This is a genomic window from Allobosea sp. WAO, from assembly GCF_001509835.1.
Taxonomy (GTDB): domain Bacteria; phylum Pseudomonadota; class Alphaproteobacteria; order Rhizobiales; family Beijerinckiaceae; genus Allobosea.
This window is the reverse complement of sequence record NZ_JXTJ01000009.1, coordinates 113,520-166,626: the sequence shown is the minus strand read 5'-3', so window position 1 is coordinate 166,626 and position 53,107 is coordinate 113,520. Positions and strand designations below refer to the sequence as shown.

Below are 53,107 nucleotides of genomic sequence, written 5' to 3'. Positions count from 1 at the left end.
GGTCGCGCTGAACAGCGCCGAGGCCTGCGTCGTCACGGCGCTGTGCCCCGGCGAATAGTTTGAGGCCGCAACCACCGGAGCCACATTCGGCGGCGGCGCGATCGTGAAGCTCTTCCAGGCACTCCACGCCACGCCGTCGAAGGCCTGGACCGACACGGCGTCGCTTACCGCTCCCGCCGTCCAGACCGTGTTCGCCAGATCAGCCGCCGTGATCTCGAAGGTCTCGCCCGCCGCCTTCTCGACGCCGTTCACCTTCCAGCGACCGCTCGAAGCGTCCGACGTGCCGTCCCACAGACGGTATTTCGTGATCGTGTCGCCATCCGCATCGGTCGCGCTGAACAGCGTCGAGGCCAGCACCGTCACGGCGCCGTGCGACGGCGTGTAATTCGAGGCTGCAACCACCGGCGCGCTCTCCGGTGCCGGGTTGATGACAAAGCTCTTCCACGCTCCCCATTCGAAACCATCGAACGCCCGAATGGAAACCGCGTCAGCCGTCGAACCAACCGTCCATCGCAGGTTGGCGAGATTGGCAGCAGTCACCTCGATGCTCTGCAGGGCTGGCTGAGCCGTGCCGGACAAGGTCCAGTACCCGCTCGTCGACGCCGTCGTGTCGTCCCACAACTGATACTTCGTGATGGTATCGCCATCGGCGTCGACTGCGCTGAAGAGCGCGCTCGACACCACCGACACGCTGCGATGTGTCGGGGTAAACGACGAGGCGTTCACCACCGCCGCCCGATTCAAGGTGATATCCAGCGTCGCCGTAGAGGAAGCAGCGGTCGCTCCGAAAACGGCTGCAACCGTGGAATCGGTCACAACATAGGTGAATACGTCGTGGAGATGCGACCCGGTTGCCCCTGCCGCGCCGGATGCCGTGTAGCTGTAGCTGCCATTCGCATTCAGGGTCAGCGTTCCGTATGTGCCGACGACCGCGGCCCCGACACCTGCGGTTGCTCCGTTGACGGAGCGAACGACCAACACGTCACCCACGGGGCGCGCATCATTCGTCAAGACGTTCCCCGACGCGATACCCGCGATCGTAGCGCCGGTGTCGGCGTTGGCGGCCAACCCGAGCGTGACCGCGCGATCCGCGAAGTCGAGCACCTGGATGTTCCGCAAGGTGTCGACGCCGTCAGGGGATCCACCACGCGTATCGGTGACGGTCCAGGAGCCGTCGATGTTCTGAACGATGGTGTAGTCGGAGACGTTGCCGGTGTACTTGGACTGGTTGACGCCACCTCCACCGTCGATGCTGTCGTTGCCGGCGTAGCCCTTGAAGATGTCGTTGGCCGTACCAGCCGTCAGCGTGTCGGCGAAGTGGCTGCCGAGCAGCCATTGCGCACTGGTCGAGCCGGCTGCATTGACGAAGCGCCCGCCATCGTTGCCGTCGAAGATCGCGGCTTTGACGACGTTCTCGACACCCGAAACGGTCTCCCGCCAGATCAGCTCGACCTGGTTCTGGCCGAGGCTGCGAAGACGGTCGAAGTTCGTGATCCCCGGCACGATCGTGTCGCTGATCAGGTTTCCAAACTGATCGAACAGCGAGAGATGGACCTGATTGTTGTCGGTGTACCCGACCACATTCAGCCCGTTCCCGAGCAGCTGATGCTGCAAGCGGCCGAGCGTCTGGCCCGCCGTCAGCATCGTCGTCACCGGCGTCCCGGTGGGAATGTTCAGCGAGTTGACGGTGAAGGTCTGGAGGACGTGGTTCCCGGTGCCGAGCTGTATCCCCTCGACGACGAACAGCCGTGAACCGTCGGACTGAACGAAGTCCGAGGAATTATAGATATCCGCGAGATTGCCAGGGTTGACCAAACCGACGACGGATCCGAGCGTGCCCGTCGTCGCATCAAAATTCTGGAACTTCAGCAGCGCCGCCGCGCCGCTGTTATCCTCGCTGATGAAGGTGAACAGGTTCCCGGATGCCGACATGGCGGCATAGCTGGAAGCCGACACCGTCGCGACCTTCTTCGGCGTGAAGGCGGCCGTCCCTGTCGCCGTATTGACGGTGGTATACCAGAAATCCTGGGTCGACGCCCCGGCAGCGCGCGTCGAATAGCCGATCACGACCGTTCCGTCGGCGGCCGAATTCCAGTCGGTGAACTGATAGTTGGCAATGCCGGAGACCAGCGTGGTCGGGCTTCCCACCAGCGTGACGCTGGGGCTGCCGGTGTCATAGGCGAGCTTGCCGGCCGTGAAACTCAGGGCCTGCAACTTGATGTCGAAGGTTCCGGCCGGGGCGCCGGCCGTCGGCGTCACCCAGAACGCCGTGCCCTCGGCAGGCGCACTCGACGAGGCCTGCCTGTAGAAAATGACGCCCTTGTCCAGCACTTCAGCGTTGTTGACCGTCTTGCCACTGGTGAAGTTCGCAATGACGACAGTCTTGTCGAGATCGCCGAATTTGTCCTGCCCGGCCACGACCAGCGTCTGGGGGTTCGGACCGCCTGACACATAGCCGGCGCTGGAGGCGTAGCTGTCGATGAGGACGACGTCGCCGTTCCAGCTCCCACGATGCGCACGCCCCCAAACCACGCCCGTGATGGGCGCGCCCGCGCCATCTAGGAAAACGGCGCCCAGCTTGGTCAACTCCGTCGCCTGCGCCGAGATCAGCTGCTTCTGGCCATCGGCGAAATCGACGAGCTCGATGCTCTGGAGCGTATCGACACCATCGGGAGACCCGCCCCGCGTATCGGTCACCGTCCACGAACCGTTCAGATTACGTGCGAGCGTATAATCCGCCTTGTTGCCGGTATACTTGGCCATGTCCTGGCCAAGCCCACCGTTGATCGTGTCGTTCCCGCCGTAGCCCTTGAAGATGTCGTTGGCCGTGCCGCCAGTCAGAGCATCGTCGAAATGGCTGCCGAGCTGCCAGACGGGCGTCATCGAACTCGACTGATCGACGACTCGGCCGCTCGTATTGACGTCATAGATGGCGCCCTTCACCGTATTCTCGTTGCCGGCGACGGTCTCCCGCCAGACCAGCTCGAACTGGTTCTGGCCGAGACCGCGAATCCGATCGAAATTGGTGATGCCGGGCACGACCGTATTATCGATCAGCGCCCCTGCCGCGTCGAAAACAGCCAAATGCACCTGGCCCGCATCGGTGTAGGCCACCACCAGCGAATCATTGGCCATCCGCTGGACGTTCTGGCGAACGCCGTTCGGCGATGCCAGCGCGATCGTCACCGGAGCAGCGGAGACATTGAAGGATGCATCGGCTTGATAGACGCCGAGAACATGCTGATTGCCGGCAATCAGGCCATCCAGGAGGATGTCGAAACTTCCGTCGGCCTGAGGTTGAAACGCCATACTGAACAGGCTGGTGAAGCTCGTCGCGATCATCGTCGCCGCCCCCAGCGCGCCTGTCGCGGGCGTGAAACTGCGCACCTCGATCGAAACGACGCCGCCGTTGATCACCTCTTTCGCGACGAAGAAACTCGTTCCGTTATCCGTCATCGCGATGGCGCCGCCAGCGCGCATGCCGGAAGCGACGAGCGCGCTGGGCCCAAGCGCCTGCCCCTGGCCATTGAACGCCTGGTAGTAGACGTCCTGCGTCGTCGCGCCGGCCGCACGTGTCGTATATCCGAGGACCAGAACCGGCCCGCTGGCGGGCGTGATCCAGTCATAGTCGAGGCTGCTGTAGTTCGCGATGCCCGACTTAAGCGTCACCTCGTTGCCGAGATTGTAGGTATCAGGGAACCCGGTATCGCGCGCAATCGCGCTGGGCTGGAACGAGAATGTCCTGAACTTGATGTCGAACGCCCCGGGGGACCCGGCAGTCGGCGTCACCCAGATCGCCCCACCATTGGCGAGCCCCTGAATCGGCGACGACAACAGCGCAACGGCCTTGTCGCTGATCTCTACGTTGTTGACACTCAGGCCTGTCGTATACGACGCGATCGGGACTTGATACTTTGAAACATCGCCAAACCTGTCCTCACCCTGAAGCACAAGATTAACGGCATTAGGGCCAGATGGATTATAGCCTCCCGACGCGCTATATTGATCAATATAAACTGGATCCCCATTCCAAACTGATCGCTGAGGACGAAACCACGTCAACCCAGATCCGGTGAAAACTTCACCAATGTCAACCAGCTTGGTTATAATGGACATGACCGGCCCCTTTTATATTATATACCTTAAACGCGCATCGCATAATCCGGCGCTCGCGTAAGCGTCAAGCACCACTCAACCTGCAGCAAACTGAGAAAATTCTCTCACCTCAAGCACAGATTCGGCATTCGGCAAGAGGCAAATTCATAAGCTTGAGCAGCCCCCGAGGCAGAATCTATATCAACAATAATCGCAATATCAATACTAAAAATAACGCTTAATTTACGTCAGTTTACGAACCCGAAGACATCTTTTAAATTGTTTATCCGGCTGATCTGAATCGTTGCGATCCCGCAAGGGCAGGCCTTCCGTTTCAAGCCACCTGCCGGTTTTGTGGCCGACAGCCTGCCTCTCAATCTTCGCAAACGCGTCATCACGGCCGCTTCGGGCAGAACATCCCGGCGCGGGACAACGGAACGGTTTGGCGCAAGCGTGTCGAGCGCGATCCTCTGGTGCGCTCGCAGCACATGGCAGGTAGCCCGGCAACTGCGCCGCGCAGATGGGAACACCCCTCGCCCCCGATCGAGGCGCAAAGCGAGCTGACCTTCGTGCTTGCGGATGCAAGGCTTCGCCGCCACAGCCCGCATGACCATCCTGCTCCCGACCTGATCGGCATGGGAGCGACTGCGAACGCTGCCGATGCCCAGCATGGCGGGCCCGGACACTGACTGGCCACGCCAGTCAGGCCAAAGGCGCTTAGGATAGCCAGAGCGCGAACCCTCCGGGTGCGGACGCGGCGCCGGCCGCCGCGCAATGCCTCTCGGCTGCCGCCGGACTCAGTACAGCCCTCCTGAGCCGGTGGTCAGCGCCGCGCGATCCTGCTGCTCCGCTGGCAGATCCTCGGAGAAGCGCGGAACGGCCGGATCGGCCGGTGCGGTGCCCGGCTTGAAGGCCTCGAGGATGCCGCCCTCGCTCGTGCGCAGACCGGAGAGGGGATCGACGCGGATCAGCTTGGTCCCGGGTGGTATCCGAAACGGGACGGCAGGCTTGTCGCGCAGGGCCGCGCTCATGAAATCGCGGAAGATCGGCGCTGCATAACGGCTACCCCAGGCCGACGCGCCGAGAGGGGCCGGATGATCATGACCGATATAGACCCCAACCGCGAGGTCCGGCGAGAAGCCTATGAACCAGAGGTCCTTCGCACCGTTTGTCGTGCCGGTCTTCCCGCCCAGGGGCTTGCCGACCGAGTGCACGACACGCGCCGTGCCGGCCCGCACCGTACCTTCGAGGATGGAGACCATCTGATAGGCCGTCAGCGGATCGATGACCTGCTCGCTGTGGTCCGTCAGCCGCGGCTCCGCCTGCTCCTGCCAACGCGCAGCCTCGCAGGCCGGACATGTGCGGCGATCATGCCGGAAGATGGTCTTCCCGTATCTGTCCTGAATCCGATCGATCAGCGTCGGGCGGATGCGCTTGCCACCGTTCACCAGCATGGCGTAGGCGGCCGTCATGCGCATCACGGTCGTCTCCACCGCCCCCAAAGCGCCGGAGAGCACGAAGGGCATGTCGTCGTAGACGCCGAAGCGCCGCGCATACTGGCCGACCAGGGGCATGCCGATGTCCTTCGCGAGGCGCACCGTCATGAAGTTCTTCGAGCGCTGGATGCCGTTGCGCAGCGTCTGCGGCCCGGAGCCGCCGGCTCGTCCGGCATTTTTTGGCCGCCAGACGCCGAGACCGCCCCCCTGATCGATCGAGACCGGCTCATCCAGGATGAGGCTCGTCGGCGTATAGCCATTGTCGAGCGCCGCCGCGTAGACGAAGGGCTTGAAAACCGATCCCGGCTGGCGAAGCGCCTGGGTGGCGCGATTGAACTCGGACTGATCGTGAGAGAATCCACCGACCATTGCGAGAACGCGGCCAGAAAAGGGCTCCATCGCCACGATCGCGCCGTTGATCTCGGGGATTTGCCGCAGGCGGACCCGGGCAGGGTCACTGGCGAGAGGCTCGACATAGACGACATCGCCGACCGAAAGCAGCTGCGAGACGCGCGCGCGCCGGGTCCAGCGGATGCCATCCCGGGCCAGGGTGACGATACGGCGCTCGGCGCGCAGGTTCCCGGCGGCATCGAGCAGAGGATGTAGCCCGATGCGGGCTGAATCGCCGGCAATTTTCAGTACGACGCCCAGTCGCCATGGCGCAACGTCACCGAGGACCTTGAGTGCGCCCAAGACCTCTCCCCAATCGCCTTCGCCCAGATCCAGCTTCCGCACCGGCCCGCGCCAGCCGCGCGGCTCGTCATAACGCACCAGCCCGTCCACGAGGGCTTTGCGCGCCATGAGCTGAAGCTCGGGGTCGACGGTGGCGCGGATCGAGAGCCCGCCTTCGACGACCTTCTTCTCGCCATAGCGATCCTGGACTTCGCGCCGGATCTCCTCGACGAAATAGCCGGCCGCGATATTGTTCGGCGAAACCGCGTAAGGGGTCACGCCGAGAGATTGTCGCTTGGCCTCCTCGCCAACCTCGCGCTCGACATACCCATTCTCCACCATGCGATCGATGACATAGTTGCGTCGCTCGATCGCGCGTTCGCGATTGCGGAAGGGGTGCAGGTCCGTCGGCGCCTTCGGCAGGGCTGCGAGATAGGCCGCCTCCCGCAATTCAAGTTCGTTCACGGACTTGTTGAAATAGTTCAGCGCCGCCGCCGCGATACCATAGCTTCCGCGCCCCGGCGTCGGCGCGCCCAGGTAGATCGAATTCAGGTAGAGCTCCAGGATCTTGTCCTTGGAATATGCCCCCTCGATCCGCAGGGCGACGAGCGTCTCGCGGATCTTGCGCTCGAGGCTGGCCTCCGTTCCGACCAGGAAGTTTTTGGCGACCTGCTGCGTGATCGTCGAGGCCCCCTGCGGCCTTCGCCCGGAGCCGGCATTACGCAGGTTCGAGAGCGCGGCCCGGGCCAGGCCTGCGAGGTCGACCCCGCCATGCCGGTAGAAATTCTTGTCCTCGGCCGAGATATAGGCCTCGATCACATTCTGGGGCACTGCGGAGATCGGCAGATAGAGCCGCCACTCGCGGGCGAACTCGCCGATGAGGCGGCCATCTCCGGCGTGGACACGCGAAGTCACCGGAGGCTCATAATCCTGCAATTTCCCGAAACCCGGCAGATCACTCGAATAACTCCAGACTACAATTCCAGCGGCCGCAGCTCCAGACAGCATAAAAACAGACAAGGCCGAGACAATCTCAGCCATCGAACGAAGAATAAAGCGCATGATGCGACTTTGATGACCATACAATATGGCATAAATTTAAGTATATTATATTTACTAAGTTTTATATTACGGCTTTTCGAATGCCTTCTCTCGAAATCGAAGCCAACAGCTACCCGAACATCAAACTCGCGGCCGGAGCGCGCTCACAGCCGCCTTTTACGGCCGGCCTGTTTTCACTGCGCCCGCAGTGCGGAGGGACGCGGTGCCGGACTGGGCGAGGACGAGGACGTCACCACCGACGCGCTGCGCGTGCGAATCTTCCAAGTCTTGGGAGCAGTGAGCGCACCCAGGAAACTCGCCTGCCCGGCATGCCCCATCGGGTAGAGTTTTCGCTGCCGCCGCTCATAGGCTGCCGCCTGCGGACCGCAGAGCCTGGTGCGCAGGTCCTCGGGCTTGGAGGCCTTCTGGTTCTGCAACGTGCGCAGGGCCGGGCGATTGCCTGCGTCCGGCTTTTCAAATCCGAACTGCAAGAGCTGGGCGATGCGCTCGCTGCGCTCCTTCTCCGTCGTCGCGCCCAGCACGACCGCGACCAGCCGTCGTTCGCCGCGGACCGCAAGGGAGACGAGATTTCGCCCTGATGCGCAGACGAAGCCAGTCTTCAGCCCGATCGCACCAGGAAAGCGCCTGATGACCTCATCGCTCGACTTCAGCAAGCGCCCATCGATGCTGACTTCGGAGCGGTCGAAGAAGCGCAGATATTCCGGGAAGCTCCGGTCGATCGCGACCCCGAGAAGAGCCAGGTCCCTCGCCGTGGTGACCTGCCTGCGGTCGAAGAGACCGTCCGGATTGACGAAATGCGTGCCGGTCATGCCCAGCCGCCGGGCGGCATCGTTCATCATCGCGACGAAATCGGCCTCGTTGCCGGCGAGCGTCTCGGCGATCGCAGCCGCTGCCTCGTTGGCCGACACCGCCAGCATCGCATAAAGCGCATCCTCGAGCGACATCACGCTGCCGGGCGCCAACCCCGACTGCACCGACTCTCGGGCGAGAGCCTGCCGGGAAAAGGCAATGTCGTGCTGGAGCGCGATGCGCCCGGCTCGCAACTGCTCGAAGGCGACGAAGGCCGTCATCAGCTTGGTGGTCGAGGCCGGATACCAAGCGCGCCCGGCATCCTTCGACCGAAGAACCTGGAGACTGCCGGCATCGACGAGGAGGGATGGCGTCGCTTGCGCGGAAGAGGCGGTCGCAATCAGAAGGCCGGCAACAGCATTGCGAACAGAAATTAGACGACGAAACAATTCAGTACCGAAATTCTCGATAGACGCCGCCTCCCGCAAGCGGAAAAGCAGCATATGGCGAAGATCAAGCTCGCGCGGCGCACCAGAAATCCGATTACTATCCCTGCGGCAGGGCCGTAACCTTCAAACTGCTTGATCGATTGTGACACTGAACGCCGAATTGCGGCCGCTTGATGAAGCAGCTCTCGCCACACAGAGACCCCGCCACATCTGTTGCTTTCGCGCAACAGCACGCCTTGCCGAAGCGAGCGGATTCGCGACGCCCTGTCGTCAGACGTCAGCCTTGATGCCGGCGGGCCTTGTACAACTCACCACCGCCCGACCATGCCGGGCGCGCGGACGAAACGGGCAGCGGGACCTGGTGGGCATCCCCCGCATAACGGGGGATGCCGTTCGATCAGCAGACCTTCTAGCCCTGCGGTGCCCAGCCGGAGATCGCCTTGGGCTCAAGGAACTCCTCGATACCCCAGACGCCGCCCTCGCGGGCGCGGCCCGACGCCTTGACGCCGCCGAAAGGCGCGCCCGGCCCGCGCGAATTGCCGTTCATCTCGACCATGCCTGACTTCAGGCGCGAGGCGACGCGGTTGCGCTTCTCGCCATCCGCCGACTGGACATAATTCGTCAGGCCGTAGGGCGTGTCGTTCGCGATCGCGATCGCTTGCTCCTCGCTGTCGAAGGGAATGATCGACAGCACTGGGCCGAAGATTTCTTCGCGCGCGATGGTCATCTGGTTGTTCACGTCGGCGAAGACCGTCGGGCGAACGAAATAGCCCTGGTTCTGCCCGTTGGGCCGTCCGACGCCGCCGGTAACCAGCCGCGCCCCCTCGTCGATGCCCTTCTGGATCAGGTCCTGGACCTTGCGGAACTGCGCTTCCGAAGCGAGCGGGCCGATATGCTTGCCGGGCTTGTGCGCGGTGTCGACCACGACCTGCTCGGCGACCGCCTTGGCCTCCTCGACGGCGCGGTCATAAATCGAGCGCTCGACCAGCATGCGGGTCGGGGCATTGCAGCTCTGCCCGGTGTTGTTGAAGCAGTGCAGCACGCCACGCTTCACAGTGCCCGGCTCGGCATCGGCGAAGACGATGTTGGCGCCCTTGCCGCCGAGTTCGAGCACGACGCGTTTGAGGCTTTCGGCCGCGACCTTGGAGATCGCGACGCCGGCCCTGGTCGAGCCGGTGAAGCTGATCATCTCGATGTCCGGATGCGACGACAGATGCGTGCCGACGCCGGCGCCGTCGCCATTGACGAGATTGAACACGCCCTTCGGGAAGCCGGCCTCGTCGATGTATTCGGCGAACAGCATCGAGGAGAGCGGCGCGATCTCGGACGGCTTGAGGACCATGGTGCAGCCGGCGAGCAGGGCCGGAACCACCTTGAGCGTCACCTGGTTCATCGGCCAGTTCCACGGCGTAATCAGGCCGACGACGCCGATCGCATCCATCTGGATGCGGTCATTGGGGGCGTGCGGACCGAGCGGGCGCAGGAACTGGAAATCTTTGAAAGCGTTGATGAAGTTGGTGATGTGATAGGCGCCGGCGCCGACCTGGCTTGCGAGAGCCATGTCGATGGGCGCGCCCATCTCCTGGCTGATCGTCTGCGCCATCTCCGGCGCACGGCGCTTGTAGATCTCGAGCAGGCGCTCGACCAGCTTCAGGCGCTCGGACGGCTCGGTCCGCGACCAGCTCTCGAAGGCGCGCTTGGCGGCCGCGACCGCCCGGTCGGCGTCGCTCGCATCGCCGATCGCGATGGCGGCATAGGCCTGGCCGGTCGAGGGGTCGACCACCTCCAGCTCGCGCTGCGCCGCAGGCGCCACCCAGGCGCCGTCAATGTAGAACTGCTTCTTCTCGAGCATGCGTATCCTCCGGGATTTCGACCGTTCTCGAACCCCAGACTAGCAGCTCGATCAGGAAATGGGCTTGCAGCGTGCGGCCCTGCTGCATGAGCCCGGCGCATTGCCGGAGCCCGCTGCACCCCTCGAGAGCCCGCTCCGATCAGCTTGCTCTGCAAGCCGATCGGCAAAACGGTCCCTATCTCTCTCTCATGTCTGGAGCCGGACCTAGGCGGAGCGCTGAACCGGCTCGGCCGGATCGAACTGGCTGGGCACCGGGTCGAGGCCGAGACGGTCGCGCAAGGTGCCGTCGCGATACTCGCTGCGGAACAGCCCGCGCTTGCGCAGCAAGGGCACGACCTCACCGGCGAAGATATCGAACTGCTGCGGCAGGATCGGCGGCATCACGTTGAAGCCGTCGGACGCGCCCGAGGTGAACCAGTCGGCGATGATGTCGGCGATCTGCTCCGGCGTCCCGGTCGCGGTGAAGTGCCCGCGCGCGCCGGCGAGGCTATGCAGCAGGCCGCGCAGGGTCGGCCGGTCGCGCGCGACCAGCGCAGTGATCGACTGCGCCCGGCTGCGCGAGGCCTGGACCTGAGACGGGTCCGGAAAATCCTCGACCGAGAGCACCTGATCGAGCTTCAGATGCGAGAAATCGTGCCCGCCGAAGCGGTTGGACAGGCGCGCCAGTCCGACGCTGGGATGCGAGAGCTCGTTCAGCTCTTCCCAGACGCGCTTCGCCTCGGCTTCGGTCGAGCCAATCGCGGCGCTGATGCCGGGCAGGATGACGATCTGATCAGCGCGGCGCCCGAGCGCGCGCCCTTGCGTCTTGATGTCGTTGTAGAAGGTGGTCGCGCTCTCCTTGCTGAGATGGGCGGTGAAGATCGCCTCCGCATAGCGGGCGGCGAAGGCGCGCCCATCGGTGGAGGAGCCGGCCTGGACGAAGACCGGCCGACCCTGCGGCGAGCGCGGAATGTTGAGCGCACCGGCCACCTTGAAGAATGCGCCGCTGTGCGCTGCCGGCCTGATGCCCTGTGAGCGCGCATAGGAGCCGCTCGCCCGATCGTCGAGGATAGCGTCGCGGGCCCAGCTGTCCCAAAGCTTCGAGACGACCTCGACGAACTCGTTGGCGCGGGCATAGCGCTGGTCGATGCCGGCCTGCTGCTCAAGGCCGAAATTGGCGGCGGCGGATGGCGCCCAGGAGGTCACGATGTTCCAGCCGATCCGCCCGCCGCTGAGATGGTCGAGCGAAGCGAACTGCCGGGCGAGATTGTAGGGCTCGCTATAGGTTGTCGATGCCGTGGCGATCAGGCCGATGCGCTCGGTCAGCGCCGCGAGCGAACCGAGCAGCGTCAACGGCTCGAGCTCGCCGCGCGTCGCATGCTCGATATCCTCGCCGAGGGTCACATGGTCGGCGAAGAAGATCGAATCGAGCTTGGCCGCTTCGGCTGCGAGCGCAAGGTCGCGGTAATAGCTGACATCCGTCAGCGCCCGGTAGGTCGAGGCATCGTGCCGCCAGGCGGCTTCGTGATGGCCACGGCCGTTGATGAAGAGGTTCAGATGCAGTTCGCGCGTCATGGGCAAAATCTCCTGAGATGAGGATCAGACGGCGTCGACGACGCCGAGCGCGGCGAGAAGATCGGCACGCAACGCATCGACGCGGCCGTCCCTGGGGCGCGGATGCGGCAGTCCGACCTGCCGGTCGAGGACGATGCGGCCGTCCTCCATCACGAGCACCCGGTCGGCCAGCTTGATCGCCTCGTCGACGTCATGGGTGACGAGCAGGACCATGGGTCCGTGCTGGCCGATCAGCCGGAAGACCAGCTCGTGCATGCGGATGCGGGTCAGTGCATCGAGCGCGCCGAAGGGTTCGTCGGCGAGCAGCAGCCGGGGCTGCCTGACCAGCGAGCGCGCCAGGGCGACGCGCTGCTGCTCGCCGCCGGACAGCGCGTTCGGCCAGGCATCCTCGCGCCCCGAGAGGCCGACATCGGCGAGCGCGGCGCGCCCGCGCCGATCCGCATCCGGCAGCCGCAGGCCGAAGACCGCATTCTGCAGTACGGTCTTCCAGGGCAGCAGGCGGGAGTCCTGGAAGAGCACCGAGCGATCGGCCGGCACCTCGATCGTGCCTTCGCCTTCGACGCCGTCATCGAGGCCGGCGAGCGCCCGCAGCAGCGTGCTCTTGCCCGAGCCGCTCTTGCCGATCAGCGCGACGAACTCGCCGGGCGCAAAATCGAGCGACACCTCGCCCAGCACGGTGCGGCCGGAGAAGCGCCGCGAGACGCCGCGTAGCCTAACCGCTGCATCCGCACCCGTGCTTTGCCGGAAGGGGTGGATCGCCGCGGTCATGACGCCAGCGCCTTGCGATAGGACAGGGTGCGCCGCTCCCAGGACCGGACCGCGAAGTCGGAGGCGAGGCCGAGGATCGCGTAGATCGCCAGCCCGACGACGATGATGTCGGTCTGGCCATAGTCGCGGGCGCGGTTCATCAGATAGCCGATGCCCTCGCTGGTGTTGATCTGCTCGAGCACGACGAGCGCGGTCCAGCAGGTCGTCACCGCGAGGCGCAAACCGGTAAAGAAGCCCGGCAGCGCGCCGGGCAGCGCCACCTCGCGCAAGAAGTCGGCGCGGCTCAGGCCGACGCTGCGGGCGAGCTCGACATGGCGGATGTCGATGCCGCGCAGCGCGGCATGGGTGTTGATGTAGACCGGCACCAGCACGCTGGTCGCGATCAGCGCGATCTTCATGGCTTCGCCGATGCCGAGCCAGAGAATGGCGAGCGGGATCAGCGCCAGGGTCGGGATGGCGCGCTTGATCTGCACGAGGCCGTCGATCGAGGCCTCGCCGATGCGGGAGAGCCCAGCGGCGAGCGCCAAGGCGAGACCGAGCGCAACCCCGATGCCGAGCCCGAGATAGGCGCGGAACGCCGAGGCAAGGAAGTGATCGGCGAGCGTGCCGCCCACCAGCAGCTCGTAACCGGTGACGATGGCGGTCGAAGGGGCCGCGAGAAATCTCGGCGAAAGCCAGCCGACAGCTGACGCCAGCTCCCATATCGCGACCAGCGCGAGCGGGCCGAAGAGGATGGCGCCCGGCGGCAGTTTTCCCGGAGCGAGGCGCGGCGGCCGAGCGGCAGCCCTGGCAGGGGCTTCCCTTGCCCGGCTGCCGATCAGGGCCTGAGCATCGAGTGCATGGTCGAAGAGCGTCATGCGAAATCTCCCGAGCGCGCTCAGTTGGTCTTGCTGGCGATGACGTCGTCGAAGCGCAGATCGAATTCCTGGCGGGCATCGAGGCGCTTCGGCAGGTCGCCGGCCTCGTGGATCACGTCGATCAGCGATTGCTGCTTGGCGATCAGGCTGGCGAGGAGAGGAAACTCGAAGGCGCCCTCGGACTCGACGATCTTGCGGCCGTCGGCATGCTTCAGGTTCTGGCGCTTGACGTAATAGGCATCGACCCAGGCATCGACATTGCGGTGCGACCAGCGGTTGGCGTCGATCCAGGCGGCGACGAATTCGCGGATCGCCCCGGCCTTCGCCGGGTCGTCCAACGCCTTCTTGCTGGCGTAGAGATAGGTCAGGCTCTTCGGCAGCCGGTCGTTCTGCTCCTTCGGGAGCGCGCTCGCGCCGCGATCGGCGAAGTCGGCGAGATAGCGGGAGAAATGCGGCTCGTTCAGCGCCGCGACGTCGACCTGGCCGGTCCGTACGGCGTCCGGAAAGTCGGCGGCCCTGAGCGGCACGAGCTTGACGTCCCTGCGGGTCAGCCCGGCGAGTTTCAGTGCGTTCAGCACGAAGGGCTGGCGCCCGGTGCCCTCGCCATAGGCGATGCTGCGGCCCTTCAGCTCCTCTAGGCTGCTCAGCTTGAGCCCCGGCCGCAAGGCGAGAAAGTAATCGGTCTCGGAAGAGACGCGCGCCGCGACGATCGGGATCTGCTCGCCAGCGGCATGCGCCTGGATCGGCGGCGTGTTGCCGACAGTGGCAAGATCGAGCGCGCCGGCGCGGAAGGCTTCCAGAATGGCCGGGCCGCCGAGGAAGTTGGCGTAGCTGACAGCGCTCGACAGTTTCGCCTGGGCACCGGATGCCTGCATCAGCGTCTGCAGCGCCTCGTTCTGGTCGGCGACGACGAGTTTCGTGCCCGTCGGCACCTGCGTCGGCAGAGTGCTTTGCGCGCGGACGAAACCGAAAGAAGAGACAAGCAGCGGCAGAACAAGAAGGACCTTCAACGATGCACGCCGGTCGGGTCTGAAGAAACTCGGGAAATCGCTCGTATGGGTCATCGCTCGCACCTTTCGCGAATTCTGGGCATTGGCCGTGGCAACGCGCCGATCTCGCTAAATTCTGGAAAAGGAACGTTCTTCAAGTCAAACGAATGTTCTTTTTAATTAACACAACAAGGCCGAAGAACGTTTTCGCCCACTCCGGGGAAGCGAGAAAAAAGGGCTCGTTTGCCGCATTCTGCCCAAAAAGCCGCTCGCCCGGTCGGCCTGGCGTCGCTCGCAGCAACCCATCCTGCGTGTTCGGCAGCGGCTCCCCGCCCATGCGAGCCGGCACCGCAAAGGCGCGACGGAATTCTGCCACCGGCACGGTGCTCAGGAGGCGTTTCTGCCTCCCAGGCGCCAAATCTTTGAAATCCTCTTTCATTGACCGGACGGCATTGGCCGGAAAGAATGACAGTATCGAGCGATAATCGTTTCGCTTGATCGCGGAATTTGCTGGAGCAGCTTGCACCGCGTCATCAACGCTAAAAGCACCACGAGAGAATCGTGGGCTCCGAATGACGGAGTCACGCTTATGATACGATCTCTTATTCTTATTGAAACGCCGCCAATCGGCGCAACCCGATGTCGCTGAGCACCGTCTCGCGCAACTGACGCATCGGATACTTCACGCCAATTTCAGAACTCTGCAACGCCGGCTTTCCGGCGAAGGAGGCAGCATGTCCCAGACTGTTCTCATCGAGGTTCGCGGTCGGGCCGCCGGACTCGTCGTCGGCTCCGGCTCCGATTTTCGCTTCTTCTCTTCGCGTCCGACTTTCGATGCCCTCGACGGGCGTCATTTCGGCTCGATCGCCGAGGCCTATCGCGCCGCCATCGGGCAGAGCGCCACGCGCCGCCGCCCCGCCGCCCGCCTTACCGCCTGATCCCACGAGGTTGTCGATGACGATCGTACCGCTTGTCACCAAGGCGTCCTCGGCCGAGCCGGCCCCGGCGCTGCGCAGCCGAGGCGGCGCCCGCGTCGCCAGGATCACGGCAGGACCGGCTGTGGCGCGCGAGGATATCGCGGCGTTTCGCGCGGCGCTGCGCCATCTCGCCGGGGGCGTCAGCGTCATCACCACGGGCCGCGGCGAGGACCGGACCGGCCTCACCGCGACCTCGGTATCCTCGCTCTCCGCCGAGCCGCCGACGCTGATGTTCGGCCTGAACCTGACCTCGTCGAGCTTCCCGGTGCTGGCGCGGCATCGCAGCTTCGCGGTCAACTTCCTCAACGCCGCGCAAAAGCAGATCGCCGACCGTTTCGCCGGTCGCGGCGGCGAGAAAGGCGCGGCGCGCTATGCCGGCGCGAGCTGGTCGACGGGACCAACCGGCGCTCCGCTGCTCGATGGCGCGCTCGCGGCGCTCGACTGCGAAGTCGAGGAGCTGATCGAGCGGCACTCACACGCCATCGTCATCGGCCGTGTCCGCGAGATCAGGCTCGGCGGCGAGGACGCCGCGCTCCTGTACTGGCGCGGCGACTATGAGCGCCTCGGCTGGATGGCCGAGGAGGCCAGCACGGCTCTCGGCCTGCGCAGCCTCTGAGGGGTTGGGACCATCATGAGCTATGCCCTCAGCCTGCTCGACAAGAGCCCGATCCTCGACGGCGAGACCGCCGGCGACGCCCTGCAGCGCACGATCGCGCTGGCGCAGGCCGCCGAACGCCTCGGCTATCGCCGCTTCTGGCTCGCCGAGCATCACGGCTTTCCCGGCCTCGCCAGTTCGGCGCCCGAAATCCTGGTCGCGCATCTGATCGCCCGCACCAGGCGCATCCGGGTCGGCTCCGGCGGCGTGCTGCTGCAGCATTACAGCCCCTACAAGGTCGCCGAGACCTTCAACCTGCTCGCCACGCTCGCACCGGGCCGCGTCGATCTCGGCATCGGCAAGGCTCCGGGCGGCCTGCCTCTCTCGACCAAGGCCTTGCGCGTCCAGCACGCCCCGGAGCACGCATACGCCTTCGAGGCGTTGCTGGCAGAGCTCGACAGCTTTCTCTCGGGCTCGCGTGACGCGGACGATCCGCTCGCCGGTGCGCAAGCGCTGCCGAAGCCGCCGGCGCCGGCCGAGCGCTTCCTGCTCGGCGCCAGCCCCGACAGTGCCAGGCTCGCCGTCGAGCGCGGCTGGAGCTTCGTCTTCGCCGGTCAGCTCAACGGCGATCCGAAGGCGATCGAGGCCAGCTTCGAGGCGCATGCGAAGGCCGGCGCCCAGGCGCCGCCGCTCCTGGCGCTCGCCGCGCTCGCCGCCGCCTCCGCCGAGGAGGCGCGGGCCCTGACCGAGCCGCTGCGCGTGATCAGGCTGACCTTGGACAATGGCCAGAGCGTCAACCTCGGCAGCGAGGAACAGGCCGTCGAATTCGCCCGGCAGGCGGGAGCGGCTTCCTACAGCACGGAAGTACGCCGCCCCAGCATCCTGGCGGGTAGCGCGGACGAGGTCCGCCGCGAGCTCGATGCGCTCTCCGCGCGCTTCGGCATCGCCGAATTCGTCATCGACACGCCCGCCGCCGCGACGGCCCAGCGCCTCGCCTCGATCACGCTGCTCGCAGGCGACGCGCCGGCGCTCGCCGCCTGAGCCGACAGGAGTTTCCCATGAGCAAGACCCGTCTCACCTTCGGCCTGATGCTGCAGGGCGCCGGCAGCCACATGAATGCCTGGCGCCATCCCAGCAACCCGGCCGATGCCAGCGTCAATCTCGACTTCTTCATCCGCAACGCGCGCAAGGCCGAGGAGAACGGAATCGCTTTCGCCTTCGTCGCCGACGGGCTCTACATCAACGAAAAGTCGATCCCGCATTTCCTCAACCGCTTCGAGCCGCTGACCATCCTCTCGGCACTGGCGACGGCGACCAGCAAGCTCGGCCTCGTCGGCACGGTCTCGACCTCCTATAGCGACCCGTTCACGATCGCCCGGCAATTCGCCTCGCTCGACCTGATCTCGGGCGGGCGTGCGGGCTGGAATGCCGTCACCTCGCCGCTGGAGGGCTCCGGACGCAATTACAGCCGCCCGCATCCCGAGCACTCGCTGCGCTACGAGATCGCACATGAGCATCTCGAAATCGCCAAGGGGCTCTGGGATTCCTGGGACGACGACGCCTTTCCGCGCGAGCGCGAGAGCGGCCGCTTCTTCGACCGGGAGAAGCTGCACACGCTCGGCCATAAGGGGCGTTTCTTCCAGGTCGAAGGCCCGCTCAACATCCAGCGCTCGCCGCAGGGCCAGCCGGTGATCTTCCAGGCGGGCGCCTCCGATGCCGGCATCGGCCTCGCCGGCCGCCACGCCGATGCGGTCTTCGCCAACCATGTCTCGCTGGAGGAAGGACAGGCCTTCTATCGCAGCATCAAGACCAGCGCGGTCGCACATGGCCGGCTGGCCGGCGATGTGAAGATCTTCCCGAGCGCCGGGCCGATCGTCGGCCGAACCCGGCAGGAAGCCGAGGACAAGTACCAGGCGATCCGCGACCTGATCTCGATCGAGGACGCCCTCGCCTATCTCGGGCGCTATTTCGACCATCATGATTTCAGCGCCTATCCGCTCGATGCGCCCTTCCCGGAGCTCGGCGAGATCGGCAAGAACAGCTTCCGCTCGACCACGGACCGGATCAAGCGCAATGCGGCGCTGAAGGGCCAGAGCCTGCGCGAGGCGGCCCTGGAAGCGGCGACGCCTCGTAGCGAGCTGATCGGCACGGCGCAAGAGGTCGCGGACACGCTGATCGAACGCGTCGAGAAGCAGGCGGCCGACGGTTTCATCCTCGGTTTCCCGGTACTCGGTCAGGGGCTCGACGACTTCGTCGATCTCGTCATCCCCGTGCTCGAAGCGCGCGGCGTCTACAGCCGCGACCTGTCGGGCCGGACGCTGCGCGACCATCTCGGCCTGCCGCGCCGGGAGAGCCGGCATGCCGCCCAGTCAGCGCTCCTGCCGCGCAAGGCCGGCTGAGCGCCGCCCGCAGATCGACCACAGATCCCCGATCCGAAAGGCCGTCCGATGGCAGACGCATTCTTCTACACCACCCCGCTGGATCCGCTCGCCCAGCCTCTGGTCGAGCAGCTGACCTGGGAGTACGCAACCCGCTACGGCAGCTATTTCGGCGAGCCGCCGGGCGCCGAGATGAGCCGTTATCCGGCCTCCCTGTTCGCGCCGCCGGAAGGTAATTTCGTCCTGGTGCTGCGCGAGGGCCGCGCCATCGCCGGCGGCGCCTTCAAGCGCTATGACGAGCAGACGGCCGAGCTGAAGCGGGTGTGGACCGACACCGCCTTCCGCCGCCAGGGGCTGGCCCGCCGCGTCGTCGAGGAATTGGAAGCGCAGGCCGTGCGGCAGGGCTATGGCAAGATCTTCCTGACCACCGGTTTCCGCCAGCCCGAGGCCAGGGACCTTTATCTCAACAGCGGTTACACGCCGCTCTTCGACCCCGCCGTCGATCCCGAGATCTACAAGAAGCTCGCCTTCGAGAAAGACCTCGCCGTCGCGAACCATCCGCCGCTGACACCAGCAGAGCAACTGCCGCTCAGCGCCGCCTGACCGCGCCGCGCCCCAAGCATTCAAGGAACGAGTTCCAGCCATGACTCTCGCCAGTGACCTGGCGGGCCTGCCGACGCACGCCCGCAGCACGCCGCCGACACGCGATTTCAGCCGCTTCCGGATCGTGCCGGCGCGCTATCCGGCGCGCACCATCGGCACCGCCTTCGCGGTCGTCGTGATCTTCGCGATCCTGAACTCGATCCTCTCCAATCCGCGCTGGGGCTGGGACGTCTTCGCCGAATGGTTCTTCTCCGAACCGGTGCTCGCGGGGTTGGGCCGGACCCTGCTGCTGACCCTGTTCGGCACGGTATTCGGCTTCCTGCTCGGCACCGGACTCGCCCTCGCCCGCGTCTCCGGCTCGCCGCTGCTGGCCTCGCTGTCCTGGGCCTATGTCTGGCTGTTCCGCTCGATCCCGCTGATCGTGCTGCTGCTGATCCTCAACAATCTCGGCTATCTCTATTCGACGATCTGGCTCGGCGTTCCCTTCACCGGGATCACCTTCGCCTCCTGGTCGACGACGCAGCTGATCACGCCCTTCTTCGCCGCGGTACTCGGCCTGACCTTGCATGCGGCGGCCTTCTCGTCGGAGATCGTTCGCGGCGGCATCCTCTCCGTCGACCAGGGCCAGCATGAAGCAGCCGCGGCGCTCGGCCTGCCGCGCAGCCGGCAGTTCACGCGGATCGTGCTGCCGCAGGCGATGCGGACGATCCTGCCCAACGGCTTCAACGAGATCATCCTGCTCGCGAAGGGCACCTCGCAGGTCTACATCCTCGCCCTGCCGGAGCTGTTCTATACGATCCAGATCATCTACCGGCGCAATCTCGAGGTGATCCCGCTGCTGATGGTGGCGACGGTCTGGTACCTCGTCATCCTCAGCGTGCTGTCCTTCGTCCAGCACCATATCGAGCGCTATTATGCGCGCGGCGCGCTGCGCAATGCGCCGCCCTCGCTGATCGCACAGGCGCTCGCCCGCCTCGGCCGCTCGCGCAATGCCGCCGCGATCCGCCACGCCGAGGCGCCGGCGCGGACGACTTCGGCCCCCGCTTCGCTGGCGAGCCTGTCGCCTCGTTCCGGCGGCGAGATCCGGATCAGCAACGTCTCGAAGAGCTTTGGCCCATTGAAAGTGCTCGACGATGTCAGCCTGGCGCTCCGCCCCGGCAGCGTCACCGCGATCATCGGCCAGTCCGGCTCCGGCAAGTCGACCCTGCTGCGCTCGATCAACCATCTCGAACGGGTCGATGCCGGCTTCATCGCCATCGACGGCGAGCTGATCGGCTACCGCCAGGACGGCGATACACTCTACGAGCTCAAGGAACGCGAGATCCTGAAGCGCCGCGTCGATGTCGGCATGGTGTTCCAGAGCTTCAACCTGTTCCCGCATCTGACCGCGATCGAGAACATCATCGAGGCGCCGCTTTCGGTGCGCGGTGTCAGCCGCGAGCAGGCCTTGGCCGAAGCCCGCGAACTGCTCGCCCGGGTCGGCCTCGCCGAAAAGGCCGACGCCTATCCGCGCCAGCTCTCCGGCGGCCAGCAGCAGCGCGTCGCCATAGCCCGAGCGCTCGCCCTTAAGCCCAAGGTCCTGCTCTTCGACGAGCCGACCTCGGCGCTCGATCCGGAGCTCGTCAACGAAGTGCTCGACGTCATCAAGGAGCTCGCCCGTTCCGGCACGACGCTGGTGATCGTCACCCACGAGATCGGCTTCGCCCGCGAGGTCGCCGACGAGGTGGTCTTCATGGAGGCCGGCCGCGTCCTCGAATTCGGTCCGCCCTCCCGCGTGCTCGGCGAGCCCGACCATCCCCGCACCCGCGAATTCCTCGCCAAAGTCCTCTGACCGACCATCCCAAAGGAGCCAGACCATGATCAACCGACGCAACACGCTAGCCCTGCTCGGCGCCGCCTCGGCGAGCGCGCTTCTCCCCTCGTTCGGCCTCGCCCAGCAGGCGATCGATCTTTCGCCCGAGCAGCCCGGCCGGCCGCGCGGAACGCGCGACGAGGAGGCGATCAAGCTGATCGACAAGAACGCCAAGTTCGTGAAGGACGGCGTGCTCACCGTCGCTAATGCCACCGGCCGCCTGCCTTTCGGCGGCTATGCCACCGACACCAGGACGGTGATCGGCTCCGAGCCCGACATCGCTCAGCTCGTCGCCGACGCGCTCGGCCGCAAGCTCGAGATCGTCTCGGTTTCCTGGGCCGACTGGCCGCTCGGCGTCGCCTCCGGCAAATACGATGCGGCGATCTCCAACATCACCGTCACCGAGCAGCGCAAGGAGAAGTTCGACTTCTCGACCTATCGCAAGGACCTGCTCGGCTTCTATGTGAAGAAGGACAACGAGATTCAGATCCGCGATCCCCGCGACATTGCGGGCCTCAAGGTGATCGTCGGTTCCGGCACCAATCAGGAGCAGATCCTGCTGCGCTGGAACGAGCAGAACGTGAAGGACGGGCTGAAGCCGGCCGAGATCCAGTATTATGACGACGATGTCGTGCTCTATCTCGCGCTGGAGACCGGGCGGGCCGACGCCTATCTCGGCCCGAACGCCCTTCTGAGCTTCAAGGCGGCTCAGGAAAACAAGACCCGCCTCGCCGGCAATTTCTCGGGCGGCTGGCCGGTGCTCGCCGAAATCGCGGTGACGACCAACAAGGGTGCAGGCCTCGCCGACGCGATCACCCACGCGCTCAACGGCCAGATCAGGAACGGCAACTACGCCAAGGCGCTGGCGCGCTGGAATCTCGCGGCCGAGGCGATCACGGAATCCCGCACCAACCCGCCCGGCCTGCCGAAGAAGTGATTGCAGACAGGGCGCCGCACCCGACGGGCTGCGCCCTGATCACCGACTTATGGAGATGAAGATGATCAGACGGTGCGACCTGCGGGCGCTCGCCTTTGGACTTGCAGCATTCGGCCTGCTCTCGGCCTCGGCGCTTGCCCAGGCACCTTTCGACCTCGGCCCGGAACAGCCCGGCCGCGTCCGGGCGGACAAGCAGCCGGACGCGATCGCCGCGATCCCGAAGGGCTTCAAGTTCGTCGAGCCAGGCGTGCTGACGGTCGCAGTCAGCCCGGGCGGGCCACCGCTCGCCACCTATGCTACGGACGCCAAGACCGTGGTCGGCGCCGATGCCGATTTCGCCCTGCTGATCGCCGACAGCCTTGGCCTCAAGCTCAACCTGCTGCCGATCGCCTGGGCCGACTGGCCGCTCGGCCTCGCCTCGGGAAAGTATGACGCGGTGATCTCCAATGTCGGCGTCACCGAGCAGCGCAAGGAGAAGTTCGACTTCTCGACCTATCGGCAGGGGCTGCACGGCTTCTTCGTCAGGGCGGACAGCAATGTCGCAGCCATCCGAGAACCGAAGGACGCGGCGGGCCTCAGCATCAGCGTCGGCGGCGGCACCAATCAGGAGCGCATCCTCGTCGAGTGGAGCAAGCAGAACGTCGCCGCGGGGCTGAAGCCGATCGAGTTGCAGCTCTTCGACGACGAGGCAGGGCGCCTCGTCGCCCTGCGCTCGGGGCGGGTCGACGCGATCGTCCAGCCGCATGCGCAACTCGTCTTCATCGCGGCGCGCGACAAGGATATCAAACGCATCGGCACGCTCAGCGCCGGCTGGCCGCTGAAGTCGGACGTCGCGATCACCACACGCAAGGGCAGCGGCCTCGTCGATGCGCTGACCATCGCGACCAACAACCTGATCGCCAACGGCAAGTTCCGCCAGTCGCTGGCGCGCTGGCAACTCGAGGAGGAGGCGCTCGACCGCTCCGAGACAAATCCGCCCGGCCTGCCGAAGTACTGAGCCATGACCAAACTAGCGATCCGCCGCCTCGCCTTTCTGACGCCGGGCAATTACGACGACGCCAATCCGCGCGCCGGCCTCGAACAGACGCTCGCCCTGTTCGAGCATGGCGAGGCACTCGGCTTCGACAGTGCCTGGGTGCGCCAGCGCCATCTCGAGCCCGGCGTCTCCTCCGCCGCGACCTTCCTTGCCGCCGCGACGCAGCGCACCAAAAGGATTGGGCTCGGCACCGCCGTGATCCAGATGGGCTACGAGAATCCGTTCCGACTGGCAGAAGACCTCTCGCTGGTCGACGTCCTCTCAGGTGGACGGCTCAATGTCGGGCTCAGCGCCGGCCCGCCGCCCTTCGGCAAGCTGCTCGGCGAACGCTTCTTCGACGGCGATTCCGCCGCTCTCGATTTCTCCCATGCGCGGGTCGCGCGGCTCGCCGCCAACATCGAAGGCGACTGGCTCGGCGAGCCCGAGACGCGGATCACTTCCGCCGCCGGCGAGCACCGGCCGCGGCTGAGGCCGCATGCACCGGGGCTGAGGCAGCGGCTCTGGTATGGCGCTGGTTCGCAGCGTTCGGTGCGCTGGGCCGCCGAGAACGGCTTCCACCTGCTCGTCGGCAATCTCAACACCGGCGAGGAGAGCGACGATTTCTTTGCCACGCAGAAGCGCCACATCGAGACATTCCGCACGAACTGGCGTGGCGAGAGCGAGCCGAACATCGCGGTCGGGCGGGTGATCGTACCGCTCGACGGGGCCGATCCCGTAATGCGCCGGCGCTATCGCGAATATGCTGCCGGCCGTCACCAGCGCACGCTGGCACCGCAGGGCGAGCGCCGTACGCTGTTCACGCCCGATCTCGTCGGTACGGCTGACGAGATCGCCGACCGCCTCGCTGCTGACCCGGTGCTGCCGCTGGTCGATACCTTGCGGCTCGAACTGCCCTACAACTTCGCGGCCGAGGACTATCGCCAGATTCTCGGCGACTTCGTCCGCCTGGTTGCACCCAGGCTCGGCTGGCAGCTCGGTGGAGATCCTGTACAACGCCCCGCTGTTGCCTGAAGGTTCCTCCGCCCTACTCGCACTCGCGATCGGCCTGTCCCGCGACCGCGGCAAGCGTGCGGCAGAGCCACGCGACCGAGGGGTGAGCTCCCATCCTCCGGTGCGAGAGCATCGCCATCCGCAACGGCGGGCTCTCATAGGGCAGCTCGCGGAAGACCAAGCCCTGATCGCGGAACTGCAAGACGAGCTGTCGCGGCACGAAGGCGATCAGGTCCGTGGTGGCGACGAGCAGCGGCACAGCCAGGATGTGCGAGACCGTGGCGCCAACCGTTCGCGTCAGCCCGCGCTCGCTCAGGCTGCAGCGACATTGAAGGCCTGAGGCCTGCGAGGCACTACCCACGCGCCGCGCTCAATCCGGCGCGCAGAAGGTCGTGGTGATCGGCAGGCTACGCTTCAGGGTCTTGGTCACCGGCGTCTTCTCCCAGACGGCCGCGAGCCGCTCCTGGGCGTCCGGGCCCTGCGGCAGACCGAAGAAGACCTCGCGCCGGATCTCCTCGTTGCCGTTGGCATCCCTAAGGAAGCGGGCCTCGACCTCGATCCGGCCGAGATCCCAGCCCTTGCGATCGGCATACATGCGCAATGTCAGCGAGGTGCAGGCCACCAGCGCCGAGAGCAGGATCTCGTAGGGCGCTGGCCCGGTATCGGTACCACCGGCACCGACCGGTTCGTCGGCTTTGAGGACGTGCCTGCGGGCACGGATCTCCTGGGCCAGGCCGCTTTGGCTAACGAGATGGACGGACGACATCTGAAGGCTCCTCGCGCCGGCGCGCCGGCTATTCCGGCAGGGGGATGAACTCGCTTTCGTCGGGCACCTGCCCGAAGCGGCCCTGCTTCCAGTCTTCCTTGGCCTGCTCGATCCGCTCCTTGCTGGAGGAGACGAAGTTCCACCAGATGTAGCGCGGACCCTCCAGCGCCGTACCGCCGAGGAACATCATCACGCTCGGCTGCGTCGCCCGCACGGTGATCCTGTCGCCCGGCTTGAAGATCAGCAGGCGTGGCCCCTCGAAGCGGTCGCCGGCGATCTCGACCTCGCCGCTCACCACATAGATAGCCCGCTCCTCATGGTCGGCATCGAGTGGCACGCTCATCCCGGTGCCGAGCACAACTTCGACATAGAACCAGTCGGAGACCATGGCGACGGGCGAGGCCCGGCCGAAGGCCGAGCCGGCGATCACCCGCGCCTTGACGCCATTGTCCTGGATGATCGGCATGTCCTCGGCGGCATAATGCTGGAAGGACGGCGCGATCTCCTCCTTGGCGGCCGGCAGCGCGATCCAGCTCTGCAAGCCGTACATCTGGTGCTTGCCGTCGCGGTCCGCCCCCGGCGTCCGCTCGGAATGCGAGATGCCCTTGCCCGCCGTCATCAGGTTCATGGCGCCCGGGCTGATCTCCTGGACATTGCCTTCGCTGTCGCGATGGGTGACGCGCCCGTCGAAGAGATAGGTCACGGTCGCCAGGCCGATATGCGGGTGCGGCCGGACATCCATGCCCTGCCCGGCGATGAACTGCACCGGCCCGAAATGGTCGAAAAAGATGAAGGGTCCGACCATCTGCCGCCGACCATGCGGCAGGGCCCGCCTGACATTGAAGCCGCCGAGATCGCGCACGCGCGGCACGATGACGAGCTCGAGCGCATCACAGGATTTCGGGTCACCGGTGATCGGATCGTCCGTCGGCATCCAGCCCATCGATCGTTCCTCGATTGCGCCCGCTACAGGAGGCATTTCGCGGCGATGCCGGTCCGCCTCCGCCCGAAACTATGCCCCGGAGAGGCCGGCAAGGCGAGCATTTGCGAGACGCCATTGTTCGCCTGGGCAGAACATCGCGTTCGTCAGCGCCCGGCTTTTGCGGCTTCGGGACGGTGCTAGGCTCCAGCAGCCTGATCGATGCGGAGCGCTCGATCGGTCTCTGGCGTAGTTGCCAGCGAGGCACCCGGTCAGCCTGCCGCCACAACCGCGAGGATGATGTCATGACCAGCGAAGCCATTCGCGATCCGCGCAAGGATCATCTTCTCACCCCGCAGAACTCGGCCTTCGTGATCATCGACTACCAGCCGGTCCAGGTGAACTCGATCGCCTCGATGGACCGCCAGCTGCTGATCAACAACATCGTCGGCTCGTCCAAGGCGGCTGTCGCCTACGGCCTGCCGATCATCCACTCGACGGTGAACGTGAAGACGGGGCTCAACAAGCCGCCGATCCCGCAAATCCAGAAGGCGCTGAAGGGCATTCCGACCATCGACCGCACGACGATCAACTCCTGGGAAGACGTCGAATTCCGCCAGGCCGTCGAGGCGGCCGGCCGCAAGAAGCTGATCATGACGGCGCTGTGGACCGAGGCCTGTCTGACCTTCCCGGCGCTCGATGCGCTCGCCGAAGGCTACGAAGTCTATGTCGTGGCCGACGCCGTCGGCGGCACCTCGGTCGCGGCGCATGAGGCCGGCCTGCGCCGCATCGAGCAGGCTGGCGGCAAGATGATCAGCGTGCCGCAGCTCTTCTGCGAATTGCAGCGCGACTGGGCGCGCAAGGAAACCGTCCCGGCCTTCATGAACCTGTTCATCGAGACCGGCGGCACGGCAGGCATCCAGTTCTCCTACGACCGCACCGAGTAGCCTGCCACGCCCCTGATCCCGGGATCGCCGCGACATCCGGATGGGCGCTTGCAGCCCATCCGGAACGCCGCCGCTCCCACCCACCGGGAGGAGCAGTCGAATGAGCGATATCCATGTCGTCGTCGCCCTCTATGCCAAGGCCGGCCGGGAAGACAGCCTGCGCCGGGACCTGATCCAGGTCGTCGAGCCATCCCGCCGCGAGGAAGGCAGTCTCAGCTACGATCTGTTCGTGGACATGAACGATCCGCGCCGCTTCGTCTTCGTCGAACGCTGGGCCAGCGCCGAAGCGCAGAACAAGCACCACAGCCAGAGCGAGCATATCCGCCACTTCCAGGAGAAAGGCGCCGCGAATGTCGAGAGCACCGAGATCGCCTGCTTCCTGACCCGTGTCATCTGACGCGTGTGCGCAGGGAAACCTCGCAGCCGGCGCCGCCGCGGCGCCGGCCCTCCCCTTTCTGAACCGGCTCTGCGACTGAAAGCGGTGCTCCGAAAGTCTCAGCCTGCTTCACCGCCAGCCAGCCCCCGCTCCCACGGCGCGCCGTTGGCGAGGCGCTGACCAAGATAGTCGACGAGCGCACGGACCCGCTGCGGCACATGTCGCGTCGGCGGGTAGACCGCATAGATCGTATCGGGCAGCGGACTTTCCTCCGGCAATACCTGGACGAGGCGCCCTGCCTTGATGGCATCCGCGGCGAGGAACAGCGGCAGAATCGCCAGCCCGAGCCCGGCGATCGCGAAATCCCGCATCACCTCGCCATTATTGGCGACGAGGCGGCTACGTGTCGCGACCGTCCGCGGCCGCATGTCGGGAGGGACCGGCAGGAACTGCCAGAGCTGGCTGGCATGTGCGTTCGCATAGTCGATGCAGTCATGCGCGGCGATCTCGGCGATCGACGCCGGCAAGGGTCTCCGGCGCGCATAGTCCGGGCTGCAGCAGACGACGCGGCGGCTCAGGCAGAGCTTGCGCGCGATCAGCGAGGAATCCGGCAGACGGCCGATCCGGATCGCGAGGTCGTGGCTGCCGCCGACCAGGTCGAGCATGCGATCATCGAGATCGACCGCGAACTGGAGGCCGGGATGCAGGGCAGCGAAATCGGCCAGCATCGGGCCAAGATGCAAGGTCGCGAAGCTCATTGGGGCGGTGATGTGCAGGCGTCCCTTCAAGCTGTCGGCGCGGTCCATCACGCCCTCGACGGCGCTCTCGATCGCCCGCAGCGCTTGCCGCATCTGCTCGTAGAACAGGAGCCCCTGCTCGGTCGGGCTGACGCTCCGTGTCGAGCGGCGCAGCAGGGCGACGCCGAGCGCGTCCTCGAGGTCGCTGACCCGCTTGCTCACCACCGATTTCGACAATTTGAGTTCGGCGGCGGCGGCTGTGACACCACCCGCCTCCACGACTTTCAGGAAGGTCTGCACATCGTCGAAGCGCCAGGTCATTGTTCGACCATAGCGAACGACCTCACCGCTGCGAAGGGGGCGGCGGCTCTCTCCTCACCCTCGCCCTTCCCGCGTTGCCCGCATCACCTCACCGGGCGGCGGTCGGTGTCCGGGGAGCCTGGCGCCGCCAGTTGCCAGCGCTCCCCTCGCGGATGCCGATCTGGAACAGCTCGCGCATATAGGGGCGGTCGAACTCGGATTTCGGCTTGCGCTCGAAACCGGCGGGGATGGCCGTGAACAGCACCTTGCCATTGGCGGCGCGCGCCTGCGTTTCCAGGCGAACGAGATCGGCCACGGCCTGATACTTCACCAGTGTTTCGATGGACCGGCGGGCGATGCCGATCGTCGTTTCCTGCGTAGCGGCGTATTCGGGATCGAGCCTGCCATTGCGGATGAGGTAGAGGGTGCGCTCACGGGGCAGGCCGAAGAAGCGCCGCTCATAGTCGACGAGCCGCAAGTTCGGCGGTGCGAAGAACACCTGCGAGACCGTAGCTCCGTCGACATGCAGCTCCTGATGCGGCTCCCCGGCCGCCAGCACATCGAGGCGGACGGGCGGAAAGATCGCCGGCAGCGCCGCCGAAGCGAGCAGGATATCGACCATGCGCTCGCGGCGATCCGGCCGGGCGCTCGCGGCGATCGCGGTCAGGTCCCAGATCACCGGGCGCTGGGCGTCGATATTGGTGGTCTGGATCAGAAGTCGGCGCCCCAGCCGATGTTCTGCTGCGATAGCCTCGACCATCGCGTCGGTCATATAACGCGCGATCAGGCTGCGCAGCGGCGCGTTGTCGTAAAGGCCGCTGCCGACCAGCCCGATCAGGCCCCGGTCGATATAGATGTCGCGGTCGCCATAGGCGGTGAAGACCTCCTCGAGTTGCCCGTCATAGGCCGAGCCCAGAAAGGCGAAGGGTGCCGCCAGCGCGCCGGTGCTGACGCCGGTGACCACTTCGAAAGCCGGCCGGTCTTCCCGGCTGCTCCAGCCTTTCAGAAAGCCCGCCGAAAACGCGCCATCGGCCCCGCCGCCGGAGATCGCCAGGAAATCGGCGCGGCGAAGCTCATCGGCCGCGCGCCTGCCGTCGCGCACGGCGCGGGCGGTCTGCTCATATTGCTGCGTGACGGCGGCGCGGATGTCCGGGCTGACCTCGTCGCCCCAGAAGCGCGCGAACGTCACGCCCTCGACAGCTGCAATTGGAGCAAGATTCACCGGAACGACGGAGCGCGGCGTGCCGCCGACGCATCCCGACGAGAGCGCCACGAGCATGATCATCAGGGGAGCAGCCGCACGCGACACGGTCGTCAAAGCCCACGCTGCCGGGAACCCGCAGACGGCTGAAACATAGGAGAAATCGACGTCCTTGCCACGCCCTCTTTTCAAGGCGCGTCGGCATCCAGATGGGCATGACCGCCCCATTCGGCCCATGTGGCAGCGCCCCCGTGATCACGCCCGCATCTTGCACAGCATCGCCATGGTCACGAGTGGGGCGGCACTACCGGTCCTTGCCGGGCGTTGCTCCATTTCAGAACAGCATGAGTAGCCGGCTAGATTTTCTACCGTCAGAAGGCCGCCATTGCCGATGTCCGGCCTCCTGCCGGTCGGAGTACCGCGTCAATATGGGGTTAATCCGTTTGCCAGAAGCGCCCTGCGAGGGCGGAACCGTATAATGGCTCCGACCCTCGGGGAGAGCGCTGGTGCAACAGGGCCCGGTCGATCTTGTGGACGAACCACGCCGCGACGCCACGCGCCTTGCGGTGGAAAGCCTCGGCGAGGCGGCCATGTCGGTCGAGGTCACGACGGCCGGTCGGCTCGCGACGCTCGAACGGGAATGGCGCGACCTCGCCGGCCGCGCCTTGGCCGACAACGCCTTTCTGGAGCCGGCGCTGATCGCCGCGGCCGCCGATGCCGGCGCCGCTGCGGTCGTGGTCCTGCTCGCATGGAGCGCTCCGCGCCCGGGCATGCCGAGTCGGCTCGTCGGCCTCTGGGCCCTGGCCCGCCAGCGTGCATTTCCCCTGTTGCCGATGCAGATGCTCAAGACGCCGGTCCTCGACCACGCCTTTCTCGGCACCCCAGTGCTCGATCGCGACGACGCGGCGGAGGCTCTTTCGGCCATGCTCGACGCGATCGCCGCGGAGCGTTCCCTGCCGAGCCTCCTGAGCATCGGAAGCCTCGATGCGAGCGGGCCCGTCGCTGCGGTCTTCGCGGAGGTCCTGGGGCGCCGCGGCTCGCCCTGCACACGGCTCGAAACCCGGCAGCGCCCGTCGCTGCTGAAATCGGTCGCAGGTAGCGGGGCCAGCCCGGTCGCGCCCAGCCGCGCCAAGGCGCTGCGGAAGAAACAGCAGCGGCTCGCACGACAAGGCACCGTCAGCTGCACGCGGCATGTCGGCGGCAGCGATGTCGGCCCCGCCATCGAGGAGTTCCTCACGCTCGAGGCTTCGGGCTGGAAGGGACGCAGGAGCAGCCGTGGCCGGGCGATACTGCGCACGCCGGTACTGACGAGCTTCTTCAGAAGGGCGATCGCCGCCTTGGCGAGCCGGCATCAGGCCCAGATCACCGCCTTGCGCCTCGACGGCCGGGCCATCGCCATGCAGGTCACCGTACAATCCGGCGAGACGGCCTTCACCTGGAAGTCGGCCTATGACGAGGCTCTTCGTGCCTGCGCGCCCGGCTTGTTGCTGCACCAGGAAGTGACCAGTCGCTTTCTCGCCGACCCCGCCCTGCGTGCGGTCGATTCCTGCAACCATCACGACACCGGCCATATGGCGGAGTTCTGGGCCGGCCGACGCGAGGTCTCGGATCTGATCGTCGACGCCCGGCCACGCCGGACGACGCTCTTCGGGCTGGTCAGCGCGGTCGAGCTCGGCCACCGACGCCTGCGCGAAGCGGCGCGCCGCGGACGCGCCCTGCTGCTGGCCGTGCAGCGCCGCGGCCCTCCTTCCGTCCCGGAAGCGGGCAAGCCCGGCGGAGGACAGCTGTGACCGACAGCGCAGCCCTGCCTCGGGTCAGCCTGCCCGACCCACCTGGACCGGCACGCGGATTTCTGGACAATCGGACCGCCAACCCACCGCTATTGGCGAGTTCCCTTCGCATCCAGCTGGCAAACGCGCGCGAGTTCGCAGCCCTGAGCAACGAATGGAGCGACCTCGCCGACAGGGCGGCGGTCCCGAACGTTTTCATGGCCCCCGCCGTGGCGCTGGCATACGAAGCCGCCTGGCCCGACAAGGTTCGCGTCCTGCTGGCCTGGGTCGACGATGTGGAGACGGACGCGCAATCGCGACTCGTCGGTGCTTGGCTCCTCATCGAGCGCAGGACCCGGCTCTGCTGGCCATGGAAGGCCCTGGTCAGCCCGCCGGGGCCGGTCTCCTATCTCGGCACGCCGGTGATCGACCGTACCCAGGTAGCACCGGTGCTGGCGGCGATGCTGGAAGCAATCCGAAAGACGCCGGAGCTGCCCAAGCTGATCCAGGCCGGCGACATGTCCAGCGGCTCGGCGTTCGCGGCGATGCTGGAGGCCGTGCTGGCCGGTGGCGGCGGGCGCTGGCGCCTGCTCGAAACACGTCACCGCGCGAAGCTGACATCATGTGACGACCCGAAGACCTTCTGGGCGAATTCGATGTCGCCGCGGCGGCTGCAAGGCTTCGCCCGCAAGCGGCGCCAGCTCGGCAAGGAAGGCGATCTGGCGGTCACGTTCGTCGACGAGCCGGCAGCGATCGCCGCCGCGACCGAGGAATTCCTCCGGCTCGAAGCCTCGGGCTGGAAGGCGGCGCGGCACAGCGCCTTGGCGAGCGATCCCGCAACGGAGCGGTTCACGCGCAAGATGGCATCCGAACTCGCGAAGCACCGGTCGATCGCGATCGAGACGCTGCGGCTGAACGGAGCTCCGATCGCGATGTGGGTCCTGCTGTTCTCGGGCAATGCCGCCTTCACCTGGCGCACGGCCTATGATGAAGCCTATGCCCGCTTCTCGCCCGGCGCCCTCCTCCTCGAGGACACGACCACGCGGCTCCTCGCCGATCCCGCCGTCGCCTTCACCGATTCCTGCAACCATCGCGATGTCGGTCACCAGGCCGAGCGCTGGCCAGAGCGGCACGAGGTTCGCGACCTGCTGATCGATGCCGGGCCGAACCGCCCCTTGCGTCTGATGCTGCTGTCGGGCCGAGAGAAGGCAATCCGCAGCTGCAGGGAAACAGCGCGGCAACTCTATCATCGTCTGCGCCCGGAACTCGACAAGATCCGGGCTCGCCTGCGCGGTGCGCACATCCTCAAAACGCGAGAGTAACCGCGATGGCACGATCGGCGGACATCGTCATCGTCGGCGGCGGCCTGGCCGGCGCCAGCGCCGCAGTGATGCTCGGCAGGACTGACCTCGATGTCATGCTGATCGACCCATACGACCCGCCGCGCCCGGATTTCCGCTGCGAGAAGCTCGACCCTTCGCAGGTCCGCCTGCTGCGCCGCATGGGCCTCGCCGGGCTGGTTCTGCCGGCTGCGACCCATAATCGCGAGCTCTGGGTCGCACGCCTCGGGCGCCTGGCCGACAAAATGGCCATCGACCAGTACGGTATTCTCTACCAGACCCTCGTATCTGCGGTCCGGCGGGGCATTCCGCCACAGGTGTGTCACCTGCGCGGCACAGTGGCCGCGATCAGCCTGAGCGACGACGAGCAGACCGTCTCTCTGGCCGATGGCGAGGTCGTCACGGCCCGCCTCGTCGTGCTCGCCAACGGCCTGAACCGAGCCTTGCGCGGCTCGTTGGGAATCGGCTGCGAGACGCTCAGCCAAAGCCATTCGATCACCGTCGGCTTCGATGTCGTGCCGACCGCTAGCGCGCACTTCCCTTTCGATTCCCTGACCTATTACGGCGAGCGCCCACAGGACCGCGTCGCCTATCTCACCCTTTTTCGCCTCGGCGCGGTGATGCGCGCCAATCTCATGATCTATCGCAATGTCGACGATGCCTGGCTCAAGGCGATCCGCGAGGAGCCGGAAGCGGCGCTGATGCGCTTGATGCCGCGCCTCGCCGCGCTGATCGGCCCCTTCGCAATCCAGGGCGCGGTGCGCGTCCGGCCAGCCGATCTCTATGTCTCGACCAATGTCGCGCAGCCAGGAATGGTGCTGGTCGGCGACGCTTTCGCCACGTCCTGCCCGGCAGCCGGAACTGGCACGAACAAGGTCCTGAGCGATGTCGAGCGACTCTGCTCGGTGCATGTGCCGCGCTGGCTTTCGACCCCCGGCATGAGCGCGGACAAGCTCGCCTCCTTCTATGCCGACCCGGAAAAGCGCGCGACGGATCTGTACTCGAGCCGCGAGGCCTACGCGCTGAAGGCGCGGTCTCTCGCGGACGGACCGCTCGGGCAGGCGAGCAGCTACACGCGCTATCTCGGCCGCCTGGCCAAGGGGTCGGCACGCCGCTGGTTCGAGCAGCTGCAGGCACTGTCGCGACGGGCAGGGCAGCTTTCGCGACGGCGTGGGCCGGCACAGGCTGAACGGTGAAGGCGTCTTTGCTCGGGGGAGGCAAAAGCATGAACGAGACGGCGCCTTCAATCCACTTCCTGTCCGGGGGCGACTGGCCAGACACCGCACTTCGCTGCGAGGAGGCGTGCTGGGACAAGGACCTGCTCGAGCCCTGGCGCGACCTCATGCGCCGAAGCTCCAACGCCACTTTCTTCCAGAGCCCGGAATGGTGCGAGGCCTGGGTGGTCGCCGCGCAAGCCGGCGGCACACCGGAAACGCCGCGTATCGCAACCATCTGGCGGGGCCGGACACTGATCTTGCTGTGGCCGCTCGCCGTCAGGCGACTCGCGGTCTTCCACATCCTTCACCATCTCGGCGAACCTGCGACACAGTACGGCGACGTACTGATCGACAAGCGCGAGGATGGCCGCGCCCTGCTCGACATGGCCTGGGAGATGGTCCTCTCATGGCACGAGATCGACGCGATCGAATTGCGTCGTGTTCGCCAAGACACGGTTCTCGCCGACCATCTCGCCAGGTACCGGGTGTCCGGCACGCAGGCGAGTGCGCCGATGCTCGATTTCCGCAACCTCGAAGCGAGCAGTGCCGACCGCCAGCGCACCAGCCGGACACGCCAGGCCCTGCGGCGACACCAGCGCCAGCTGGGCGAGCATGGGCAGGTGACGTTCGAACTGGTGCGGCGCCCCGAGGAGCAATGCCTGCTGCTCGACCACGCCTTCGCCCTGAAGCGCGTCTGGCAGCAGCAGAAGGGCGCCGTCAGCGCGGGCTACGCGCATGGGGCGAGCCATGCCTGCCTGCGGCAGCTCTCGATGCAGGGTTTTCTCCTCGTGGCCTATCTGCGCGCCGGCGACGAGATCGCGGCGGTCGAGATCGGGGCCCTGGACCAGCGGCGCTATTGGTCACTGGTCCAGAGCTACGATCTGCGCTTCGCGAAGCATGCGCCCGGCCGGCTGTTGTTCTGGTATCTGCTGGAACGCTGCCCCCAGCTTTCGATCGAGGTCTTCGACTTTCTGGCGCCGGCCCATCGGCACAAGCTGGAATGGGCGAACACGGAGGTCGCCATCGACGACTACCTGATCCCGGTGTCGAGCCGCGGCCGTCTCGCCGCCACCTATCTCGCCCGGGTCAAGCCGGTGCTGCGCGAATGCTATCGCCGGCTGCCCGCGGGGCTGCGCCAGCGGGCCAGCAGCCTGCTGCGCAAGCTGAACTGAGCATACCGACGGGCGGCCAAGCGAGGTACCTCCGCCGCCCGCTCGACGAGGACGCAAGCCATGTCTTCTATGAGCGACATGGCTTTTTCGCCGCACAAGGCGGGCGCCCATGACCTTACGATGACCATGAGAGGCACAGGGAATGCCGCTACACCTCTCGGTCGAGACGCCGGCGAGCTTCGCAACCGTGCCACAGGCGCGTGCGGATTGGGGCGACCGCTATCTCGGGCTGCTCTGTTTCGTGCTCGCCGGATACGCAATCTTCGGCAAGGGCTTCGCTTATGTCGGCGTGCCGCCGCTGTTCATCGGCGAGATCACGCTCGTGCTGGGTATTATCGCCCTGATGGCGTCGCGCAGCTGGATCGCCATGCTGATGACAGTGCCGAGCTTCGCACTGCTCGCCTTCATGGGCTGGATCCTAGTGCGAACCGTACCGGGGATTCCGGTCTATGGCTTCGATGCGCTCCGCGACAGCGTCATCGCACTCTATGGCGCCTTCGCCTTCATCATCATCGCCCTGTTGCTGCAGAAGCCGGCGCGCCTCGGCCGGCTGCTCGGCAACTATAGCCGCTTCGCCTTGTTCTACGGGCTTGCCGGCGCGGCTCTGGCCTACACTACCAGCTCGCTCTCGCACCTCCTGGCCTGGCCATTCTCGGGGCTCCCGGTGGTCTATGTGCGAATGGGCGAAGCCGCGGTGCATCTTTGCGGCGCGACCGTCTTCGTGCTGCTCGGGCTGCGGCGCGTACCCTGGCCCTGGCTCGTCGCGGTCCTCGTCGGCTTCCTGATGATCGCGGTCAGCCGCGGGGCGATGCTGGCCTTCGTGCTCCCGGTGCTGCTCGCCGCCGTCATTGGCGGGCAAGTCCGGCGGCTGATGCCGATCGCCGCCGGAGGCGCGGCGGTGCTGGCCATCGTGCTCGTCTTCGACCTGCAGGTGGAGATCGAGGGCGGACGCGTGATCGGGCCGGCCCAGTTGATCAACAATGTCGAAAGTATAGTCGGGCGCAGCGAGGCGTCCAATCTCGACGGCACCAAGACCTGGCGCCTGCGCTGGTGGCAGGCGATCCAGGATTATACGCTGCGCGGCCCCTATTTCTGGACCGGCAAGGGCTTCGGCGTGAATCTCGCCGAGGATGACGGCTATGTCGTCGGCGCGGAAGGCGGTGGGGCGCCCGTGCGAGCGCCACACAACGCCCATCTCGGCATCCTAGCCCGCGCCGGGGTGCCGGGGCTGGCACTCTGGTTCCTCGTGCTGCTGAGCTGGTTCGCCATGCTGGCCCGCAGCCGGATCAATGCCCTGCGCAATCACGACATCAAGGCCGCCAACCTGTTCCTGTGGATCGGCTGCTACGGGCTCTCGATGATCATCAACGCCTCCTTCGACGTCGCGCTCGAAGGGCCGATGCTCGGGATCTGGTTCTGGTGCATCATCGGCCTCGGGATCGGCGCCTCGATGCTGCAGGATTTCACCCTTCAGAGGAGCCCGGCATGGCGACCGTCCTGAAGGCGGCGACCGCGGGCACGCTCCTGCTCACCGCTGCGGCGGCGATGGCTGCGGCTCCGGCGGCGCTCGAACCGCAACCCGCTTCAGCCTGCCCCGCCCAGGCGGTCCGCATCGCGCGGGACAGCTCGCTCTCGCGTGCCGTCGAGAACTCGCCGGCCGGCACCGTCTTCTGCATCGAGGCCGGGCTGCACCGGATGCAGTCGGCACAGCCCAAGCCGGGGCAGCAATTCTTCGGCGAGCCCGGAGCCATCCTGAGCGGCGCCGCGATCCTGAGCCGCTTCACCTTCGCAGCCGGCGTCTGGACGGCCGCCGGGCCCGGCATACCCGGCCAGGCGCGCGGCGTCTGCAAACCGGGTCGGGAAGCCTGCCAATGGCCCGAGATCGTCTTCCTCGACGGAGAGCCACTGGAGCAGGTCGCCGAGCGCCAGCAATTGCGGCCGGGCAGCTTCTTTCATGACCGGCTGCGGAACTTGTTCCTGCTTGCCGATGCCCCGGATGGACGCCTCGTCGAGGTGTCGAGCGCCCGCTACGCCCTGTTCGGGGCCGCTCCCGATGTCGCGATACGCGGCCTGATCGTCGAGAAGTACGCCAATCCGCCCCAGGAGGGCGCGATACGCGGCGACGGGCCGGGCTGGCGGATCGAGGATTGCGAGTTCAGGCTGAACAGCGGCGCCGGCGTCTCCGTCGGGCCGAGCGGCCAGGTCCTGCGCAGCAACATCCATGACAACGGCCAGATCGGCGCCACCGCCGACGGCTTCGACATCCTGTTCGAAGGCAACACGATCTCGCGCAACAACCGTCACGGCTTCGATCCGAGCTGGGATGCCGGCGGCATCAAAGTCACCGTCAGCCAGAACGTCACCTTCCGCAACAACGACGTCCACGAGAATGACGGGCCGGGGCTTTGGTGCGACGAGCGCTGCGTGAACGTGACCTTCGAAGGCAATCGCGTCACCAGGAACAGCTCGGCCGGGATCTTCTTCGAACTGTCTTCGAAAGCCGTCATTCGGAACAATGTCTTGTCGCAGAACAATCAGGCGGGTGCTCCCTGGTATTGGGGCGCGGAGATTCAGATCGCAGCGTCGGAAGAGGCTGCGGTGCACGACAACGTCCTGGAGGTGCGCGATTCCGGGCGCGCTATCATGCTGATCGACCAGAACCGCTGGAAAGTCGGCGGCGGCTTCTACAAGACGCGCGACAACCGGGTCACCGACAACAACATCACCTTCCTGGGCCAGGGATCGACCGGGGGCGTCTCGGTGTCCGACCCGAGCGCGGCGAACTTCGCGATCATCGAACGGGGCGGGAACCTGTTCGACCGGAACGTCTACCGGGTCGCTCCCGGCGCGCCGGCACCGCGTTTCGCCTGGGGCACGCTGGAAACGGATTTCGCCGGCTTTCGTACACGCGGCCAGGAGCGTCAGGGTAGCCTGACGGAGATCACCAAATCATCGCGCTGAGGCTTCGCCTCTGCCCGGCTTCTTGGGGATGGGAGCAGGCGCAGGCGCCGTCCCCGGCGGCAGGAGGCGAAAACTGCGCAGCCGCCCGCCTGGCCGCAGCCAGCGATCGACCGGCTTTTCCAGGGCGAGATAGAACGCCACGCCGATGGCGAGCGCCAGCGCCACCCCGAACAGGCGCACCGGCAGATCATAACTCGCAGGCATGCCGAACTGGCCAAGCAGCTTGCCGCCGGCCGAGAGCACGAACCAATGCGAGAGATAGATGCTGAAGGAGGCCTCCCCCAGCAGCACCATGGCGCGCCCGAGTCGGTTGTCCTTCTGCAGCGCCTGCCGGCACAGGATGAAGCCGGCGAAGACGAGGCCCGCGGCAGCGATGCGCCAGAGCGGCATCAGCTTGCCGGCCGGCGCCTGCCATACGGCCCAGAGCATGAGCAGGGCCAGCGGCAGCACTTGCAAGACGAGTTCGGCAGGCCTTCGACCTTCGAGTTCGCGCACCAACCAACCCAGGGCGAAGGCCAGCATGAAGGGGTTGAAGACATGCGTCAGGAAGGCCGAGCCGAGCGTGCCTCCACCGGTAATCGGCCCCGCCGGCACGCCAAGTGCCAAGCCGATGGCGCCGAGCGCCGTCAGCAGCCAGGCGAGGCCGAGCCGGGCGCCGCGCCCCGAGCCGACGGTCGCCAGCATCAGCGCTACGCCGAGATAGAACAGGACCTCGTGCTCGAGCGTCCAACCGACGCCTAGGATGGGGAACCCCTGCTGTGGCAGGATTAGATAGCTCTTCGCCATGCTGATGGGGTCGGGGCTGAAGCCCATCAGGTGCCAGGCCGGTTTCACGAGGTAGACGGCGACCACGATGCTGGTGAAGAACCAGTACATCGGCATCAACCGCAGGACACGCGCCGCGAAGAAGGCGCCACCGGTGTCCTTGGCGCCCACCCGCATGGCGATGACATAGCCGGAGACGATGAAGAAGAGCTCGACGCCCAGGGCCGAAAAGGGCTGATACCAGGAGCGGGCGATCGAGAAGCCAGAGAAGTGCTTGGTCAGCAGATCGGAATGGCAGAGCACGACCTCGCTCGCCGCGAAAGCCCTCAGCCATTGAAGTTCGAGACGCTTCGAGGCTTGCACCAGTCGTTTCCTTGCCGATCAGCCTGGCCGAGGCCGGGCGTCCTGGCTTCCATCGCCGCCTGCCGCAATGCCACGCCTCGCGTTGCGAGCGCCGGCGCCACAGTCCGTGCGGCGATGTCGGCCGGTTCTCCGCATCATGTTTCGCTCACTCGTCCCGACGATCCGTCCGGGGGCCACTCCCCGCGAAGGACCGCCGCCAGTCACCTCGCGCCCCGCGAGGTCAACACAGCCGGGAAGGTCTCGAGCAGGATGTAGATGTCGAGCCAGAGCGACCAGTTCCGGATATAGAAGAGGTCTTCCTCCTGCTGCACTTCGAGATCGCCGCCGCTGCGCGAGCTGACCTGCCACAGGCCGGTCAGGCCGGGCGGCACGCTGACGCGCACCGATTGGAATCCCGGATCGAAGCTCGCCATGTGATACTCCGGGAATGGACGAGGCCCGACGAGGCTCATTCCGCCGCAGACGATGTTCCAGAGCTGCGGCAGTTCATCGAGGCTGGAGCGGCGCAGGAAATGCCCGATCACCGGCAGGATCCGCGGATCGTCCTTGAGCTTGAAGAAGCGCTCCCATTCGGCCTGCGCCGCCGGATCTCTGGCCAGATGCTCCTGAAGCCGGGTGTCGGCATCGGCATACATGGTGCGCAGCTTCAGGACCTTCAGCTCGCGGCCGTCGCGGCCGACGCGGCGCTGCCGATAGAAGGCATGGCCGGGATCAGCGATCTTCACGGCGAAGGCTAGAACCAGGATCAGCGGCGTGGCCAGTACCAGCAGCGGGACGGTGACCGCTAGGTCGATCCAGCGCTTGATCGCGAGATGACCCGGCCTGAACAGGTCGAAGCGTACTTCGAGACCAAGCGCTCCGCCGAGATTGCGCGTGTGCAGACCGATATTGGGCAGCCCCCCGACATTCTCGGAGACGACGACATGCGGCGCACGCACATCGGACAGGGAAATCGCGGCCCTGCCATCGACCGGCGCGAGATCGGCCACCGCCACGATGACGACTTCAGCGAGACCCGATAGCCGGGCGAGGTCGGCGAGGCCGCCCAGTATCGGAACCGGGGCGTTCTCGGCGCCATCCCCATCGGGCCGGCTGCTGATCAGGCCGATCGGCCGCAGCCCCAACTTCGGGTCGCGCAGCAGGCGCTTCGCCATCGTGCCGCAGATTTCGGGCGAACCGACCAGAAGCGTCGGCGCGCCCCAGAGGCCCGCTCGCACCAGCAGGAGGCGGACCAGGCCCTCCATGTAATAGCCGATGACGAACAGCGCTCCGCCGAGCAGCGCGGGAACCAGCAGCTTGTCGGGCGCCTGCCAGACGGCGAGCGCCAGAGCCGTCATGACCGCGAGCATGAGCGCCGCCTGTGCCCGCAGGCGCAAGCGATCGATCGGACATGGCCCCCAACAGCCGTAGAGGCCGAACAGGGCATGCAGCGGAACCACGCATGCGAGCGCCGCCCAGCCGGCGTCACCGGCATCCCAACTCATCGCCGGCGTTAGCTGGGCTGTCAGCCCGAGGGCGAGGCCGGCGGCCAGCAGGTCGCCGGTCACCAGCGAGGCGATCACGGCGACGCGACGGCGCGACCACGCGACCACGCGCCGGGCCGTGCGCGGTACCGGCGGCAGGCGTGTGGCGCTCAGCTCCGGTGAGGCGACCGGTGACACGGCCAGAGGCATGACGCACGCCCTCCCGCTTTCCTGGAACCCATCCGGCCCATCGCAACGCTATTCGGCCGCCTGCACATGCGGAGCGTCGGTCTTCTGCGCCAACATCTCGGCGATCCAGCGATAGGTCGGCTGCAGCCCGTCCTTCAGCATGATGCTGGGTTCCCAGCCGAGCACTTCGCGTAGCCGTGAGTTGTCGCTGTTGCGTCCGCGGACACCCTGCGGGCGCGAGCGGTCATGGCGCTTGACGAGCCGCTTGCCGGCGATCTCGGAGACCATGTCGACGAGCTGGTCGACAGAGACGAGCTCGTCGGTGCCGAGGTTCAGCGGCCGGTCGTAATCGGACCGCATGATGCGGAAGATGCCCTCGACGCAGTCGTCGACATGCATGAAGGAGCGCGTCTGCTGGCCGTCGCCCCAGATCTCGATCGAGGAGCCGTCGGCCGCCAGGGCAACCTTCCGGCAGATCGCCGCCGGCGCCTTCTCGCGGCCGCCATCATAGGTACCGAGCGGTCCGTAGACATTGTGGAAGCGCACGGTGCGGGTCGGAAAGCCCCAGTCCTCCGAAAAGTACTGACACATCTTCTCCATGTAGAGCTTCTCGAGCCCGTAGCCCTCCTCCGGATCGGCCGGAAAGGCATCGTCCTCGCGCAGCGGCGTCACATCGGGCTTGTGCTGCAGATACTGCGGATAGATGCAGGCCGAGGAGGAGAACAGGAAGCGCTTCACGCCGGCCTCCCGCGCCGACTTGATCATGTTCACGTTGATCAGCGTGTTGTGGAGAGTGATCGCCGCATGGGACGATGTGATGTAGCCGATCCCGCCCATATCGGCGGCGAGATGATAGACCTCGTCGACGCCGGCGACCGCCTTCTCGCAATTGCCGGGTACGCGCAGATCGAGCAGCTCGAATTCATGCGCCCTACTCGCCGCGTACTCCGGCGCCTTGATATCGACGCCGCGAACCTTGTGGCCGTGAGCGACAAGGTACGAGACGAGATGATGGCCGATGAAGCCGCCGGCGCCGGTGACCAGTACGATCTTGTCAGGCATGTCGATCTCCAGGTCTGGATGAGTGGATGGATTGCGAGGTTCAGCCGGTCATGAGGCGGCGCAGGCGGCGCCTCGTGCCCAGCCAGAAGCTGGTCGCCGAGCGCCTGGCGAGATCGCCGGCGACGGCCGTCAGGAAGCCCGGCACGATCCGCAGGTAGCGGCTGCCGAGACGGCGTGGCTCCTGGCAGAGCCGGAACAGCCATTCCAGGCCGTTGCGCTGCATCCAGAGCGGGGCCTGGGCCTTGCGGCCGGCGAGAAAATCGAAGGCCGCGCCGACGCCGATCAGAACCGGCGCGTCGAGGCGCGCGCCATGGCTCGCCATCCAGTATTCCTGCTTCGGCGTGCTGAGCCCGACCCAGACGATATCCGGCTTGGCTGCATTGATCTGGGCGACGACATCGTCATCCTCTTCGCTGGTCAGCGGGCGGAAGGGCGGGCACAGGGTCCCGGCCACCACCAGGCCGGGGCAGTCCCGTTTCAGGGCCGCCGCCAGTTGGTCGGCGACGCCCTTGTCGCCGCCATAGTAGAACTGCCGGTAGCCGCGCTTCGCCGAAAGAGCACTGAGCGCTCGCATCAGATCGGGCCCATAGACCCGCTTGGTGCCGGCGTGGCCGAGAAGGCGCGAGACCCAGACCAGCGGCATGCCGTCCGGCGTCGCCATGCCGGCCTGGTTATGGATCGCCCGCAGGACAGGGTCGCGCCGGCTTTCCATGACGCCGTGGGCGCCGGTGATGCAGACATAGTGATGCTTGCCCGCGGCGATCCAGGTCTCGATGGCGTCGAGCGCCTTGGGCAGATCGATGGCTGCGACGCGGACGCCGAGGATATCGACGCGGGGGAGCGCGGGGCGGGATATCGGCGCGTTCATGCCACCACCTTCAGCTCCAGCGATTGCGGGGGAGCCGGGGCCTGGGCCAGAAGCTCGTCGAAATAGGCGATCGTGCGCGACAAGCCCTCCCGCAGCTCGACCCGAGGTTTCCAGTGCAGGAGTTCGGCGGCACGGCCGATGTCGGGGCAGCGCTGCCTTGGATCGTCGGCGGGAAGCGGGCGGAAATCGAGCACCGAGCGCGAGCCGGTCAGCTCGACGATGGTCTCGGCGAGCTCGCGCACGCTGATTTCGTGCGGGTTGCCGAGATTGACCGGCCCGATCACGTCGCCGTCGACGTTCATCAACCTGACCAGTCCTTCGACGAGATCGTCGACATAGCAGAAGGAGCGTGTCTGGCTGCCATCGCCATAGAGCGTGATCGGTTCGTTGCGCAGCGCCTGGATAATGAAGTTGGAGACCACCCGGCCGTCCTGCGGGTGCATGCGCGGGCCGTAGGTGTTGAAGATCCGGGCGACCCTGATGCCGATGCCGTGCTGGCGCTGGTAATCGTAGAACAGGGTCTCGGCGCAGCGCTTGCCTTCGTCGTAGCAGGCCCGCGGCCCATTGATGTTCACCAGCCCGCGATAGTCTTCGCGCTGCGGATGAACCTCCGGATCGCCATAGACTTCGCTCGTCGAAGCTTGAAGGATGCGGCTGCGCAGACGCTTGGCGAGGCCGAGCATGTTGATCGCGCCCATGACGCTCGTCTTGGTCGTCTGGACCGGATCGTGCTGATAGTGGATCGGCGAGGCCGGGCAGGCGAGATTATAGATCTCATCGACTTCGACATAGAGCGGGAAAGTTACGTCATGCCGAAGAACGTCGAAGTTCTTGTCTTCAAGCAACTCGGATATGTTCGCACGCGTTCCAGTGAAATAATTGTCTACGCATACGACCTCATTCCCCTGGGCCAGCAATTTCCTGCAAAGATGAGATCCGAGAAAGCCGGCACCGCCGGAAACCATAACCCGTTTCATTCTACTCTCCGGATTGCATACGCTGGTTAGATCAGCCGCATTTAAGAGAACAGTCATTCCTGATCTTGTATTTTCATTTCGCAGGAACGATTTCTTTTAGCCCCGCACCGATTTTGAATTTTTACTTATATTATCAGATTGCTAAGTATTTATAATTGCGCCCCGCCACAATTGCTATTTTGGAGCATCCTCGACAGGTCACTCTCATCTTGGGAGGTACCTCATCGCACCGCTTGAAAAGTGGCAGCCCATTGGGGGGAGGCATGGCGATTAATCGCCGTCGAAATCCTCGCCGAAGACAGCTGCCCCCGCCGGCGGCAAGGCATGTTTTCGCCGAGAAACTTCAAGTTTTATCAAACAAATTCAATGCGTTAAACATTGACAGCCACGGGGTAGCCCTTTCGCGCCCTCGCCTTCGCCCGAATGCGCCCGCTGGAAAGCGGCGGGGTGCTCTAGCCTGTCTGCCATGCCCGCTGTTTCCGGCCCGGGACAATACCCGCGCCCGCCGGTCTCAAAGGCATCCAGGAAGAGGCCGAGCAGGAAGGTTGGAGCGATGTCCGTTTGCCAGCAGATCGCACCGCCAGTCGTGCCGGGAGCGCCCGGACGCGATCCTCGGACCCATCGCGGGATGGGGCAGCGCACCTGGCTGGCGGCGTTCTGCGTGATCGCACTCCAGGCCTCCCCCCTCAAAGCGGCAGAGCCCACTGCCTATCGCGTGGCGCCGGGAGACAGGATCGGCATCACCGTCTTCGGCCAGGCCGACATGTCCGGCGAGACGATGATCGACGCCAGCTACAGCATCGCGGTGCCCCTGCTCGGCGCGGTTTCGGTCCGCGGCCTCACCCTCAAGGAGATCGAGCAGCGACTCACCAAGAACCTCGCCGACGGCTACCTGCAAAAGCCTGTCGTCTCGGTCCGGCTGACCGAGCCGCGCCCGATCTACATCGTCGGCGATGTCCGCACCGCCGGCGTCTATCCCTATCGCTACGGGGTTTCGGTGCTCGGCGCCGTGGCCCTGGCCGGGGGGTTCGCCGTGCCCGAAGAGCAGGCCCGAGCCGCCTTGCGGACCGATTTCGTCCAGGCGGACGAGCGCGTGAAAAGCCTCGAGGCCACGCGGCTGACCCTGGCGGCGCGGCGCATTCGCCTCGAGGCCCAGCGCGACGGGCGCAACCCTGACTTCGACAGCCTGGAAAGCGGCCGCGGCTCGGATGAATTCGTCGCGCAACTGAAGGCCGGCGAGGCGCAGCTGCACGCCTTCCAGACCTCGGCCCTGCAACAGCAGGTCGAGATGCTGCAGCAGCAGGAGCCGAGGCTTCTCGAAAACAAGCGCTTCGTGCAGGAGCAGCTCAACGCGGAGAAGCGTCAACTCGAGCTGATCCAGCAACATCTCGTCGACTACAACGCCTTGCTCAGCTCGGGATTGGCGCGGCGCTATACCGGCATCGAGCTGCAGCGCGAGGAAGCGCGCAATCGCGGCAACATCGCGCGTTTCAACGCCGAGATGTCGAACATCGCGCTGGCGCAGGGCGAGCTTAGCCTGCGTGTCCGCGAAGCGCGCGAAGCCTTCCAGCGCCGCGTCTGGACCGAGATGCAGGACGCCGTGCAGCGCCTCGCCGAGCTGGATGCGGCGCTGCCGGCGGCGCGCCTCACCCGCGAGCTCAGGCTGCGCCAGGTCGGCTTCGCCGAAGGAACCAGCGGGCCCCCGCGGCGCTCGCTGTTCGTGACGCGCCAGACCGAGCAGGGCAGCGAGACCTCCCCGATCGCCGAGGGCGCCCTGCTCGAGCCCGGCGACATATTGCGGGTCGAGAGGCAGCGCGAGGCCGAATCCGGCCAGCCGCCGACGGCCGCCGCGATGCGCTGACGAACCCTTTCCGCCGCCACCGAACCTGGAGCAAAACATGAGCTGTCCAATCCGGCCCTTGATCCTGTGTGGCGGCGCGGGGACGCGCCTCTGGCCGATGTCGCGCGAATCCTATCCCAAGCAGTTTGCCCTGCGGGTCGGCGGCTACTCCATCTTCCAGCAGACACTGCTTCGAGTCGCCGGACCGGAATTCGGCAGGCCGATCATCATCACCAACCAGGCCTATCGCTTCATCGCCGAACAGCAGCTCGCCGAGATCGACGTCCTGGCCGACTTCATCCTCGAGCCGTCACGGCGCGACACGGCGCCAGCGATCGTCGCTGCCGCGACCGTGGCCGGAAGGCTCGACCCCGACGTGCCCCTGTTGATCCTGGCGTCGGACCACCAGATCCGCGACAACGAGGCGTTCCGCGCCGCCGTACTGTCCGGACTACCCGCCGTGTCGGGCGGATGGCTGGTGACCTTCGGCATCAGACCGACCGACCCGGCGACGGGCTATGGCTATATCGAGGCGGGCGAAGTGCTGGCGAACGGCGCGCGCGCCGTCCGGCGCTTCGTCGAAAAGCCCGATGCCGAGCGAGCGCGGAACTATGTGATGGACGGGTTGCTGTGGAACTCCGGCAACTTCATGGCCAGCGCCCGGACGCTGCTCGAGGAATACGCGCTGCATCAGCCGGCCAGCTCTGCGGCCATCACATTGGCCGCAGAGAACGCGAAGACATCGCCCGGCGTCGTAGCACTCGACGCGGCGTCCTATGCCGGGGCCGAGCAACTCTCGATCGACTACGCGATCATGGAACGGACCGTAAGGGCGGCCGTTGTGCCGCTCGCCTGCGGCTGGTCGGATGTCGGTAGCTGGGACCTGCTTTGGTCGGTCAGCGACCAGGACGGCTCCGGCAATGTCAGCCGGGGTGAAGTCGTCCTCTCGGACGCCCAGCGCTGCTATGTTTCCAGCGACGGGCCGCTGACTTCGGTGCACGGCGTCGAGGACCTGATCGTCATCGTCAACAAGGATGCGATCCTCGTGACCGACCGCAACCGCAGCGGCGAAGTCAAGCAGATCGTCGAGGGCCTGCGCCGGACCGGGCGACAGGAGGCCGACACCCATTGCAAGGTCTATCGCCCCTGGGGCTGGTACCAGGTCACCGATTTCGGCGACGACTTCCAGGTCAAGCGTATCGTCGTCAATCCGAAGGGCCGGCTGTCGCTGCAGAAGCACGGGCACCGCGCCGAGCACTGGGTGGTGGTCCGCGGCACAGCGCAGGTAACCGTCGGTGACAAGGTCAGCCTGCTGACGCCGAATGAGCACGCGCACATCCCGCTCGGGGCCGTCCACCGCCTTGAGAACCCCGGCAATACGCCGGTCGAGCTCGTCGAGGTGCAATGCGGCGACTACCTCGGCGAGGACGACATCGTCCGCCTCGAGGACATCTACCAGCGCGCCTGAACACCGGCGCCCCACGGCCATCGGCCGACCTGCCCCGAGGTGGTGTGAGCAACCGCAGCCCAGCCAGAACCACACCACCCGCGGCGAAACAAGACGAAGGCAATGCAACCCGTTCCGATCAACCCAGGCAAGCGCACCGCTTCCCCCGCAGAAGGCCGCGTGAAGGTCATGAACTGGGCATTCCAGAATCCGATCAGGCTGGAAGACGGTGCGCCCCGGCATTTCGAACATGTCGGATATGAGGCAGCTCTGGCCCTGTGGCGCCGCCGGAGCATGATTGCGGGCCTGGTTGCGCTGGCGCTGCTCGGCGCGGCGGCTTTCGTACTGTTGAGCGCGAAGCGCTACACCGGAACCGCCTTGGTCCAGATCGATTTCAGCCGGGACGACCCGGCAGGAGGTCGTCGCAGCGCCGGCCTGCCGCTCGACGCAAGCGCTCTCGTCGAAACGGAAGCGCGGTTCGTCCGCTCGCGGACGATCGCGCGTCAGGTCGCCGAGCAGCTGTCGGCCGAGGACGCCGCGAAGCCGGACGCCCGGCCCAGCGAGATCGCTCCCAGCCCGGCGCAGCGGGAAGCCCAGATCCAGGAGCTGATGCGCGATCTCACGGTCCGAAACGATAGCCGCTCCTATCTGATCGAGATCGGCTACTCAGCGGGTACGCCGGACAGGGCGGCTGAGATCGCCAACCGTTTCGCCGACACCTATCTCGCCAATCGCGGTGAAACGAGCTCGGCCTCGTCGCGCCGGGCCGCCGAATGGTATGCCGACCAGATCGAGGTCACCAGGAAGAGTCTCGAACAGGCCGAATGGTCCGCCGCGGAGTATCGACGCAGCTCCGGCATCGTCGAGACCGGCACGGAAGGCGCCGCGCTGCTCCAGCAGCGGATGCGCGAGATATCGAGCCAGGCAAGCGCGGCGACACTCGCCCGGGTGAACGAGGAGTCGCGGCTGCAACGCGCCAAACAGGCCGTCGCCGAAGGCAATATCCCGCCGGACATCGCGGCCCTGCCGCAGATCCAGCGCCTGATCGAAAGCCGCGAGGCGGCCCGCAGGCAGGTCAGCGCGCTGGCCGCAGCCACCGGCGAGCGCCACCCTTCCGTGATCCAGGCGCGCACGCTGGAGCAGGAGGCGGAAGCACGTCTGCAGAACGAAGTGACCAACGCCCTGGCGACGATCGCCGAAGACGTCAGGAGCGCGCGCCGCGTCGAGGAGGAGATCGAAGCCGGTGCCGGCAAGGCCAAGTCGACGTTGATCGATACACGGGGGAAGGAATCCGAGCTGCGGACCCTGCAGGGCCGGGCCGATGCTCTCCGCGAGCGCCTGAAGACCTTGAACGAAGGCCATATGCAGGCGCGCGCGCTCTCCGAGCTGAAGCCGGTCGCGGCCCAGGTCATGGCGGCCGCCGAGCCGAACCAGGTTCCCACAGGCCCGAAGAAAGGGCTGACCCTCGCCCTCGCGGGGATCGGAGCCGCCGCACTCGGCGGGCTGCTGACCTTCCTGCTCGAGCGCCGCGATCTCGGCTTCCGAAAGGAAGAGGAAGTGCTGCCGACGACCGGCAGCCCCTGCATCGGCCTGCTGCCGGCGCTGCAGCCGGGCGATGCTCGCGTCAACGCCGCGACGCAACGCGAAACCTTGCGGGCGATCATCGCTTCCCAGCGCCTGGCCGAATCCGGCAGTGCCAAGGTCGTGCTGATGACATCGGCCCTTCCGGAACAGGGCAAGTCGCAAGTGCTCCACGACATGGCCCACTGCCTAGTCGAGATGGGGCGGCGCGTGCTGATCGTCGATGCCTCGCCGCGCAGCGAGATCGACAGCACCGGCAAGGTGGCGCTGGAAGACGTCATCGCCGGCAGCGCGGCGCGAAAGCGGGTGCTCGAAGGCGGCCGGCAGTGGACGCCGGCCGAGGTGACAGCACGCAACCCGCTGCTGCGCCGGCGCGCGCCCCCTGCCGTCGGAGAGTCGCGCCACCTGTCGATCCTGCAGCGGCGCGGCGGCCTGTCGGATAGCGGTCCCGCCTTCTCGCCGGCGACTCTCGCAGACCTGGTGACCGAGGCGCGCTCTTCCTTCGACGTGGTGCTGGTCGAAGCACCGCCGGTGCTGCTCGCTGCGGACGCGCTGATCCTCGCCCAGTTTGCCGACATCGTCCTGCACGCGGCGCGCTGGCACGACACGCCGAAGGCTACCGTCGCTGCAGCCGTCAGGCGGCTCTACGACGGGGCGGTCAGAGTGCACGGGGTCATACTGACCCAGGTCGACGCGGAGCGATACGAGAGCTTCCGAAGTTTCCGCGCCCCGCCAGCCGCGCGCAGGATCCGCAAATACTACGCCGATTTCGACTGAATACCGGGAGGCAACCTTGGGCCTGCGCGATCGTATCATCATTACCGGCGGCAACGGCTATGTCGGCCGCCAGCTGACCCGCCAGCTCTACGACAAGCACGATGTCTGCGTCGTCGACAATCTCCGCTATGGCGAGCTCCGCTTCACGCCGGCCGATCTCGAACGCATCCGCTTCGAACGGCTGGACATCACCGACGAGCTGGCGATGGCGCGGCTCGTCCGTGACTTCCGCCCGGACGTCATCGTCCATCTGGCGGCGGTCCACTACATCCCGGAATGCGAAAACGACCCGGCGCTGGCTCTGCGGGCCAATCTGCTCGGCCTGGTCAGCGTCCTGCTCGCCGCCCAGCCGGGCACGCGCTTCGTGTTCGCGAGCAGCGGCGCCGTCTACAAGCCCGACCTCGCGCCGCATTGCGAAGGCTCGGCGGCGCTCGAGCCGAACGACATCTACGGGATGAACAAGCTGCATGGCGAGCAATATGTGCGCTATCTCGCGCAGCAGCGCTCGCTCTCCGCCGTCATCGTCCGGCTGTTCAACGTGGTCGGCCCCGGCGAGACCAATCCGCATCTCCTGCCCGAGATCGTCGCCCAGCTGAAGGCCGGCAGAAGGGTGGTCCGGCTCGGCAATCTCTGGCCGAAGCGCGACTACATCCATGTCGAGGATGCGGCACGGGGCTTCGCCACGATCGCGACCGCCAGGCGCCAGCAGTCGGAAAGCACGATCACCGTCAACCTCGGCACGTCGCAGCCCTATTCGGTCGAGGAAGTGCTGCAGAAGCTGCGTGCCGTCGCCGATGTCGAGTTCGAGCTGGAGCAGGATGGCAGCCGGGTGCGGCCGGTCGACCGCCCGTTCCTCGCCGCCGACACCACGCAGATCCGCCAGCGCTTCGGCTGGGTCCCCGCCTTCACCATCGACGATGCGGTGCGCGACCTCTGGCGTGCACCGGACCTCGCCAGCGCGCTGGTGGAGAAGTACCAATGATCAAGGTCCTGGCGGCGATCGTCGCCCCGCCGCATCTCAGCGTCAGCGGTGCCGGCCGAGCCGCCGAGCAGCTCAGCGCCGCGCTCGCCGAGCATTGCGAGATCACCATCGCCAGCATGATGGGCGCGCAGCTGCACGAGGCGGAGGCATCGCGAATCCGCCGTGCGCCGGTCAAGGTGGGACTGCCGCCGGCACTGCCCTGGAGCCGGATCCCGAACCGCTACCGCACCCTGTTCTACGCCTCCGACATCCCGGCGATGGTCCGCTCCGGGCAATTCGACCTCGTGCACCTGCACAATCCGATGCCGGCGCTGGAAATGGCCAGGATCGCCCGGGCCTGCCGCGAGGTCGGCGTTCCCTATGTCGTCTCCACCCATGGCTTCAACGAGATCGCCAATGGCAACCGGATCTACGGCTTCGGCCCGCTGCGTCGCCTCGCCTGGCAGATGCTGGTGACGCGACCGGTCCACCAGGCCGTGCGCGGGGCGGCAGCCATCCTCGGCCTGTCGCCCGCGGATCGCGAGATCGTCGAGGCGATGGGCTTTTCCGGGAGCTTCGCCGTGGTCCCGAACGGAGTGTCGATGCCCGGCGCGTCCGATGCGGGCGAGGACGCCGCCATCTGCACCCGGCTCGGCGTACCGGCGCGGCGGAACGGCGAACTGACCTGCATGTTCCTGGCGAACCATACGCCGAACAAGGGCCTGCCGGTCCTGCTGGAAGCGTTCGACGGCCTGAACTGCCCGTATACGCTGATAGTCGGCGGCGAGAAGCGCGCCGAGATCGACTACGGAATCGCTTCGGCGACGCGCCGGCCCGACCAGCGGATCGTCGTGACCGGGCGCCTGTCGGACGCAGAGGTCCAGGCCCTGTTCCGTCGTTCCGACCTCTTCGTCTTCCCGACGCTCGCCGACACCTTCCCGCTGGTCGTGCTGGAAGCGATGTCGCATGGCGTGCCGGTGCTGGCCTCGCGGGTCGGCGGAATTCCGCACCAGATCGATCAGGCCAGCGGCCAGCTGGTCGAGCCCGGCGATGCACGCCAGCTGCGCGACGCGGTCGCCGCGCTGGCCGCCCGATCCGACATGCTCCCGAAAATGGGACGGCACGCCAGGGCGCGGGTCGCCCGGTATTTCACCTGGGAGAACGCGGCCAAGCGGGCCTTCGCCGAATACGAAAAGGCACTCGAGGCGCCCGCGCAGGCGCGCACCGCCGACTGGTCCAACGTCTCCAATCTCCATCCGCTTCAGCGAGGAACGCGAGCATGAGCTCTGGCATCCCCCAGCGCCTGGCCATCATCGGCTGCGGCGCGGTCGTCGACCATCACATCCAGCCGGCGCTGCGCCGCGCCGGCTGGCAGCCCTCGGTGCTGGTCGACCGTTCGCCGGAACGGCTCGCTCTGCTCGCCGGCAAACTCGGCCGGCACGGCCGCGATGTCGTCCGCGTCGCCGACTGGCGCGAGGCCGCCGACAAGTTCGATGCGGCGATCGTCGCCGTGCCGCATGTGTTCCACGGCCCGATGGGGATCGAGCTGCTCAAGGCCGGCAAGCATCTTTTCATGGAGAAGCCGCTGGCCGTGACCTCGGAGCAGTGCGAGACGATGATCCGCGAGGCCGATGCCCGCAGGCTCACCCTCAGGGTCGGGCTGCTGCGGCGCTACCTGCTCGGCGCGCGCTGGCTCAAGGCGCTGATCGACTCCGGCACGCTCGGCACGATCCGCAGTTTCAGCATTCGCGAAGGCTTCGTCTTCAACTGGGCGACCAGTTCCGACGCGCTGCTGCGGCGCGAGCTCGCTGCCGGCGGCGTACTGATGGACACCGGCGCGCACACACTCGATCTCCTGCTCTGGTGGCTGGGTGACGTCGCCTCGCTGAGCTATCGCGACGATGCCGACCAGGGCGTCGAGGCGGATTGCCTGATCGAGTGCCGGATGGCCTCGGGCGCAACCGGAACGGTCGAGCTCAGCCGCACGCGCGATCTGCGCGACACGATCCAGATCCAGGGCAGCGCCGGCTTCGTCGAGGTCCACCTCTCCAAGAACATCGTGCTCGACGGCTCCCCCAACGCCCTCGCGTTCCGCCACGAGGGGCGGGCCGCGGCCGAGCTGCCGCTGCAGCTGTTCCCGGAGCTGTTCGACTCCGAGCTTCGCGATTTCGCCCGGAGCGTGTCCGGCGAGGCCTCTGCCGGCATTCCCGGCAGCGAGGGCGCGCGCTCCGTCGCACTGATCGAGCGCTGCTATGCCAAACGTGAGCCGTTGACGCTCGGCTGGCGTACCGAAGCCAAAGTCGCGGACAAGGACGAGCTGCCCCGCCTGCCGGCCGGCAGCACGGCGCTGCTCACCGGCGCGGCGGGCTTCATCGGCGGCAGGCTCGCCGAGCGTCTGGTCGAGCAGGGCGTCAAGGTACGCTGCCTCGTGCGCAGCTACGGCCAGGCGACGCGCCTCGCCCGGCTGCCTGTCGAGATCGTCAACGGCAAGCTCGGCGAAGCCGGGCCTGCGGCCCAGGCCTTCGACGGCGTCGATTACGTCTTCCACTGCGCCTATGATCATCGCTCCCGCAAGGCCAATCTCGAGGGGCTCGAGCAGTTGCTCGCCGGTGCCGTGAAGCAGAAGGTCAAGGGCTTCGTCTATCTCAGCAGTTTCTCGGTCTATGAGCCGTTTCCGGACGGCAAGCTGACCGAGGAGACCCGCGACGGCGATGTCTCCTGGCCCTATGCCCGCAACAAGCTCGACCTCGAGGCGCGCACGCTGAAAGCCGCGCGCGAGGAGGGCGTTCCGGCCTCGATCATCCAGCCGGCCGTGGTCTATGGCCCGTTCTCCAAGCCCTGGGCGGACGCGCCGGCCCAGATGCTGATCACCGGCGACGTCATCCTGCCCGATGCCGGGGAAGGCATCTGCAACGCGGTCTACATCGAGGACCTGATCGACGCGATGCTGCTCGCCGCGCAGCGACCCGAGGCGGTCGGCGAACGCTTCATCATCTCCGGTCCGGAGCCGGTGAGCTGGGGCAAGTTCTTCGGCGCGATCGCGCAGGCGATCCAGGTTCCGCCGCCGGTCTACTGGCCGAGCGCCCGGATCCGGGGCGAGAACAGCGGCGTGGTGCGGGACATCAAGGCGGTGCTCGCCAACCCGAAGCGCCTGGTCC

At 66.4% G+C, this 53,107-nt stretch carries 42 protein-coding genes (1 of these 42 running past the window's edge); 23 read left to right on the top strand and 19 right to left on the bottom strand.

The annotated features are described in order from the left end of the window. From DK26_RS19170 to DK26_RS19130, 9 genes are all read right to left on the bottom strand, one after another. Window positions 1-3,951, bottom strand: a 3,951-nt coding sequence (locus DK26_RS19170) for a VCBS domain-containing protein (protein ID WP_198162372.1), incomplete at its 3' end; no start/stop codon positions are given. A 941-nt stretch (window positions 3,952-4,892) separates the two neighbouring features. Further along, the gene (locus tag DK26_RS19165; RefSeq protein ID WP_066475821.1) at window positions 4,893-7,325 is read right to left on the bottom strand and encodes a penicillin-binding protein 1A; all 2,433 of its coding nucleotides are present in this window, start codon (window positions 7,323-7,325) and stop codon (window positions 4,893-4,895) included. A gap of 173 nt (window positions 7,326-7,498) precedes the next feature. Further along, window positions 7,499-8,617, bottom strand: coding sequence for a D-alanyl-D-alanine carboxypeptidase family protein (locus DK26_RS19160; protein WP_066475819.1), 1,119 nt, complete (start codon window positions 8,615-8,617; stop codon window positions 7,499-7,501). A gap of 355 nt (window positions 8,618-8,972) precedes the next feature. Further along, entirely contained in the window at window positions 8,973-10,415 is a 1,443-nt protein-coding gene (locus DK26_RS19155; RefSeq protein ID WP_066475817.1) for an aldehyde dehydrogenase family protein, read from the bottom strand. Window positions 10,416-10,619: 204 nt separating this feature from the next. Continuing rightward, window positions 10,620-11,969 carry an LLM class flavin-dependent oxidoreductase gene (locus DK26_RS19150; protein WP_066475816.1) on the bottom strand — a complete coding sequence of 450 codons (1,350 nt, stop codon included), beginning with the start codon at window positions 11,967-11,969 and terminating at the stop codon, window positions 10,620-10,622. A gap of 24 nt (window positions 11,970-11,993) precedes the next feature. Next, a complete protein-coding gene (locus DK26_RS19145; protein WP_066475815.1) occupies window positions 11,994-12,737 on the bottom strand; it encodes an ABC transporter ATP-binding protein in 744 nt (247 codons plus the stop codon). Beyond that, window positions 12,734-13,594 carry an ABC transporter permease gene (locus DK26_RS19140; RefSeq protein WP_066475814.1) on the bottom strand — a complete coding sequence of 287 codons (861 nt, stop codon included), beginning with the start codon at window positions 13,592-13,594 and terminating at the stop codon, window positions 12,734-12,736. The genes DK26_RS19145 and DK26_RS19140 overlap by 4 nt, the downstream gene beginning before the upstream one ends. A gap of 20 nt (window positions 13,595-13,614) precedes the next feature. Then, the gene (locus DK26_RS19135) at window positions 13,615-14,526 is read right to left on the bottom strand and encodes an ABC transporter substrate-binding protein (RefSeq protein ID WP_248310030.1); all 912 of its coding nucleotides are present in this window, start codon (window positions 14,524-14,526) and stop codon (window positions 13,615-13,617) included. 211 nt (window positions 14,527-14,737) lie between these two features. Beyond that, window positions 14,738-15,109: a hypothetical protein gene (locus DK26_RS19130; protein ID WP_157089727.1), complete on the bottom strand. Its 372-nt coding sequence runs from the start codon at window positions 15,107-15,109 to the stop codon at window positions 14,738-14,740. A 208-nt stretch (window positions 15,110-15,317) separates the two neighbouring features. On the opposite strand from DK26_RS19130, the gene DK26_RS19125 reads away from it, so the two are divergent. The 9 genes from DK26_RS19125 (at window position 15,318) to DK26_RS19080 (ending at window position 23,972) form a co-directional block, all read left to right on the top strand. Beyond that, complete coding sequence (locus DK26_RS19125) at window positions 15,318-15,521, top strand: hypothetical protein (protein WP_066475810.1); 204 nt, start codon at window positions 15,318-15,320, stop codon at window positions 15,519-15,521. Between the two features lie 16 nt (window positions 15,522-15,537). Further along, window positions 15,538-16,176, top strand: a complete 639-nt coding sequence (locus tag DK26_RS19120; RefSeq protein WP_083533366.1) for a flavin reductase family protein — start codon at window positions 15,538-15,540, stop codon at window positions 16,174-16,176. Between the two features lie 15 nt (window positions 16,177-16,191). Continuing rightward, window positions 16,192-17,196 carry an MsnO8 family LLM class oxidoreductase gene (locus tag DK26_RS19115; protein WP_066475805.1) on the top strand — a complete coding sequence of 335 codons (1,005 nt, stop codon included), beginning with the start codon at window positions 16,192-16,194 and terminating at the stop codon, window positions 17,194-17,196. Between the two features lie 17 nt (window positions 17,197-17,213). Continuing rightward, complete coding sequence (locus tag DK26_RS19110) at window positions 17,214-18,554, top strand: LLM class flavin-dependent oxidoreductase (protein ID WP_066475803.1); 1,341 nt, start codon at window positions 17,214-17,216, stop codon at window positions 18,552-18,554. Window positions 18,555-18,602: 48 nt separating this feature from the next. Next, complete coding sequence (locus DK26_RS19105; protein ID WP_066475801.1) at window positions 18,603-19,136, top strand: GNAT family N-acetyltransferase; 534 nt, start codon at window positions 18,603-18,605, stop codon at window positions 19,134-19,136. A 40-nt stretch (window positions 19,137-19,176) separates the two neighbouring features. After that, the gene (locus tag DK26_RS29905) at window positions 19,177-20,967 is read left to right on the top strand and encodes an amino acid ABC transporter permease/ATP-binding protein (RefSeq protein ID WP_083533364.1); all 1,791 of its coding nucleotides are present in this window, start codon (window positions 19,177-19,179) and stop codon (window positions 20,965-20,967) included. Window positions 20,968-20,992: 25 nt separating this feature from the next. Continuing rightward, the gene (locus DK26_RS19090) at window positions 20,993-21,925 is read left to right on the top strand and encodes an ABC transporter substrate-binding protein (RefSeq protein WP_066475797.1); all 933 of its coding nucleotides are present in this window, start codon (window positions 20,993-20,995) and stop codon (window positions 21,923-21,925) included. 61 nt (window positions 21,926-21,986) lie between these two features. Then, complete coding sequence (locus tag DK26_RS19085) at window positions 21,987-22,922, top strand: ABC transporter substrate-binding protein (protein ID WP_066475842.1); 936 nt, start codon at window positions 21,987-21,989, stop codon at window positions 22,920-22,922. A 3-nt stretch (window positions 22,923-22,925) separates the two neighbouring features. Then, window positions 22,926-23,972, top strand: a complete 1,047-nt coding sequence (locus DK26_RS19080) for an LLM class flavin-dependent oxidoreductase (protein WP_066475795.1) — start codon at window positions 22,926-22,928, stop codon at window positions 23,970-23,972. A gap of 13 nt (window positions 23,973-23,985) precedes the next feature. On the opposite strand, the gene DK26_RS19075 is transcribed toward DK26_RS19080, so the two are convergent. From DK26_RS19075 to DK26_RS19065, 3 genes are read right to left on the bottom strand one after another with little or no spacing between them, the layout of a single operon-like run. Continuing rightward, entirely contained in the window at window positions 23,986-24,312 is a 327-nt protein-coding gene (locus DK26_RS19075; protein ID WP_066475794.1) for a LysR substrate-binding domain-containing protein, read from the bottom strand. Between the two features lie 9 nt (window positions 24,313-24,321). After that, window positions 24,322-24,717: an OsmC family protein gene (locus DK26_RS19070; RefSeq protein ID WP_066475793.1), complete on the bottom strand. Its 396-nt coding sequence runs from the start codon at window positions 24,715-24,717 to the stop codon at window positions 24,322-24,324. 28 nt (window positions 24,718-24,745) lie between these two features. Next, on the bottom strand, window positions 24,746-25,660 hold the full coding sequence (locus DK26_RS19065; RefSeq protein WP_066475792.1) for a pirin family protein: 915 nt from the start codon (window positions 25,658-25,660) through the stop codon (window positions 24,746-24,748). A gap of 281 nt (window positions 25,661-25,941) precedes the next feature. On the opposite strand from DK26_RS19065, the gene DK26_RS19060 reads away from it, so the two are divergent. Further along, window positions 25,942-26,583 carry a hydrolase gene (locus DK26_RS19060; protein WP_066475789.1) on the top strand — a complete coding sequence of 214 codons (642 nt, stop codon included), beginning with the start codon at window positions 25,942-25,944 and terminating at the stop codon, window positions 26,581-26,583. 100 nt (window positions 26,584-26,683) lie between these two features. Then, the gene (locus DK26_RS19055; RefSeq protein WP_066475787.1) at window positions 26,684-26,980 is read left to right on the top strand and encodes a putative quinol monooxygenase; all 297 of its coding nucleotides are present in this window, start codon (window positions 26,684-26,686) and stop codon (window positions 26,978-26,980) included. Between the two features lie 98 nt (window positions 26,981-27,078). Here DK26_RS19055 and DK26_RS19050 read toward each other — a convergent pair whose 3' ends face one another. Together DK26_RS19050 and DK26_RS19045 are read right to left on the bottom strand one after the other, a co-directional pair. Next, entirely contained in the window at window positions 27,079-28,017 is a 939-nt protein-coding gene (locus DK26_RS19050; protein ID WP_066475784.1) for a LysR family transcriptional regulator, read from the bottom strand. 88 nt (window positions 28,018-28,105) lie between these two features. After that, window positions 28,106-29,281, bottom strand: coding sequence for a patatin-like phospholipase family protein (locus tag DK26_RS19045; protein ID WP_066475782.1), 1,176 nt, complete (start codon window positions 29,279-29,281; stop codon window positions 28,106-28,108). Between the two features lie 422 nt (window positions 29,282-29,703). On the opposite strand from DK26_RS19045, the gene DK26_RS19040 reads away from it, so the two are divergent. From DK26_RS19040 to DK26_RS19015, 6 genes are all read left to right on the top strand, one after another. After that, window positions 29,704-30,987, top strand: coding sequence for a GNAT family N-acetyltransferase (locus DK26_RS19040; protein WP_066475780.1), 1,284 nt, complete (start codon window positions 29,704-29,706; stop codon window positions 30,985-30,987). Window positions 30,988-31,184: 197 nt separating this feature from the next. Next, window positions 31,185-32,288 (top strand): GNAT family N-acetyltransferase, encoded by a 1,104-nt coding sequence (locus DK26_RS19035; RefSeq protein WP_157089726.1) that lies wholly within the window; start codon window positions 31,185-31,187, stop codon window positions 32,286-32,288. Between the two features lie 5 nt (window positions 32,289-32,293). Continuing rightward, the gene (locus tag DK26_RS19030; RefSeq protein WP_083533362.1) at window positions 32,294-33,502 is read left to right on the top strand and encodes an FAD-dependent monooxygenase; all 1,209 of its coding nucleotides are present in this window, start codon (window positions 32,294-32,296) and stop codon (window positions 33,500-33,502) included. 29 nt (window positions 33,503-33,531) lie between these two features. Then, complete coding sequence (locus DK26_RS19025) at window positions 33,532-34,695, top strand: GNAT family N-acetyltransferase (RefSeq protein ID WP_066475777.1); 1,164 nt, start codon at window positions 33,532-33,534, stop codon at window positions 34,693-34,695. 142 nt (window positions 34,696-34,837) lie between these two features. Beyond that, window positions 34,838-36,196 (top strand): O-antigen ligase family protein, encoded by a 1,359-nt coding sequence (locus DK26_RS19020; protein WP_066475775.1) that lies wholly within the window; start codon window positions 34,838-34,840, stop codon window positions 36,194-36,196. Continuing rightward, window positions 36,181-37,656, top strand: a complete 1,476-nt coding sequence (locus tag DK26_RS19015) for a right-handed parallel beta-helix repeat-containing protein (RefSeq protein WP_066475769.1) — start codon at window positions 36,181-36,183, stop codon at window positions 37,654-37,656. The genes DK26_RS19020 and DK26_RS19015 overlap by 16 nt, the downstream gene beginning before the upstream one ends. On the opposite strand, the gene DK26_RS19010 is transcribed toward DK26_RS19015, so the two are convergent. The 5 genes from DK26_RS19010 to DK26_RS18990 all read right to left on the bottom strand — a co-directional run bounded on the left by DK26_RS19010 (window position 37,645) and on the right by DK26_RS18990 (window position 43,343). Further along, on the bottom strand, window positions 37,645-38,784 hold the full coding sequence (locus DK26_RS19010) for an acyltransferase (protein ID WP_066475767.1): 1,140 nt from the start codon (window positions 38,782-38,784) through the stop codon (window positions 37,645-37,647). The genes DK26_RS19015 and DK26_RS19010 overlap by 12 nt on opposite strands. Before the next feature lie 200 nt (window positions 38,785-38,984). Continuing rightward, entirely contained in the window at window positions 38,985-40,457 is a 1,473-nt protein-coding gene (locus DK26_RS19005; RefSeq protein WP_066475766.1) for an exopolysaccharide biosynthesis polyprenyl glycosylphosphotransferase, read from the bottom strand. Between the two features lie 48 nt (window positions 40,458-40,505). Continuing rightward, a complete protein-coding gene (locus DK26_RS19000) occupies window positions 40,506-41,498 on the bottom strand; it encodes an NAD-dependent epimerase/dehydratase family protein (protein ID WP_066475764.1) in 993 nt (330 codons plus the stop codon). Window positions 41,499-41,538: 40 nt separating this feature from the next. Next, window positions 41,539-42,366, bottom strand: a complete 828-nt coding sequence (locus tag DK26_RS18995) for a WecB/TagA/CpsF family glycosyltransferase (RefSeq protein ID WP_083533359.1) — start codon at window positions 42,364-42,366, stop codon at window positions 41,539-41,541. After that, window positions 42,363-43,343, bottom strand: coding sequence for a UDP-glucuronic acid decarboxylase family protein (locus DK26_RS18990; RefSeq protein WP_066475763.1), 981 nt, complete (start codon window positions 43,341-43,343; stop codon window positions 42,363-42,365). Before DK26_RS18990 ends, DK26_RS18995 begins: the two co-directional genes overlap by 4 nt. Window positions 43,344-43,896: 553 nt before the next feature. Here DK26_RS18990 and DK26_RS18985 point away from each other — a divergent pair. The 6 genes from DK26_RS18985 to DK26_RS18960 all read left to right on the top strand — a co-directional run. Then, window positions 43,897-45,204: a polysaccharide biosynthesis/export family protein gene (locus DK26_RS18985; protein ID WP_184231747.1), complete on the top strand. Its 1,308-nt coding sequence runs from the start codon at window positions 43,897-43,899 to the stop codon at window positions 45,202-45,204. A 37-nt stretch (window positions 45,205-45,241) separates the two neighbouring features. Further along, window positions 45,242-46,651, top strand: coding sequence for a mannose-1-phosphate guanylyltransferase/mannose-6-phosphate isomerase (locus tag DK26_RS18980; RefSeq protein ID WP_066475759.1), 1,410 nt, complete (start codon window positions 45,242-45,244; stop codon window positions 46,649-46,651). Between the two features lie 102 nt (window positions 46,652-46,753). After that, a complete protein-coding gene (locus DK26_RS18975) occupies window positions 46,754-48,988 on the top strand; it encodes an exopolysaccharide transport family protein (RefSeq protein ID WP_066475755.1) in 2,235 nt (744 codons plus the stop codon). Between the two features lie 16 nt (window positions 48,989-49,004). Continuing rightward, window positions 49,005-49,970, top strand: a complete 966-nt coding sequence (locus DK26_RS18970; protein ID WP_248310029.1) for an NAD-dependent epimerase/dehydratase family protein — start codon at window positions 49,005-49,007, stop codon at window positions 49,968-49,970. Continuing rightward, window positions 49,967-51,232, top strand: coding sequence for a glycosyltransferase family 4 protein (locus tag DK26_RS18965; RefSeq protein ID WP_066475754.1), 1,266 nt, complete (start codon window positions 49,967-49,969; stop codon window positions 51,230-51,232). The genes DK26_RS18970 and DK26_RS18965 overlap by 4 nt, the downstream gene beginning before the upstream one ends. Continuing rightward, window positions 51,229-53,107, top strand: partial view of an NAD-dependent epimerase/dehydratase family protein gene (locus tag DK26_RS18960; RefSeq protein ID WP_066475752.1) — the 5' portion only. 365 nt of this gene lie beyond the right edge of the window; only the first 1,879 of its 2,244 coding nucleotides appear in the window; its start codon is at window positions 51,229-51,231; its stop codon lies beyond the right edge, outside the window. Before DK26_RS18965 ends, DK26_RS18960 begins: the two co-directional genes overlap by 4 nt.

Bases quoted from the DNA above. Each gene is read 5' to 3' on its own strand.
- DK26_RS18975 (WP_066475755.1), top strand. From the start codon at position 46,754: ATGCAACCCGTTCCGATCAACCCAGGCAAGCGCACCGCTTCCCCCGCA.
- DK26_RS19080 (WP_066475795.1), top strand. From the start codon at position 22,926: ATGACCAAACTAGCGATCCGCCGCCTCGCCTTTCTGACGCCGGGCAAT.
- DK26_RS19035 (WP_157089726.1), top strand. From the start codon at position 31,185: ATGGCCCCCGCCGTGGCGCTGGCATACGAAGCCGCCTGGCCCGACAAG.
- DK26_RS19085 (WP_066475842.1), top strand. From the start codon at position 21,987: ATGATCAGACGGTGCGACCTGCGGGCGCTCGCCTTTGGACTTGCAGCA.
- DK26_RS18995 (WP_083533359.1), bottom strand. From the start codon at position 42,366: ATGAACGCGCCGATATCCCGCCCCGCGCTCCCCCGCGTCGATATCCTC.
- DK26_RS19070 (WP_066475793.1), bottom strand. From the start codon at position 24,717: ATGTCGTCCGTCCATCTCGTTAGCCAAAGCGGCCTGGCCCAGGAGATC.
- DK26_RS19105 (WP_066475801.1), top strand. From the start codon at position 18,603: ATGGCAGACGCATTCTTCTACACCACCCCGCTGGATCCGCTCGCCCAG.
- DK26_RS19155 (WP_066475817.1), bottom strand. From the start codon at position 10,415: ATGCTCGAGAAGAAGCAGTTCTACATTGACGGCGCCTGGGTGGCGCCT.
- DK26_RS19045 (WP_066475782.1), bottom strand. From the start codon at position 29,281: ATGATCATGCTCGTGGCGCTCTCGTCGGGATGCGTCGGCGGCACGCCG.
- DK26_RS19150 (WP_066475816.1), bottom strand. From the start codon at position 11,969: ATGACGCGCGAACTGCATCTGAACCTCTTCATCAACGGCCGTGGCCAT.
- DK26_RS18985 (WP_184231747.1), top strand. From the start codon at position 43,897: ATGTCCGTTTGCCAGCAGATCGCACCGCCAGTCGTGCCGGGAGCGCCC.
- DK26_RS19160 (WP_066475819.1), bottom strand. From the start codon at position 8,617: ATGCTGCTTTTCCGCTTGCGGGAGGCGGCGTCTATCGAGAATTTCGGT.
- DK26_RS19140 (WP_066475814.1), bottom strand. From the start codon at position 13,594: ATGACGCTCTTCGACCATGCACTCGATGCTCAGGCCCTGATCGGCAGC.
- DK26_RS19165 (WP_066475821.1), bottom strand. From the start codon at position 7,325: ATGCGCTTTATTCTTCGTTCGATGGCTGAGATTGTCTCGGCCTTGTCT.
- DK26_RS19005 (WP_066475766.1), bottom strand. From the start codon at position 40,457: ATGCCTCTGGCCGTGTCACCGGTCGCCTCACCGGAGCTGAGCGCCACA.
- DK26_RS19025 (WP_066475777.1), top strand. From the start codon at position 33,532: ATGAACGAGACGGCGCCTTCAATCCACTTCCTGTCCGGGGGCGACTGG.
- DK26_RS19125 (WP_066475810.1), top strand. From the start codon at position 15,318: ATGTCCCAGACTGTTCTCATCGAGGTTCGCGGTCGGGCCGCCGGACTC.
- DK26_RS19065 (WP_066475792.1), bottom strand. From the start codon at position 25,660: ATGGGCTGGATGCCGACGGACGATCCGATCACCGGTGACCCGAAATCC.
- DK26_RS19015 (WP_066475769.1), top strand. From the start codon at position 36,181: ATGGCGACCGTCCTGAAGGCGGCGACCGCGGGCACGCTCCTGCTCACC.
- DK26_RS19050 (WP_066475784.1), bottom strand. From the start codon at position 28,017: ATGACCTGGCGCTTCGACGATGTGCAGACCTTCCTGAAAGTCGTGGAG.
- DK26_RS19145 (WP_066475815.1), bottom strand. From the start codon at position 12,737: ATGACCGCGGCGATCCACCCCTTCCGGCAAAGCACGGGTGCGGATGCA.
- DK26_RS18980 (WP_066475759.1), top strand. From the start codon at position 45,242: ATGAGCTGTCCAATCCGGCCCTTGATCCTGTGTGGCGGCGCGGGGACG.
- DK26_RS19020 (WP_066475775.1), top strand. From the start codon at position 34,838: ATGCCGCTACACCTCTCGGTCGAGACGCCGGCGAGCTTCGCAACCGTG.
- DK26_RS19000 (WP_066475764.1), bottom strand. From the start codon at position 41,498: ATGCCTGACAAGATCGTACTGGTCACCGGCGCCGGCGGCTTCATCGGC.
- DK26_RS19115 (WP_066475805.1), top strand. From the start codon at position 16,192: ATGAGCTATGCCCTCAGCCTGCTCGACAAGAGCCCGATCCTCGACGGC.
- DK26_RS29905 (WP_083533364.1), top strand. From the start codon at position 19,177: ATGACTCTCGCCAGTGACCTGGCGGGCCTGCCGACGCACGCCCGCAGC.
- DK26_RS19090 (WP_066475797.1), top strand. From the start codon at position 20,993: ATGATCAACCGACGCAACACGCTAGCCCTGCTCGGCGCCGCCTCGGCG.
- DK26_RS19120 (WP_083533366.1), top strand. From the start codon at position 15,538: ATGACGATCGTACCGCTTGTCACCAAGGCGTCCTCGGCCGAGCCGGCC.
- DK26_RS18965 (WP_066475754.1), top strand. From the start codon at position 49,967: ATGATCAAGGTCCTGGCGGCGATCGTCGCCCCGCCGCATCTCAGCGTC.
- DK26_RS19060 (WP_066475789.1), top strand. From the start codon at position 25,942: ATGACCAGCGAAGCCATTCGCGATCCGCGCAAGGATCATCTTCTCACC.
- DK26_RS19055 (WP_066475787.1), top strand. From the start codon at position 26,684: ATGAGCGATATCCATGTCGTCGTCGCCCTCTATGCCAAGGCCGGCCGG.
- DK26_RS19110 (WP_066475803.1), top strand. From the start codon at position 17,214: ATGAGCAAGACCCGTCTCACCTTCGGCCTGATGCTGCAGGGCGCCGGC.
- DK26_RS19030 (WP_083533362.1), top strand. From the start codon at position 32,294: ATGGCACGATCGGCGGACATCGTCATCGTCGGCGGCGGCCTGGCCGGC.
- DK26_RS18990 (WP_066475763.1), bottom strand. From the start codon at position 43,343: ATGAAACGGGTTATGGTTTCCGGCGGTGCCGGCTTTCTCGGATCTCAT.